This is a genomic window from Acinetobacter sp. AYS6 (assembly GCF_025630795.1).
Classification (GTDB): Bacteria; Pseudomonadota; Gammaproteobacteria; order Pseudomonadales; family Moraxellaceae; genus Acinetobacter.
This window is the reverse complement of the sequence record NZ_JAOTNV010000011.1, coordinates 1-57671: the sequence shown is the minus strand read 5'-3', so window position 1 is coordinate 57671 and position 57671 is coordinate 1. Positions and strand designations below refer to the sequence as shown.

Here is a 57671-nt window from a genome sequence, read left to right as displayed (position 1 = left end):
GACTGGTCCTCTCAACGCTATTTCAATCGATCGTGACAAGTTAAATGCTCATTTGGTACAGGCCAGTCAGGATCAGACCGCTGTACAAGTGGTGAGTTGTGGCAAGATCTCCGCACACATTGAATGCCGCATCGTTAATCCACATACCCGTAAAGAAGTAGAGGCTCATGAAGTCGGTGAAATTTGGCTAGCAGGAGAGAGTGTTACAGCAGGCTACTGGCAGAAGCCAGAGGTCAATCAGGAAACCTTTGAAGCGACCATCCTTAACGAGGCAGGCCAGCCAAATCAAGAGTATTACTTAAGAACGGGTGATATGGGCTTTATTAAAGATGGAGACCTATATGTAACTGGCCGTCTTAAAGATGTGATTATCATCCGTGGCAAGAACTATTATCCCCAAGATATCGAGTGCTCTGTTGAAACGGCTCATCCTGCTGTTCGTAAAGGCTGTGTTGCAGCAGTAAATTTTGCTGATTCTGACGGCGTTACGGTTGTACTTGAGATCAAAAAGAAATCACTAGATAAAACTCTTAATTTTGAAACCATTAGAACTCAGGTTAAAGAACAAGTGGCGGCTGATATTGGATTGCCTGTAGAAGGTGTCTATTTACTGCATCAAGGTCGAATAAATAAGACCACTAGCGGCAAAATTAGAAGAAGAAAAATTAAAGAGCAGATCGAACGCGGTCAACTGGTCTGTTTAACCCATCCAAACCGTAGAACGGTGATTGCTCGAAACTATGTCAAAAACGGCTTAGAAGTCATCCGTGATCGTGAGCAGCGGGGGCAATTGATTCGTTATAGCTCCAATCTACTCAACTCAATGATCAAGGAACGAGAAGTGCGCGCGCTCATTTTTAATCGACTCAAAAGTGCTTTGTTTTAATTCTTACCCTTTAATCCTTTGAGCAAAAATTCATGTCACTTACGTCCAATTTGCGGCAGTTTCAATCTGCTGCTCGTCTGGAGCAAATTTTAGGCTCCGTACATGATACTAATAATGATTTTTCTTGGTCCGCAGCTATCGAGCGCGATGAGAAAGAGCAATACCCTCAGCGAGCTGTTGATTTTCTGAATGCTGTGGGCATGAACCGTTTTTATGTACCTTCAGAGCTTGGAGGTCGCATGGAAATTGGTGAAGAGTTGTTGTATCTACACCGCGTGCTGGCACGACGTGATCTAACCATCAATTCGACCTATAGCACGAATGCTTGGTCTGTGATCGTATGGATCGGCGGTAACCCTAATCAATGCCAAAATATCGCCAGTCGGATTTTGAGTGGTGCTGCACCAGCGCTGGCTTATAGTGAGAAAGCGCATGGAGCTGATCTGTTATCCAGTGAAGTAACTGCACAAGCGAATGAAAGCAAGTACATCTTAAATGGCGAAAAATGGTCGATCAATCGCGCGACTCTTGGTGACTCTTTAAGTCTGATTGCTAAAACGTCGGATGACCGTGGACCACGTAGCCTGAGTGCATTCTGGCTTGATAAGCGTCAGATGGTTTCTAAAGGAACCTATAGCCTGAACCGTCTGCCAACAGTGGGTATGCGTGGGTTAGATATCAGTGGTATCGGCTTTAATAATGCTGAAATTCACAAAGATGCTCTGATCGGCGAAGAAGGTCAGGGCTTAGAGCTTGGACTCAAAACGCTACAGGTGACGCGTGCATATTGTAGTAGTTTCTCTTTGGGTGCGGGCGATACGATGCTGCGCATCGCGACTGAGTTTGCTATTGAGCGTGAGTTGTATAACAAAAAAGTAATAAGCATTCCGCTGGTGCGTGAGCAACTGGCTACAGCTTATGCCTATCTATTGGCTGCTGAGGTGTTGTCACTCGTTGGTGCGCGTGGGTTACACGTTTGTATCAATCAGTTCAGCACATGGTCACCGATCATTAAAGTACTGGTGCCTGAGTATGTAGAGTCACTCGCTAAGATCACTTCCTCAGTACTTGGATCGCGTTTTTTCTTAAGAAATGCATATGCTGATGGAATGTACCAGAAAGCATTCAGAGACCATCTGATTGTTAGTGTGTTTGACGGCAGTAGCACTGTCTGTCTAGACAGTCTGAGTTTTCAGCTCAAATCTGCCAATAAAGGGCGTAGCAAAAAAGTAAACCATCTCGACCAAGCCGAAGCTAAAGCACGCTATCGCCAACTGTATGACTTACAGGTGGAAACGGACGCTATTGATTTTCGCGAGCTTGAGATTTTCAACCGCGATGGTGACTTGGTGATGGAGTCACTGGGAACGATCATCGAGATGCTCAACGATGCGGACGTTACAGAGGGACTGACTGCTGAGATTCTGTCCCCGTTACGTGAACGTGCTGATCAACTTCTTATCGAGCAGCGCACGCTAGATCAAAAAATTCAGGATTATTTCTCAAATTCAGAAGCGGCTAAAGAGTTTGAAACATTACGTTTCAGCTTGGCCCGCGACTATGCCGAGTTATTTGCTCGCATTGCTGTGCTGGGTTTTTGGATCTTTAACCGTCATGGTTTAAGACCTGCTTTGCAGGATGGTGCATGGCTGATCATTTTCCTAAATGCTGCTGAAGGGCAGACATCCCCTCCAATGACATCACTACGTGAAAGCACTTCGGCAGATTTGCTAGACCGAATTTCAACCAACCATATGTTATCTGTCATCGATTTTGGACTGGCACCGCGTGATGCCAAACCGGTTAAAGAGGAAATTACCCAATGAATAAAGATAACGCCTACTGGAGCGCCATCATTCGTACGCTAGTAGCCAAAGAAATGCGCGTAGAGCCTGAGACTCTTGATCCACAGCAAAAATTTACCAGTTATGGTCTTGATTCGATTGTCGCTTTGTCGGTGTCTGGGGATTTAGAAGATCTGACACAACTGGAGCTTGAGCCAACACTACTATGGGATTACCCAACAATTAATGAGTTGGCTGAATATATTGTTTCTCAGTTGCAGCAGGGAGTTGCTTCGTGAATAACCTTGTACGACTGGAACCTGCAATTTTATCGCGCCATGCGATTTCTGCAGAACAGCTCGGCATCTGGTATATCCAGCGGCTTGAGTCAAATTGCAGTGCCTACAATATGGTGGTGGCCTTTGATGTGAAGGTCCACCAATCATTGGGCAATAAGCCGATGGAGATTCTAGAGGCGGTCATGCAGGATTATCCGCTGCTACGTGTAAGCATGCCTGCCAATGATCAGGGTATTGAGCAACTTATCTGGGATCGTGTGTATCCGAATATCGTCTTCTCTGATGTTCGCCATGTCGAGGCATCTGATTTGACCCAATTAGTCGAGCAGGATACTAAACAGCCGTTTGACCTGACTCAGCCTCCGCTGTGGCGTATTCATTGTTATGAACGTGGTGAAAATCACTATGTGATTGCGGTTGTAATTCATCATGCCCTTATGGATTTCTGGTCAATTGGTCTTTTGCTGCGTGATATCTGCAAACGTTTTGGACTAGTTACAGAGTCAGACGTAGTGAACGGAATTGAGTTCGCACATTATGCCGATAAGCAGCAGAGTACTGCGATCGATGATGCTGATGAGAGTCTACTTTTCTGGAAAAATGCGTTACAACATGCACCGCACGTGCATAGCCTTCCGCTTGATTATCCTCGTCCGGCTGTACAGCAACACAAAGGTAGCTCACTGGTGTTCCGTGTACCTGAATCAGTGTCGTCTGGACTTGTGAACTTAGCGAAAGATTATGAGATCACGCTGTTTGGACTTGTACTATCTGGTTTCTATATCCTGCTACACAAGTTATCGAATGAAAATGAACTCGTTATCGCCACACCGGTAGCTGGTCGACTTGAACGCTCTCTACGCAATGCACTGGGGCAGTTTGTCAATACGATTGCTATTCACATGGACATCGATGCTGATCAGACTTTACGTCAATTTACTCAGCAGGTGCAGGAACAATTAAGACAGAGTCTCAAGCATCAAAAAGTTGCCTTTTCTAGAGTGGTTGAGGCTGTTTCACCCAAGCGTGACGGCAGTATTAACCCATTGGCTCAGGTGGGAATGTTCTGGGAACGTCTAGGTGGTATGGATGAGTTTAAAGAACTACTCTTGCCAATCCAGACCCCAGCGACTTTGGTCGGCCAAGACCTGACCTTAGGCAGTTTTCCAGTTCGCCAGCAAGAAGGTCAATTAGATCTTACGCTGGAAATGGGCGGTGAATATCAAGGCGAATTGGTTGGCGTACTGAAATACAACTCCGAGTTATTTTCTGCACAGTCTGCCGAGAATATGGTGCAACTGCTGCAAGCTGTACTATCAGAGATGGTGGCTCATCCTGAACGTAAGATCGTTGAGTTAGATATCGCACCTGATTATGTGGATGGCATCCAGTTTGAGGCCCTACGTGGTCAGGCTACTGATTATCCTCAACATGATCTACTTGGAATGATTCTAAAGCAGATTGATGAGCGTGGTGATAATCATGCTTTAACCTCGAAGGATCATGCGGTTAGCTACGGTGAGTTAGGTCAACATATCGCTGGTATTGCTGAATATTTGCGTGCGCATGGCGTTACCGGTGGCGATCGTGTAGGTCTCATGTTAGATCGTACCGCGTTATTACCAGCAGCAATTCTCGGGATCTGGGCGGCAGGAGCAGCTTATGTACCGCTAGATCCTAATTTCCCAAGTGAACGTTTGCACAACATCATCGAAGATGCTGGACCTAAAGTCATCTTGACTCAAACCGAGTTGATGGATGCTCTTAACGTTTCTGTACCGCGTTTAGATATCAATCAAGCTGGCGTTGTGCCGCTAGAGCAAGTGCGCGAAACGCTGGCCTTTGGTGAAACCGCTTATGTGATGTACACCTCAGGCTCCACAGGTAAGCCTAAAGGCGTGCGTATTGGGCATCCTTCAATCATCAATTTCTTGCTATCTATGAATGATAGATTGCAAATAACGACTGAGACTCGGTTGTTAGCAATCACCACGTATGCATTTGATATCTCGATTCTTGAGTTGCTTATTCCGCTGATGTACGGCGGTGTAGTGCATGTTTGCCCACGTGAGGTATCACAAGACGGCAACCAATTGGTGGATTATCTAAATACTAAGTCTATCAATGTTTTGCAGGCAACACCGGCTTCTTGGAAAATGCTTTTAGATAGCGAGTGGAGCGGTAATACAGGGTTAACTGCACTCTGTGGAGGCGAAGCACTAGATACTATTCTTGCAGAAAAACTGCTGGGTAAAGTCGGCTGTCTTTGGAATGTCTATGGACCGACCGAAACTACGGTATGGTCAAGTGCGGCTCGTATCACTGATGCAAAATTTATTGATTTAGGCGAACCACTGGCGAATACCCAGCTTTATGTTCTTGATGAACAGCAACGCTTAGTCCCACCGGGCGTCATGGGAGAGCTTTGGATTGGGGGTGATGGTCTAGCAGTTGATTACTGGCATCGACCTGAACTGACAGATGCTCAATTTAGAACTTTGCCATCCCTTCCAAATGCTGGTCGACTCTATCGTACCGGAGATAAAGTCTGTCTGCGTACCGATGGAAGTTTGACTCATCATGGACGTCTAGATTTCCAAGTCAAGATTCGTGGATTCCGTATTGAACTAGGCGAAATCGAGAATGTTATCAAACAGATCGACGGTATCACCGATGCAGTTGTACTGGTTAAGAGTACAGCCAGCAACGATCAAAAACTGGTGGCTTATTTAACTGGACATGAGATTGATATTGCTAGTTTGAAAAAGACGATGCAAATCCATCTACCAGCTTACATGGTACCAAATACGTTTATGACGTTGGATGAATTTCCAATGACGGCCAACAATAAGTTGGATCGTAAAGCGTTTCCTGAGCCTGTGTTTGAACAAAGTAACGATTATGTTGCACCACGTGATCCGATTGAAATTGAACTCTGTACTACCTTTGAGCAGATCCTGTCGGTCAAACGGGTTGGGATATATGATGATTTTTTCGACTTGGGCGGGCATTCGTTGCTGGCTGTAAAGCTTATCAATCATCTCAAAAAGGTATTCAGTACCGACCTACCCGTTGCCTTGCTAGCACAGTACTCCACCGTGGAGCGTCTGGCTGAGATCATTCGTGACGATAAAGAGATTAAACCCTCTATTGTAATCGAGCTTCGCCGTGGAACTTACGAACAACCACTGTGGCTGTTCCATCCGATTGGTGGTAGTACCTTCTGTTATATGGAGCTTTCGCGTCATCTCAATCCGAACCGTACCTTACGTGCTATTCAGTCTCCAGGCCTGATTGAAGCAGATGCTGCTGAAGTGGCGATCGAAGACATGGCAACCCTCTATATTGCTGAAATGCAAAAGACGCAGTCTGAGGGACCTTATTTTCTGGGTGGTTGGTGCTTTGGCGGTGCAATTGCATACGAGATCAGTCATCAGTTACGTCAAATGGGACAGCAGGTCACAGGGATTGTCATGATCGATACCCGTGCTCCAATTCCAGAGAATGTGCCTGATGATGCCGACGATGCCATGCTTTTATCTTGGTTTGCCCGCGATTTAGCTGCGCCTTATGGCAAAAAGCTGACGATCCCAGCGCAATACTTGCGTGAATTGAGTCCAGATCACATGTTTGATCATGTGCTTAAAGAAGCCAAGGCCATCAATGTTCTACCTCTGGATGCGGATCCATCAGATTTCCGACTTTATTTTGATACTTATTTAGCTAATGGCATCGCACTCCAGACCTATTTCCCCGAACCCGAAGATTTTCCGATTCTCTTGGTTAAGGCCAAAGATGAGTTGGAAGATTTTGGCGAAAGTCTAGGTTGGGACCAACTGGTTAAAGACACGTTTACACAGGTGGATCTGCCTGGTGACCATTCCTCAATTATGTACGCTGAGAACGTCGTGGCTGTTGCCCAGACGATTGATCAGATGTATCCAATTCCTGCATAAAAAATACAAGAAGGTAGAACCACTATGGTGACCATAGAACATGCTTTCCTCATACCGGCTGAGATTGACAAGGTTTTCAAATATCTTGCAAACCCAGCCAATGATGCAGGTTGGCAATTGTCGTGTAAGCATTCTGAACTGCTAGACAATACTCCACGCGTGGGCAGCAAGTATGAAATCGGTTTTAGCTTTATTGGTCGTGAGATGTCCTTTAAAGGTGAAATCACACATCTAGTACCGAACGAATTGTATGCGTTCAAAGTCGTGGAAGGTCCTTTTCACTACACCGGTACTTACCGCTTCAAATCACATCCGGAAGGTACATGGATTGAGTGGGTGTTTGAGGCTGAGCCAGGTAGTTTTTTTGGTGTATTGCCTCCAGCACTACTGAAAAAGATGGTTCTTGCCCAGTTCAAGAAAGATGTTGCTAACCTTGAAGCGTTGGCTCAGAAGGGCGAAGCCTATGAGTCGGCTGGTAAAGATGGTAAGCAAACGCATGAGACCACTAAACCACTTCGTAAGACTCATCAGGTGATGGAACAATACTCGCGTTGGATTCTCAAACATCGCCGTATTGTACTGACTGTGGTGATGCTTTTAACGATTGCCTTGGCGTATCTTGCATCTGGCGTAAAAATTATTATTGATCCAGATGCGCTTGCCCCCAAAGGTCATCCTTATATCACCTCGACCAAGCTGATTGAAAAGAAATTCGGCTCCAAATACATGGTCGTGATTGGTATTACACCGAAGCAGGGTGATATTTATCAGCCGCAAGTGTTAGAAAAAGTTAAACGCATTACCGAAGAAGTTGATAATGCTCCGGGCGTGGTTCGATCTACTCTAATGAGTCTGGCTGCGCGTCAGGCTAAAGGGATCACCGCCAATTCGGATGGATTTGATGCCAAGAAATTACTGCCGAATAGTTCTGTGACCGAGAGTGATGTCGATCACCTGAAAAAACTGCTGGCACTGAATCCAATCTATATGAATTCGGTAGTATCTAAAGATCAGAAAACTGCTGCTATTTTGCTTGAGCTTGAGGAAAGTCCAGAGGGCTTCCAAAAGATGATGGGCCCGATTAACAAAATCGTAGCCGCTGAACAGTCTAAGGACATGACCATCAGTGTTGGTGGTAATCCAGTCTATTTAGATAAAGCTGAAGATTATTCTAAGCGTATCAATATCTTGTTCCCAATTGCCGTGTTGGTTATTGGATTATTGCACTTCGAAGCATTCCGCAGTAAACAAGGTTTGATCCTGCCATTAGTTACAGCATTGCTGTCTGTAGCATGGGGTATGGGCATGATGGGGCTGTTCAAACAGCCAATGGATATTTTTAACTCTCCTACACCCATTCTAATTCTGGCCATCGCGGCAGGGCACGCCGTGCAGTTGCTCAAGCGATACTATGAAGATTTTGATCGTCTGATCGCCCAAGGGATGGAGCCTAAAGCTGCGAATAGCGAAGCCGTGGTGCAGTCTATGGTTCGTGTTGGTCCGGTTATGATATTGGCTGGCGGAATTGCAGCGGCTGGATTCTTCTCTCTGTTGACCTTTAATATTCCGACTATCCGTTCATTCGGTATTTTTACAGGAATCGGGATCATCAGTACGCTGATCATTGAGATGACTTTTATTCCTGTACTTCGCTCAATGTTACCACCGCCTTCGGTTACCAAGGTTGCACGCAAAGGTTTGCCGATCTGGGACTGGATTCCAAAACGCATTGGTGATGTCATTTTGTCAGTTCGTCCGCGAATGATGCTAATGACTGTGATTGCAGTACTGGGTATTTTTCTTGCTCTCGGCACGAGTCGTATTGTGGTAGATAACGATAGCCGTAACTTCTTCTCGCGCGATCTACCCATGCAGCAAGACGACAGATTTTTGAATCAGTCTCTTGGTGGCACAAACAGTCTCTACATCATGGTCGATACAAAAGTTCGTGATGGTATTGAAAACCCAGAAATCCTAAAAGCGATTGATAATACAGAAAAGTTCGCGAATTCAATTCCAGAGGTCGGTAAAACCATCTCTATCGTGGACTATATCAAAAGAATGAATCAGGCAATGAATGCCGATCAGCCGCAGGCATTTCAGGTCCCAGCAACCAAAGATGTTGTTGCTCAGTATCTGCTGTTGTATTCAATGTCTGGAGAGCCGACTGATTTTGAATCTTATATTGATACGACTCAGCGCTATGCCAAGATCACGATACTGCTAAAAACAGGTAGTAATCACCGTATCAAAGAAATCCTTGAGTCGCTAAAAACATATATGGCGGGTCAATTGGGTGATAAAGCAGTCGTGAGTTTTGGTGGTGATGTGACTCAGACCATCGCTTTAACTGAAACCATGGTCCACGGCAAACTCATGAATATTCTACAGATTTCATTTGCCGTATTCTTTATCTCTGCGCTAGTTTTCCGTTCGTTCTCTGCTGGACTCATTGTCCTGACCCCACTTCTATTCTCGATTCTTGCGATCTTTGGTGTGATGGGCTGGCTCGATATTCCGCTCAATATTCCGAATTCCCTTATCTCCGCCATGGCGGTTGGTATTGGTGCAGATTATGCCATTTACTTCCTCTATCGCTTGCGAGAAATCTTGAGTGAAGAGGGTGGTGATATCAAAGATGCTATTCGTAAAACTTTAAGTACTGCTGGTAAGGCTTCGCTTTTTGTTGCGACTGCTGTTGCTGGTGGGTATGGCGTATTGTCCTTATCGCAAGGCTTCCATGTGCATCAATGGCTAGCGATGTTTATTGTGATTGCGATGCTTTTCAGTGTATTTGCAACCTTAATTATGGTACCTACAATGATTCTAATATTGAAACCTCGTTTTATCTTTCCCTTAAATAAGAAGAACATTACCGTTGCACAAACTGTTGTGACAAGTCTCTTGTTGGGTACGGCGCTCACAATGTCGATGCCTAAAACATCTCATGCAGATGAAGTTCAAGACATTGTTAACCGTAGTGATGATGCCTCTAAGTTCTTGTCTTCAAGTGCTAGTGCTAAATTTGTGCTGACGTCTAAAAGCGGTGAGCAACGCGTACGTTTGACTAAAAATATGACTAAGCTTGCTGGAAATACCCAGAACAATATGCGTTTGACTGAATTCATCTCACCAGCAGATGTACAGGGAACCACGACACTGTTGATTGAGAATGCAAAAGGCAGTGATAGCATGTTTGTCTATTTGCCTGCATTGAAAAAAGTACGTCGTCTTGCATCAGCGAATAAGGGCGATGCTTTTATTGGTACGGACTTTAGTTATGGTGATGTACTTGGCTATAAGCTCAGTGACTGGAAGTATACGAAGCTGGCAGATGGCAAATTTAATGGTAAAGATTGCTACATGATTGAAGCAACGCCAATTAACAATACTGTGAAGAGTGACTTTGGTTATAGCAAACGTCGTATGTGCATCCTCAAAGATAACTTTGTTACAGCAACCATCGACATTTGGGATACAGCAGGCAAGCCTTTAAAACACATTGAATTCACCGATATCCGTCCTTACGGCAAAGTGAAACCAAGATGGCAGGCCATGAAATCTATGGCGAAAAACCTGCAAACTCAGCATATGACACAAGTTATCGTTAACGATTTTGTCGCAGAAAAAACTTTATCCGATAAGCTTTTTTCACCGCAGAGTCTTGAAAAATGACGCAAGGTGCCTATTGGGTATTTGCATGCTGCAGTAGCTTTATGCTACTGCAGCATGCTCATGCAGATGACAGCGAAATTAGTTTTGTCAGCCAGAACTCAGCCAGACTCGATATATGGTCATCAGATCGTGATTTAAGTTCGTTAAAAAACATTGGACAAGCAAGTTTCTGGTCCAATGGTACGCTCAAGTTTAATCCAGAGTTTAAGATCCATTACGACATAAATATTGGAGACGAAACGGACCATACTGTAAACCCAGATCAGGTGAGTAAGGTAAATCGCAACTTACGTGAGTTATATGCCTCTTATAACTGGGATCAGACCGTCTATGTCGATGTTGGTCGACAGATTGTCATCTGGGGGAGAGCTGATGGGATTAATCCGACAGATAATCTATCGCCCCGTGACTATACGCGCCTAGTGCCTGATGAGACAGATCAACGTCTTGGAAATGATGCAATCAAATTGACATATATTCCTGAATCAGGAACCAATAAATGGACAGCATTGTGGTATCCGCGTAGTCGTTCAGATGTGATTCCATTGCGCCAGATTTCTGGTGTCCAGTATGAAATAGATAAGAAGAGCCGTCCTGCATTTGCAATACGCTGGGATTATTCTGTAGATGGTCTAGATGTGGGTGCATCGTATTTCTCAGGTTTGGACCACATGCCCGATCTGTCAGTACTTTCTGCATCTCCAACAGGGGAGGCAACATTGCAGCTGAAAAATAATCCTATGTCCGTCTATGGATTTGATTTCAGTTATAACCATAACGATATCGTGTGGCGCGGTGAAGCGGCATATACCCACACTGACTCGAATGGTAGTGAAGATCTTACGCACAAAAAAAATAATCTGACCGTGGTCATGGGTCCAGAATTAGCCTTGAAGAATTCCACGCTAAGTTTGGTTGGCGTATACAAACATACGGAGGACTTTAGATCTGCCGACAGCCTAACAAATCCATCATTGAGAGAAGTCTACCGTTATCAGCAAACAATCAGTAACCAATATGAGCAGGATCAGTATGGAGCTATGCTGCGCTATGCACTTAACCTACTGAATGATAATCTAAAATTAGAAGTAACAGGATTCTACTTTGCACCAGAGCCTAATGAATTATTGAGGGTTCGTATTAATTACAGCCTTGATGATCACTGGCAATTGAATGTAGGTGGAGATCGCTTCTGGGGTAGAAATGATACGGTGTTAGGACAATTTAGAGATAACAGTCTGGTGTATGCCCAGGTTCGATATAATTTTTAAGATAATTCGCTCCAAAACAATGCTGGGAGTGCCCAGTCCCTAATAAGGTGATTTATGGATAATTTAAATAACGCAAAAAAAGATAATTTTTCACGGAAGACCATATTAGTAACAGGTGCAGCAGGTTTTATTGGTAGCAGACTGATCGTTGATCTTCTGCGTGAAGGTCATCAGGTGATTGCTGCGCTGCGTAATGCCGCAACCAAGAAAGATAAGCTGTTAGGTTTCATTGCAACAGAAGGGCTGGTCGATCCGTCTATTTCGTTTATCGAATATGATTTAAGCCGCGATTTTAAGCTGGACTCTTTGCTAGCGGATGCTCAGGCAAAGATCCATGTGATTTATCATCTTGCCGCATCCTTTAATTGGGGCATTAGCAAAGCTGAAGCTGAGCGTACCAATATTAAGTCAGGACTTGCCTTGATTGAATGGGCTGCAACATTGAAGCAGCTTGAGCGATTTATCTGGATTGGTGGATATCGTGTGGCTACTCCGCCACAAGAGTCAGCTGATGAGTTGTATTGTAAACATGGTGGCTATGAAGCTTCAAAAATTTTAGGTTATCAAGCTTTCATTGAGGCCTGTAAGCGTTTAAATGTGCCATGGACTGCAATAAATCCAGCCACAGTTATTGATGGTTTTTATAACTATGGCGATATGCAATATATCGGTCTTGCTGGCATGATTGATAAGCTCTATCAGGGACGTCTACTGGCATTGCCAGGTGGCCGTGACACATTCCTACCACTATGCAATATGCAGTATATCGTGAGCTTTCTGATCCGAACGATGTCTTATCCTGAGACCATTGCTCAGGAGTATATGCTGCTTGATCCTGCGACGCCGAAATTTCATCGTCTCGTTCACCTAGCTGCCGAGCATTTGGGAGTCAGCTCACCACATTTACAAGTACCCAAAGGTCTATTAGAGAAATTACCTGAGGTCTTACTTGACGGCTCTAAAGAACAACTCTCTTTCATTTCTACCGAGCACTATCATGTTGCCGGGGCAGAGGCGATGGCAGCGAAAATGGGCATCGCAGACCTGATCAATATCACTCCTTATTTCTCTCGCTGGATTGATCGTTTGGTACTTACACGCTTTGGTCGTATGCAAGTACCAAAACTTAATTCTTTCAGCTATCAGAATCGATATTGGACAGAAATCTATACTAAACAGCCTGTTAGTTCTGACACCTCATCTGCATTATTTTTACATGGCATTCCATTTGATAGTGCATGCTGGTCTCCAATCATCAATAAAATCACATACGATCAGGTCGCTATGATGGATCTGCCGGGACTTGGACGTTCAGGCAGTTATGAGCTGATGGAAGACAACAATCATCAATTTATTGATGCTGCTGCAAAGCTTTTAACGCCAAATAGTGTTGTTATTGCGCATTCGTTAGGATGTCTTTTTGCGTTGAATCTTGCAAAGAAATATCCAGATAAAGTTGCACGCCTCATCCTCATATCGCCTTATTTTGTTCAGGCACAAGCCGCTAAAATGTTTCAGATAAAAACTATATCTAATCTGATTTTCCGTTTTGTGCCAAAAGATATGATTGCTAAAGACCTACATCCAGATGGACAACAAAATCCGTCTGTTAGTTATGCGATGGATTCATTACGTCGAGTGTCGGTAGCCAAGCATATTAGTGAGTATATGCACCGTATTAGTTTGCCGCAGCAGCGAGCAACTCAGACAGCTTTATTAAACGAGCTTAGCTCTAAAGTTGAAATCATTGTGGGAGATAAAGATCCAATTGTTACCACAATAAGCTCAGATATCCCTATACATATTATCGCTGGTGCAGGCCATAATCCGCACGTTACACATGTAGATGCGGTTTCTGACTACCTCGTACCTGTTCTGATGAAATACAACAGCACTACCGCTTCCTAATGTCTGATCTTGCACAAGTGCAGGTCTATGTCTGCCCAGTTACACGGGTACCACAAGACCATATGGTATTAAGTCATTATCTCGGCTTTCTCAGTTCGGTAGAGAAGCTGAGATATGATCAATATCATCCTAAGGCGGCTCGTCTTTTCTTGATCTCCCGCGTATTAGTGAAGACTGTCTTGGCGGATAAGCTAGGCATTTCACCCCATGAAGTTAATATTCAATTACATCCCAACGGCAAGCCTTTCGTACAAGGCAGCAAGGCTGTGTATTTTAATCTTACTCACTCAGCGGACGTTATTATCCTCGCTGTGACTGAAGAAGGGGAAATAGGTGTTGATATTGAACAAGTGGATCGTGAGTTCGAGTGGATGCGTGTCGATAGTGTGTTAGACCTAAGTGAAATTGAGTGGATTAAAGAGAAAGAACTCACTGATTCATCCAGTGTATACCAGCGGTTTTTTCAAATATGGACTTTAAAAGAAGCCTATATTAAATGTACTGGCGAAGGAATGAGCCGTCATTTAAAGAAGCTTAACTTTCATGTGTTGCCTGAGCATATACAGTTTCTCGATTCAACCAATGATGCTCAAAAGACAGAAGAGTATTATTTTGAAAGCTATATATATGATTCTCACTTCATCTTTTCTATATGTTTACAGCAAAGCCATAACCTAGAAAGATTTAATTTGGACTGTTTTCAATTATTACCTTTTATATCTACGCATCGAATAACTCCAACGCCTTGTAAATATAACTAGATTGAACCGTTATAACTGACGATTTAAAAATGTGAACCTAGTAATAAAATATTTGACTTTGAGCTGAACCATTCTCAATGAATTATGCTGTGAATGGATAGACCGCAAAAATTATGAATCAATGAAAGAAAAAAGCCCCAGTCTTTCGACTAGGGCTTTTTAAATTTGGAGCGGGAAACGAGACTCGAACTCGCGACCCCAACCTTGGCAAGGTTATGCTCTACCAACTGAGCTATTCCCGCATATATAAGCAGTTTTTACGAAAACTTTCTCAAAAAAAACCAATTTGGAGCGGGAAACGAGACTCGAACTCGCGACCCCAACCTTGGCAAGGTTATGCTCTACCAACTGAGCTATTCCCGCGTGCCGCTTATAATACATTAAGCGAAACATGGGTCAACAACTTTGTGCAAATAAATATGCTGATTGCATAAAATAAAATCAGAAATGAGTGTTTAGCTGTATTTTTATCGTTAAGTTGCCGAATAATTAGACATTTTGTTTGAAGCCAAAGCATACAAGAGCAACTTTTGTTTGTGTGTAGACAGGGTATACTAGGTTCAAATATACGAATAATCGTAAAGGAAAAGCTATGAGCCTTGAACAACAATTGATTGAACGGTTACAAACCCTTGCACCTAGCCATTTGGAAGTTATTAATGAATCGGCTGGACATGGTGGTTATTTCCCAGGTAAAGAGTCACATTTTAAAGTGATTGTAGTGAGTGAAGAATTTAACGGATTACGTTTAGTTCAACGTCATCAAAAAGTTTATGCCTTGGCTTCAGACTTAATGAATCCAGGTCAAATTCACGCTTTAGCAATTCATGCCTATTTACCAAGTGAGTGGCAAGGTCAGGCGCCTGCTAGCCCAGAATGTGCACATGCACCTAAAAGCTAAGGGCTAATTTCATGGATGCACATTTACTCACTAAAATTATTCATATGACTGCGGTGGCTGCTGCACTTATGGTTTTTGTCTTACGCGCTTCAACTCTGTTTGTCGGCGTGCAAGGGGAGCAACCAAATCCGGCGGGACGCAAAATATTAGTTGCCTTACAGCATTTGTCGTTTACCGTAGTTTTTATTACTGGCGCAATTTTATTGGTCATGAAAGACTTTCAGGTACAGCCGTGGTTTTACGCTAAAATTATTCTATTTTTAGTCTTGTTATCTTCTCTGATGAAAGCCTTTAAAAAAGATGACACTCTTTTATTGGCACAGCGTCGTGCGGGTTTAATCATTAGTGCGATCGCATTTATTGCTATTATTATTTTAGTGATTGTGAAGCCTGTTTTTGCTTAATTGTTCTACATTCTTTGCCTTTTTGCTTAAGCTCTAGGTTAAACTGCGTACAGTAAAAAAAATATGCAGAGGGAAACATGTTAACTCGTGTGGTGTTTAACCAAAAAGGCGGTGTAGGGAAATCAAGTATTACTGTAAATTTGGCCGCGATTAGTGCCAAACATGGCTTAAGGACATTGGTCATTGATCTTGATCCTCAAGCCAACTCTAGTCAGTACCTTTTAGGGGATGACGCAACCTATTCTGCTGAAAAATCAATTTTAGAACCAAATATCGAAAATTTCTTTGATGATGTGTTGGGAAACAATCAACAAAAGGGTTTAATCGGTAATGCATTAGGTTCGATTTTAAAAGCCCCACGAAATAAAGATATTGATAGCTTTGTACACTCAACTCCCTTTGCAAAATTAGATGTGCTTCCTGCCAGCCCAACACTTGGTGCTCTTGAGCATGCACTTGAAAGTAAACATAAAATTTATAAATTACGTGATTCAATTCAAAACTTAATTGGACGATATGATCGTATCTATATAGATACACCACCTGCATTCAACTTTTTTACTTTATCGGCACTCATAGCAGCAGATAAAGTCTTAATTCCCTTCGATTGTGATGTCTTTTCAAAGCGTGCGTTACAAACATTGATTGAAAATGTTCTCGAAACGCAAGATGATCATAATGATCGCTTGGAGATTGAAGGAATTGTCGTCAACCAATTTCAAGCTCAAGCAAAATTACCTCGGGAAGTGGTTCAGCAGTTGAAAGATGAAGGGTTGCCTGTACTTAATAGCATGTTACCGCCTTCAGTTTTAATGAAAGAATCGCATCAGAAAAATTTACCTTTGGCTCATTTGGCACCAGAACATAAATTGACTCAAGCTTATGAGACATTGTTTGGTGAAATTGAGCCAAAACGATAAGAGAAAAATGATGAAAGGCTTATATATTGCGCCTTTGGTGGCAGTCACTTTATTACTAGGTGCTTGTGCTACGACGGTAAAACCAACTTACGTGTCTCCGACACAATATCAATCTTTGGGCTGCCAACAGCTACAAAGTGAATATAACCGTATTCAACAATATATCGACAATGGTGTACAAACTCCGAAAAGTACCGGTATGGGCGTCGGACTTGGACTCGGTGGTGGTTGGGGACGAGGAGGTTGGGGATTCGGTCCATCCATCTCTGTCAACATGGGACAATCTTCTTCAACGAAAAACACCGAACTTTCACGTGTTTTAGGTCAGCAAGAAGCAATTGTTCAGGCTGCTCAGTTTAAAAATTGCCCAATTATTGTTCGAAAAAAGACGAATTAATAGACAGTTTCGCATCACAATATGCTAATTACGGCATATTGTGATGAATAAAGTTTAGCAAAATGTTTCATAATAAAATTAATATAAATCAATATTTTTTGAATTTTAAAGCTTAATAAATTCTGTATTTTCTATAATCTAAAGCTCTCACAAACTTGCTATATTTTGCCTATTTCGTTTAAGGTGGCCCCATCTTGGATGTTGTGGAAATTTTATGATTGAGAGTTGGTTTTTTGTATTGGCAATGTTGGCTGTTTTGCTCATTCCGGGGCCGACAAATGCTTTACTTGCAACCGCTGCTCATTCTCAAGGTTTATCTAAAGCATTCTGGCTTATTCCAATGGAATGGTTAGGCTATGCCTACGGTATTAGCTTTTGGGCTGTATTTATTCATTTAGCTGCTCCAATTTGGCCAGCACTACTGCTCATTTTGCATATTACGAGTGTGTTCTATGTATTCTGGCTTGCTTTTCATCTATGGAAGAACACGCATTTACAACAGTTCAGCCAAAGTCACCGCAATATTCGCCCTCGTCAATTATTTTTATCTACCTTAAAAAACCCTAAAGCTTTGTTGTTTGCAGCGGGTATCTTTCCTGCTGAAGCATGGAATTCGCCTGAAAATTTTCTTATCGTATTTGGTGTTTTTACTTTAATCCTGATTCCGGCTGCAAGTTTCTGGATGATTTTTGGACGGGCACTGTTAGCGGGTCCAATCAAAAAAATAAAAGCCGATCATTTATATAAAGGATCGGCCATGTTGCTCATTTTATGTATGCTTCCGGTGGTGTTCCGTTTCTTTTAATTAGTCTGGAACATTGGCTTTTCGGTTTTTGAGTTTTTCACGTATAAATCCAATGATGCCTGGTAAAACACTAATGATAATGATGCCAAAAATAAGATGGGTAAAGTTATCTTTAACGATTGGCATATTTCCAAATAAATAGCCTAAAGTGACAAAAGAAGCGACCCAACATAATGCTCCAATCAGGTTATAAGTTAAGAAAAACTTATAGTTCATGCTACCAGCCCCAGCAACAAAAGGGGCAAAGGTACGGGCAAATGGAACAAAACGAGCAAAGATAATGGTTTTGCCACCATGGCGAGCAAAGAATTCTTGAGTTTTAACTAAGTGCTGTTTATTAATGAATCGAGAATTCATTTCAAACACACGGGGACCAATAAAGCGTCCAATATGGTAGTTGACCGTGTCACCTAAAACGGCAGCAATGAAGAGTAGAGTACCCAGTACCCATGGATCCATCGCGCCTGTAGAAGCTGCTAAAGCACCAGCTGCAAATAGTAAACTATCTCCCGGCAAGAACGGCATAACCACTAAACCGGTTTCAACAAAAATAATTAAAAATAGAATGCCATAAATCCACGTCCCGTAATTTATAATAAATTCGGCGAGATGTTGATCAACGTGTAGAATAAAATCAATAAGTTCCATGATAAGAGCAAGTGGTAAACCGTGCTCAAATCCTAGCAGTGAGCCTATAGAAAGTCAGTATAAAGCATCAAAAAAATACAAATTGATCATCTCGTTTATGCAACGATATATATGGATTTTGAGTATTTAATTATCAATGTCCCAAACCTAGAATGAGCTCATCAATAAATAAGCATTTAAATAAAGGTGGCAATATGTTTAATCCAAATGTAGTGGTCAAAAATATCGTAACGCAATCAGGCGCAGACAGTTTCATTAGCCTTATTGCACGTCTTCTTATCGCCTATATCTTCCTTGTTGCTGGTTGGGGGAAAATTACTGGTTATGCAGCAACTGCTGGATATATGGAAGCAATGGGGGTTCCAGCTGGAATTCTTCCGTTAGTCATCTTGGTTGAGTTCGGCGGTGGTTTAGCCTTGTTATTTGGTTTCCAAGCACGCTTTGCAGCTTTCGGACTTGGAATCTTTAGTATTCTTACTGCATTTTTATTCCACCAAGGTGGTGCTGATGCAGCGGCGCAATATAACAACGGCATCCATTTCATGAAAAACCTTGCAATGGCAGGCGGTTTATTCTTTCTGATGCTTCATGGGGCTGGCCGTATTAGTTTAGATCATGCAATTGAGAAATAATATTCAAGATAAAATAAAACCGGATGAGCAATTCATCCGGTTTTTTTATTTCTATGATTGCAAGATTAGAGCATAAACTGGATTTGTAATTCCCCAACAACAAAACCAAGTACGGCACCGACTGCAATGAGTGCCCACTCATCTTCTTTGAATGCAGGGCGTAACATACCTTCAAATTCAGAAGGCGTTAATTTTTGCATGCGTTCAATTAAAGTACTACGAATATTCATGGCATCTTCTGCATAAGACTCAACGTATTTCATCGTCTCTGGAAGACGTTGCAGAATACGTTCAGCAACTTGCGATTTCATATCCTGATATTTTTCTCCGCCAATTGCATATACGACTAACGGGCGAATAACACCCGCTTGCATATCAATTTCTTGTTTTACATGACGGTTAACTAAATCAATAACACGCGCAGAATGTGTGCCAGAAAATAATTCTTCCATCATATGGCGTGAGGTCAAAAGTTGCTTAGAAATTAAAGCAGCATAGTCGGCGGCAACTTCATTTTGACGTTTAATAAATAAACCTTGCCACGTATAACCCAATATTTTTTTAGGATAAAGTGGTCTAAACATCATTTGTAATGCAATCCAGTCACTGAAAAAACCAACAAAGCCGCCAAACATTGGCAGCATCCACGGGTATTTTCCTTGTGTGACAATCCAGCACAGCATCTGGATCACACCAATACCGAAACCGAAGAAAAATCCGACATTACTAAAAAATTTAAATTCTTGTTTGCCCACTCGTTTAAAAATATTGTTGAGTAGGCGTTTGTCTTTAAGCAAGTTACTAATAACAAGATGTTTAATATCAAAATATCGGTTCACATCACGTTGTACTTCACTCATGATGTGCTCAACAATCTCGGGCGCTTTTGATTGCACACGACGAATGAGTCTTTGACGCGCAAACTCTGGCATGCCTTCCCATAATCCAGGCTGATATTCTTGCGCAACATCACGGGTAATATCTTCAGCTGCGGCAAGCAGTGGTTTTTCTATTTCTTTGGCAATACGTTTAGGATCTAGGCGTGCAAAAATTTCTTCAGGTTTAATAAGTTTGGCTGTCATGAGCTCAACAGCAATTGTTGCCATTTTCTCGGCTTTACGTGGAACGATTCCTTGCCAACCTAGAAATGGTTTAATGCCTTTAAATTCAAGTGGCGAAAACATCATTTGAATGGCAATCACCTTGGTGATGTAGCCAATTAAACCACTCATAAAAGGAATAGAGATATACAACCAAAAATGTTGCTGGAAATCTGCAATCATAGTTTGAAGCATTGTTGTTCCTTAGATTTCTATTGATTTTGATAGGGGGCAACAAGCCATAAAAATGGATAATTGTTTAAGCACAGACAAATATCGCTTATGGTATTTACCTTTCCATGGTAATGCCTGTTTTATCGGGTCATCTTAACATCAAATTCATGGGGATGCTGCATAGAATGTGATGAATTTATCAATACATGTGAAGTTTTTGAAATTAATACATATGATTGATAAATATGGTTAAATTTTTATTTATATTAAAGAATATAGCTATAGAAATGATTCAGAAATGAAAAAAATAAGATATATGATGATTTGCGGTGCGCCGAAGCGTGAAAAATGTTAAAATGGCGCGCTTAATTCTTTTGCCATTTAGTGGTTTGTCATGACTACCAATACTCAAATTACTGAAGATCGTATCCTGATTCTGGATTTCGGCTCTCAATATAGCCAGCTCATTGCACGTCGTGTACGTGAAGCCGGTGTTTACTCTGAAATGTATGCTTTTGATATGTCTGAAGAAGACATTCGCGCTTTTAAGCCAAATGGCATTATTTTGTCAGGTGGACCTGAGAGTGTGCATGAAGAAGGCAGCCCACGTGCACCGCAAGTGGTGTTTGAGTTGGGTGTTCCAGTATTGGGTATTTGCTATGGTTTACAAACCATGTCTGAACAGTTAGGCGGTAAAGTTGAGCCGGGTACTGTACATGAGTTTGGTTATGCTGAAGTTGATATCGTTAAACGTGACCAACTGATTGGCAACTTACAAGATCGTGAAGATCAACTTCATGTCTGGATGAGCCATGGCGACAAAGTGAGCCAAATTCCAGAAGGCTTTAGCATTACTGCAAGCACGCCAAGCTGTCCTGTTGCTGCTGTAAGTGATGAAACACGCCGTTTCTATGGTGTGCAATTCCACCCAGAAGTAACGCACACGGCAAAAGGTGAAGAATTACTTGCAAATTTTGTTCATAAAATTTGTGGATGTGGTGGCCTTTGGACACCTGAACACATCATTGATTTACGTGTAGAACAGTTACGTAAGCAAATTGGTGATGAAAAAGTTCTTTTAGGTCTTTCTGGTGGTGTTGACTCATCTGTAGTTGCTGCGCTTTTACACAAAGCAATTGGCGACCAGTTAACATGCGTATTTGTTGACAACGGTTTACTTCGTTTAAACGAAGGTGACCAAGTAATGCAAATGTTTGCTGAAAACATGGGTATCCGTGTTATTCGTGCAGATGCTGAACAACGTTTCTTAACTGCATTGGCTGGTGAAGTTGATCCAGAGAAAAAACGTAAAATCATTGGCCGCGAGTTTATTGAAGTTTTTGCTGAAGAAGCACGTAAACTTGATGGCGTAAAATTCTTGGCGCAAGGTACGATTTACCCAGACGTAATCGAATCGGCTGCAAGCAAACAAGGTAAAGCGCACGTTATTAAGTCTCACCACAACGTGGGTGGCTTACCAGACGATTTAGAATTTGAGTTAGTTGAACCTTTACGTGACTTGTTTAAAGATGAAGTTCGTAAACTAGGTACGACACTTGGCTTGCCACACAGCATGATTTACCGTCATCCATTCCCGGGCCCAGGTTTAGGTGTTCGTATTTTGGGTGAAGTGAAAAAAGAATATGCGGATATTCTTCGTCTTGCTGATGATATCTTTATGCAAGAGCTTCGTGACAGTGGCTGGTATGACAAAACAGCTCAAGCATTTGCTGTGTTCCAACCTGTTAAGTCGGTTGGTGTAGTCGGTGATGGGCGTCGTTATGCATGGGTGATTGCTCTTCGTGCAGTTGAAACAGTTGACTTTATGACAGCTCGTTTCGCGCATTTACCATACGAATTGGTTGATAAAATCTCAACACGTATTATGAATGAAATTAAAGATGTATCACGTGTTGTATATGACGTGTCATCTAAACCACCAGCAACAATTGAGTGGGAATAATTTTCCTCTGCTTGTTGGCCAAGAAAAGGACGCGTTAGCGTCCTTTTTTATTGCTTAACGGTTTTAATAAGAGTGAATTTATTAGCTCAAGGAACTGTATATAGAGGGTTGAATATAATATTTTATAATTTGATATGCTGGATTGGTTTTACCTAATTTTAAGGTCCAAAGGTTATGCCACTATTAAATGAAATAAGAGCCAAAATTGAAAGAGATTTCCATAGACAACTACCAGATATATATTTTGAATTATTAAAATTTTCAAATGGTTTTTTATTTGAAAGTGGCGTAGTTATTTATTCTTCTGATGAGGTTTTTGAAAGAAATCAAACTTTTGAAGTGCAAAAGTATGCTGGAGATTATTTAGCCATAGGTGATGATAGTGGTGGAATATCAATTCTTATACCATTTCTAGGGACAGGTGTTTTTACCGTAGATCAAGGCAGTATGGATCCTAATGACATGAGAAAAATTAGTGATTCCTTAATGAACTGGTTTAAAGCTGGATGCCAAATTTAGCTTTTGGCAAATGAATTTTAAATGAGATAAATAAACCAAGGTTGGTTTGACGAGAATAATTTTTAAGAGTGCTTGAGCACTCTTTTTTATTACTTAATTTTTAAAGACTAAAATTAATTTTAATAATTATCAAAATGATAAATCTATTCTTATTACTTATACTTGATAAAAGATATATTAAGATATATCTTAATAATTGTAAATTGATCGTTTTTTGGATTTTAAAAGATGAAACAACAATTAGAACATCCTCCTACTGGACACAATGAGCACCACCCTGGCCATCAACGTTCAGGACGTCGTGGGAGACTTTTTGAAGCAGGACGTATGAAACTTTTAGTACTTCATCTCATTCAGCAAAGCCCAAAGCATGGCTATGAAATTATTAAAGAAATAAGTGATTTGGTAGGCGATGGCTATACGCCGAGTGCAGGAACAATTTATCCGACATTAACTAGTCTCGAAGAAATGAATTTGATTAATTTGTTAGATATAGAGCGTAAACAATATCAAATCACAGAATTTGGGAAAGCTTACTTAACTGAACAACAAGATAAGTTGAATGAGCTATTAGAAAAATTACGCCTTAGACGTGAAATTCACAGTAATGATGAATTAATCGAAATTCATCGTGCAATGGAAAACTTAAAAACAGCCTTACGTTTGAAGTTAAATTCAGCAGGTTTACAGCAAGATCAGATTTATCAAATTGCCGAAAAAATTGATCAAGCTGCGGTTGCAATTGGACGACTATAGGTTGGAAAACGAAATGTTATCACTACTTCAAATCGACCTTAAACAGGTTGAAATCATCAAAAAGTTATTAAGCTTTTAATAGAGAATTTATATATGAAACAACATCAATATCATGTCACTGTTCAACACTTAAAAAATGCGAAAGGAGAAGCCTCTACCTATACTGAACGTCTCGAGTTTTATGCGGGTAATCATGATGATATTTTTGAAATTGTCGAGCGCTTAAAGAAAGCAGATTTTTTTGATGATGAAACTACAAAATCTTTTGGTGTTGGGCTAAAACTTTTTAGTGAGGTTATGTTGGAAAATCGGGATCATCCTTTATTTCAAGAGTTTTTCCCGCAATTTGGCCAATTCATGAAAAACCTAAAACAGCTCGTTAAAGAGCAATCATCTTAAGCTTTTTTTATGTAGCCTTGATTTTTCTATAATTAAAAATTGATTGTCTCATTGATAGCACCCTGTGTATTACTAAAAGACTATATTGAATAATGAGTGTATTGTTAAGATTATTAGAACAACTCATTGCAAAAGCATAGGTAAAAGAGAGTAATATCATGAGCAATAATAATGATTACGATATTTCTGATTCAAAGGATTGTGAGAAATTTGCCAATCAGTTTATTCAGGAATTTCCAATTCGCTCTGCTGAAATTGGACAGGGGACAGTCATTAAGCGGGCTTTACCTAGCCGACAAAAACGAATGATTGGTGCGTGGTGTTTCTTAGATCATGCAGGCCCAGTATCTTTTCCAGCGGGTAATGGTCTAGATGTTGGTCCTCATCCTCATATTGGTTTGCAAACCTTCACTTGGATGATTGAAGGCACCATGATGCATACTGATAGTTTGGGTTCAAAACAGCTGATTCGTCCTAAACAAGTTAACTTGATGACAGCTGGTCATGGTATTTCGCATACAGAAGTTGCACCAGATACAGAAACTCAAATGCATGCTGCGCAGCTTTGGATTGCCTTGCCTGATCATAAACGCAATATGGATCCGAAATTTGAACATTACCCTGAGCTACCTGTTGTTGAAAAAGACGGCCTAGAATTTACTGTTCTTGTGGGTGAATATTTAGCAACTACTTCTCCAGTAGCGGTACATACACCATTAGTTGGTGTCGACTTAATTGCTACTGAAGATACTAAAACTCGTATTCCATTAAATCCTCATTATGAATATGGTTTTATGGCATTAGAAGGTGTTGCTCATGTAAATGGTCATGAGTTAACTGCTGATAACATGGTGGTTTTAGATACTGGACTGAGTGAAATTGAGATTGAAGTAAAAAAAGGTAATCGGATTCTCTTGATTGGTGGTGAACCGTTTGAAACGCCAATTTTGCTCTGGTGGAATTTTGTTGCTCGTACAATGGATGATTTAAAAGAAGCTCGTGAGCAATGGATTAACCATGATGCGCGTTTTGGTGAAATTCCCGATTATGTGGGTGCACGTTTAGAAGCCCCTGTTCTTCCAGATCAAATGAGAGCATCAAAATGACAGCAGTAATTGCAAGCAGTAAAGCAAAGCCCCTTGCTGAACAGTGGAAGGGCGAAATTACCAGTGGTCGCCATCAATATTTTTGTGATGAGCCGGAAAAGTTAGAAGGGCATGATCAAGGCCCAGCACCCTATGATTTGCTCACCGGAAGTTTAGCCGCTTGTACGCTCATTACTTTAAGAATGTATGCGAAGCATAAAGGTTATGATTTTGGTGAATTCTCGGTTGAAATTGATTTTCATACCAATAGAGAGCATGAAGAACATATAGAGCGTCGTATTGTTTTTAAAGACTTACCAGATGACGAACTCCAACAAAAAATCTTAGTGGTGTGTAGTAAAACTCCAGTCACTAAAACTTTGTTACGTAGTTTAGACATTCACACTGTGCTTGTTACAGTCTAAAAATGCTATTTTGTGAAGGTGGATGATTTTATATCCATCCCACAAATGGAATAAAACAGCATGTTCACATGCTGTTTTTTATGTAAAAAGAAAAATAAAAGCAGGCAATAACATGATTAGTGTACACCACCTGGAATGTTCGCGATCGTTTCGAATTTTATGGGCTTTAGAAGAATTAGGCTTAGATTATGATATTCATTATTATCAACGCTTACCCAACTATTCCGCTCCAGAAACATTGAAATGTATTCATCCTTTAGGAAAGGCCCCAATTTTGACAGATGATGAGCAAGTCATCGCAGAGTCGGCTGTAATTTTGGAATATTTGCAACAACGTTATGATCAGAAACATCAATTTAAGCCTACACAGCCCCATGATTTACAGCAGTATATTTATTGGATGCACTATGCAGAAGGCTCATTAATGCCACTCTTAGTCATGACTCTGGTCATGAATAGTGTAAATAAGCATGTGCCATGGTTAATTCAACCCGTGGCTAAAAAAATCACGGAAGGAGTGAAGGCAAATTTTGTTCGCCCGCGTATGAAAGATCATATTAGTTTTTTAGAAAACTATCTGGCAGAGCATGAATATTTTGCAGGCGACTTTTCATTTGCTGATATTCAAATGAGCTTCCCTTTAGAAGCTTTGCAATCACGCTTGCAAGGGAAATATCCTAATATTCAGGCCTTTTTACAGCGTATTCAGCAAAGACCTGCGTTTCAGAAAGCGAAGCAAAAGGGAATGGGTACTAATGAAAGGAATTGTGCTGATATTTAAAAGAAAAGGAACAATGATTTGTTCCTTTTTTATTTGCAGTTTATTTGCGTTTGATTACGATAGAATCAATGCCGCTATGTTGTAAGGTCTGTTGAGCAGCTAATGCGGCATCTTGGGTATCATAAGGTCCTGAAATAACGCGGTACCATACTTGCCCATTTTCAGTACTCTTAACTACATCTGCAGATAAGCCATTTAAAATGATTTCGGCACGGCGAGCATCAGCCTGATCGGGGTCATTATAGCTGCGAACCTGTAAAATATAAGTAGGTTGCTGAGGAGCTGTGGCTGGTTGATTCGTATCAATTCCTGCACTTTCTGAAGCTGCTGGTTGAGCTGTGCTTGGTGCCTCAACAATCATGGCTGTACCTTGATTTTTGCTTTCAGGAATCGCTTGTTCTGGAATAGGTGTTACTTGTTGCTGAGGTAATAGATCGTAGAAACGATAGTCTTTATTGGTGTCTTCTTCTTGATAGTGTTCAGAGGTAATCTGATTTTTAGCAGGTACAGGTTGCCAAGGTTTCCAAAGCATAAGCATCACAGCGATACATAAGACCGCCAAAATAGCGACAAGTGTCCCTAACCATTTGGGAATTAGAGACTTTTTAGGCTTGTTAGGTCTTTCAGATACACCGCGTTGCGTTTTGCCAAACACGTGGATTATTCCTCTGTATTTTGATTGTTTTAATTCGAGTTTGATTCTCGTATTACGATGCTAAAACAGTGGTTCGTATAAGCTATATTAACTCTACAAACCACTGCTTACTATATGTTGCATGACCTTTATTTTACTGCCATGCAAAATAATTCTTACATAGATTCTGGTGCAGATACACCAAGCAATTCTAAACCATTGCGCAACACTTGTTGTACATTGATTGAAAGTAATAAACGTGCTTGTGTAAGCTCAGCATCATCGCTTAATACCTTATGTTCATTGTACCAACCGTGGAACAAGGCAGCTAACTCTTTCAAATAGTTACCCACCTGATGTGGTTCATATGCATTCGCAGCTCGCAATACTGCGTCTGGATAAGCTGCCAGCTTAGCAAGAATCTCGGTTTCGGCATCAAGAGATAAGCGAGTAGCATGTGTGCGTGCAGCATTTACATCGAATTGTAAGCCTGTGCTAAGCGCTTTTTCTAACATACGGCAAATACGTGCATGTGCATATTGAATGTAGTACACAGCATTGTCTTTACTTTGTGATACCGCAAGGTCAAGGTCAAAGTCAATGTGTTGTTCACTCTTACGCATCACGTAGTAGAAACGAGCCGCGTCATTACCTACTTCTTTACGTAAATCACGTAAAGTCACGAATTGACCTGAACGAGATGACATTTGAACCATCTCGCCGCCACGCCATAAACTTACGAACTGAACCAAAAGTACAGTCAATTTTTTAGAGTCGTAACCCATCGCATCAATTGCCGCTTTTACGCGAGAAATATAGCCGTGGTGGTCAGAACCCCAAATATCAATCAGGTCGGTATAACCACGTTGTAATTTATTTAAGTGGTATGCAATATCTGATGCGAAATATGTAGTTTGACCATTACGACGTTTAACAACACGGTCTTTTTCATCGCCAAATTCAGTCGATTTAAACCAGATGTTGCCATCTTTTTCATAAAGGAAGCCGCGTTGATCAAGTGTTTCTAAAGCTTCATCAATTTTTGCGCTAAGAGATGCTTCACTAAACCATTGATTAAAGGTAACGCCAAAGTCAGCAAGGTCGTCTTTAATATCATCTAAAATGGCATGAAGAGCAGCTTGATGGAATACGCGGTAGCCTTCACCTAGTAACTGTTGTGAATTGGCAATCAGACCATCAATATGTTTTTCTTTGTCGCCAGATAAAACGACTTTATTGCCATCGCTATCTAGTTCTTCTGCATATTGTACGTCTTCTGGCACATCTTTATAGACATCAGCCACTACGCGAAGATATGCATCACCATCTTTATCAATAATAGTCTGTGCGATTTCTTTAACGTAATCGCCTTGATAAGCATTTTTAGGAAATACAAGATTTTGACCTAATAATTCTAAATAACGTAAATAAGTAGAAGTCGCCAAAATATCCATTTGACGGCCAGCATCATTTACATAATATTCGCGGTCAACTTTAGCACCCGTTGCTTCAAGTAATTTTGCAACAGTCATACCATATGCAGCGCCACGGCCATGGCCTACATGTAGACTAGAAGTTGGGTTTGCAGAAACAAATTCGACTTGGATCTTTTTCGCTGCATTTGCCTGACTGCGACCAAAAATTTCTTTTTGTGCTTGAATCTGGTCAAGAATAGCAAAGCGCTGATCTGCATTTAAAAAGAAGTTAATAAAACCAGGACCTGCAATTTCAGCTTTGCTGATATCTGCAACTTCTGGTAATGCAGCTAGAACTTTCTCAGCTAAATCACGTGGTTTCATACCAGCAGCTTTCGAGCCGATCATGGCAATATTAGAAGCAAAGTCGCCATGGCTTCGGTCTTTGGTGCGTGTTAAGTTGCTTGTGTTATTCCAGTCGGAAGGAAGCACCCCTTCGTGTTGAAGAGTTTGCACTGCATGGTCGAGAGCTGCTTGTATTGCCGTATTCATATCAATCGAAAATAGATGTCGCAGAAAAACGTCAAATATAGCAAATTTCCTATGCGTTAGGGGAGTGGATTTAATATTCCAGTAATTCTTTTTGTGCAAATTACTGAGGATTATTTTTTTAATGAATATTGGAGGGTGAATTTCTTCACTATTCTAAAAACAAACAAATACAAGCCTTCTAGGATATTTTAGAAGACAAATTGGCTTTTAATCACCCCATTATTTCTTTTAAAAATGCCTGGGTAAGTAAAAACATATATTAAAAGCTTTTTAAACAAGTTAAATAAAAGAGTTTTTAAAATTGTTAAATTATTAAGTTTTTGATATTTATTGTTAATTTTTAATCATGTTCTAACTAAATAGTCTTTAATTTTAACATCACAGTTTAAAATATCTATTTTGAACGAATTAGGCTTAAGCTTATACGCACAAAGAGTTTTAGAGACCATACAAAACGTATTTTTCTCTACTCTAAGCTGGAAAATGAGATAGGCAATGATATCAGGACACCCAAGTAAACATCCCCTTTATATCCCATATGCAGGTTTTACACTTTTAGAGTTACCACTCTTAAATAAAGGTTCGGCTTTCACTGAAGAAGAAAGAAGTAACTTTAACTTACACGGTTTACTCCCCCATATTATTGAAACTATTGAAGAGCAAAGCCAGCGCTCTTATCAGCAATATTGCGCTTTTACTGATGATATCAATCGACATATCTATTTGCGTAATATCCAAGATACCAATGAAACTTTGTTCTATCATTTAATCGAAAATCATCTTGAAGAAATGATGCCGATTATTTACACCCCAACCGTGGGTGAAGCATGTCAGCGTTTCTCTGATATCTATCGTCGTCATCGTGGGGTTTTTATTTCATATCCAGATCGTGATGTGATTGATGATATTTTGCAGAACGTAAATAAAAACAATGTAAAAGTTATCGTGATTACAGATGGTGAACGTATCTTGGGCCTTGGTGACCAAGGTATTGGCGGAATGGGGATTCCTATTGGAAAACTTTCGCTTTACACCGCTTGTGGTGGGATTAGTCCAGCTTATACATTACCAATCACAATTGATGTAGGGACGAATAATCCACAACTGTTAAATGATCCAATCTATATGGGCTGGCGTCAGCCGCGTATTAGTGGTGATGAATATTACGCATTTGTAGATATGGTGATTGATGCTGTAAAGCGCCGTTGGCCAAAAGCATTAATTCAGTTTGAAGATTTCGCACAAAAAAATGCGATGCCACTTTTAGAAAAATATCGCGATAAGATTTGCTGTTTTAATGATGATATTCAAGGAACAGCAGCGGTATCTGTGGGTAGCTTGATTGCTGCAAGCCGTGCAGCGGGCAAGCAATTAAAAGATCAAAAAATCGCATTCTTAGGTGCAGGTTCAGCAGGTTGTGGTATTGCAGAACAAATTGTTGCGCAAATGGTTGCTGAAGGTTTAACTGATGCAGAAGCACGTGCACGCGTTTATATGGTAGACCGTTTTGGATTGATCACTGAGAATCAACCAAACTTGCTCGACTTCCAACGTAAATTGGCACAAAAAGCTGAGGTGGTTGATCAGTGGGGTAATATTGAAGAAGTTATTTCATTACTTGATGTTGTTAAAAATGCTAAGCCTACAGTGTTAATTGGTGTCTCTGGTCAACCTGGTTTGTTCACAGAAGAGATCATTAAGACTTTAGCAGCAAATTGTGAACGACCAATTGTAATGCCATTGTCTAATCCAACTTCACGTGTTGAAGCTGTACCTGCTGATATTGTGGAATGGACTGAAGGTAAAGCATTAATTGCAACAGGTAGTCCGTTTGCTCCTGTGAATCATCACGGCAAACTTTATAATATTTCTCAGTGTAATAACTCGTACATTTTCCCCGGCATTGGCTTAGGTGTGATTGCATCGGGCGCTAAGCGTGTTACAGAAAATATGTTAATGGCATCAAGTAGTGCCTTAGCAAATTGCTCGCCACTGCTTAAAGATCCGCAAGCTGATTTATTGCCGCCGTTGGGTGAAATTCAACAAGTTTCTAGAGTTATTGCATTCGAAGTTGCTAAAGCTGCTATGGCTGATGGTGTAGCGGTAACGATTAGTGATGATTTGTTGAAACAGAAAATTGATCAATCATTCTGGAAACCTGAATACCGCAAATATAAGCGTATTCCTTTCTAATAATGAGAAGTTAAAAAGAGGAGCTTATGCTCCTCTTTTTTTTAGTCTTCTAGAATTTCTTCGAGCAACTCTTCACTTGGTGCAAAATAATAAGCGCCATCAAGTGGGGTCACGAAGTGTAATAGACGGTCGTGAATACCATCTCCGCTTGTGCCGAACATGCGCTTTAACATAGCGTCAATAATGGTGAGGTCTTTAGTATAGGCAATGAAAAATAAGCCCTGATCACCTCGGCCATCTCCATAAGGCAGACTATGGCGCAAGATTTCCATTTCTTCGCCCTCATCATCTTCGACAACAGTACGGGCAACATGGGCATTTTCTGGCTTAACATCATCATCTAATTCAATAGATTCGAGTTTAGTACGGCCCATAACATTTTCTTGCGCATCAACTTTCAATTTTTTCCATTTTTCTAAGTCGTGTGCATAGCGCTGCGCGAAAATGAAACTACCATCGGCAAATACTCCAGCCTCTTCTGGTAGAAGAGCTGTTTCCGCACGGTCATCTGGAAATTGAGGATTTTCTGTACCGTCTATAAAGCCTGTAATATCTCGGCCATCGAAATAACGGAAGCAAACACGCTCATCAAGAACTTCGACTTTATCTTTAATACCTTCAAAAAATGCTTGGCTTAATGCAAAACAAATATCTGAGCGCATGCTAGCAATATGGATGAGTACATCTGCTGGCACAGCTGGCATGTTGAAGGCACCTTGTTCTGGCTCAAGCTGTTTAAATCCTGCAGGAATTTGCGAATAGAGCTGTTTCCATAGTTCAGGACCAAAAGCGACTGCTGTTTTAATTTGAGCATCAGAATGCTGAGTAATTAGACGGTCTCTTGCTTCAAATAAAGCCCCAATTTGTTTTTTTAATTCATCAATTGATAAGTCTTTTAAACGAAGAACAATGAAGCGAGCATGATCTGATGGCAATGGCAAAATGACAGATTGAGCAGTCATTGGAAGGTATCTCCTCAATTATAATTTAGTATGAGCTTTAATTATTGTGCCTGATGCGAAGAGCTGTTAGTAGTCTATTTCTTGATTTTATTGTTTGAATTCTCAGCAAGATAGTTTTATAAAACGGTATAATTCCACTTTTATAGTTTATTTTTCGCTATGTCTCTGCAAGTTTGGTTCGCCTATATGTTGGCCTGTTGGGTCATTAGTATCTCACCGGGTGCAGGAGCAATTGCTTCAATGTCGAGTGGTCTAAACTATGGCTTCAGGCATGGCTACTGGAATGCAATCGGTTTACAAATTGCTTTAATACTTCAAATTATGGTGGTGGCAGCAGGTGTGGGGGTTCTATTTGCAACGACACCTTTGGCTTTTCAGGTTGTTAAATGGTTCGGTGTAGCTTATTTATTGTATTTGGCTTATTTACAGTGGACAGCACCCGTAAAAGATATAGAGATTCAACAAGAAAAAAGAGATAAGTCTGCTTTAGCTTTGTTATTAAATGGTTTTGTGGTCAATATTAGTAATCCTAAAGCGATCGTATTTTTATTGGCAGTTTTGCCGCAGTTTTTAGATTTGAGTAAACCCCAGTGGATACAATACCTGATTATGGCTATAACAATGATTAGTATTGATTTGGTCGTTATGGCTGGATATACAGGGCTAGCATCAAAGGTTTTAAGATTACTTCGCTCCCCTAAACAGCAAAAATATTTGAATCGGGGTTTTGCTGTAATGTTTAGCTGCGCAGCTTTGTTATTAAGTACCGTACATCAGGCGTCCTAATTTAGGCCGCCTGTGTTTGATTTTTTAGCTTTTGAGTTATAAAAATAACGGCGAAAGTTAACGCCATGCATAAAACAATACTCAAGCCTGTCGAGATATTGAGTGCTGCGCTCGACCATAAGCCGACACTAACGCCAAGCTGAGCCAGCACAAATGCCCAAACGACCATTTGCTTTGGTGAGTTTGCTAGTAGGCGAGCGCTTAAAGCTGGTATTACGAGTAATGCACCCATAAGCAAAGAACCTACAGCGCGCAAAGCTAATACCGTAAATAAAGCCAAGAGCAGCATGAAAATAAGACGTTGCCAGTTCGCATTTACCCCTTCACTAATTGCAATATCTGGATCAATTGCAAACTGTATTTGCGGTTGCCAAAAGCGATAAAGAATGACAAGTGATAGGGCAATAATTAAAGTAAAAACAGGTAAGTCGGACCAGTCAATGCTGAGCAAATCACCAAATAAATAACTTAAAAGCTCGGGTCTTAAACTTGGAACATGTTGAATAAACAATAGGCCACTACAGAGCAATGTCGCTGAGCATAAGGCTAGTAGAGCATCATTGGGTAAACGGTTGTCATGTAGGGCCCATAAAATTGCGACAAGTAAAACAGCAGTACCTGCAACACCAAGCCAAAGAGGAAGACTTAAAGCTCCTGCAATAGCAACCCCAAGTAAAGTACCGTGTGCCATGGTGTCAGCAAAAAAAGACATTCGTCTCCAAAGCATTAGACAACCAAGAGGTGCGGTCAAAAACACCAGCAAGGTTCCCATAATCCATGCGGGCAACAATAATTGTAACCATTCCATCATGGCTTAAGCTTCCGGTTCTGGGTGGATGTGAGGGCGGTCATTATGAGGGCAGGGGTGTGCAGCATCACCGTGAGCACAATGATCATGATGATGTTGATAGAAGACCCGTTGTGTTCCAAATATCGCTTGATATTCAGGGTGTTGTTGAATGTTCTCGGGTAGCCCACTACAGCAAATATGTTTATTTAAACATACTACACGGTGTGTTCCTTCCATTACCCATTGCAAGTCATGAGAAACAATTAAGATTGCACAGCCATATCGTTCCGGCAAGCTGCGGACATATTCATAAAGTTCAGCCTCTGATTGAATATCTAAGCCTTGCATTGGTTCATCAAGAACTAAAATATCTGGCTGGCGAAGTAGTGCACGCGCTAGGAGAACCCGTTGGCGCTCACCACCGGAAAGTTGTTGTACTTTTAATTGTTGTAACTTGGAAATACCGGTGTCTTGAATAATTTCCTGACGCAGGGTAGGGCTGCATTTTTCTAAATCAAGTAGATCCTGAACACGTAAAGGTAGACTATGTGAAGGATTGAACTTTTGTGGCACATAAGCCATTTTAAGTTTTTTATGGTTAATAATACGTCCACTACTCGGCTGGAGAATACCAAGTAGAACTTTAATAAGTGTTGATTTACCAGCACCATTCGGGCCAATCAAAGACACGATTTCATTTTGATGTAGAGCAAAATCAACTTTTTTTAAAATCTCCCGATCATCGCGTTGAACAGAAACCTGCTCAAGTTGAATTAATACAGGATTTAACGAGTTGTGCGGCACTGTTGGCATTTCCCCGAAATTTCAATAATGCTGTGTTGAGCCACGAACTCATCTGAAGCTGCAAGTTGGTCAAGCTGGTGAGTTAAACCTTGAGAAGAGGCTTCTTTAACCATATGGCATTCGGTACAAATCAAGAATGCTGCTTGATGGCCTTCGCGAGGGTGGCAACAAGGAATATAGGCATTAATAGAAGTTAGGCGATGGATCAAACCTTTTTCTAATAAAAAATCTAAAGTTCTATATACAGTTGGAGGAGCAGCTGGACGATCAGTTTGACTTTTTATGCGTGCGAGTAAGTCATATGCCCCCATTGGACCCGAAGCATTTAAAATGAGTTCCAAAACTTCTTTGCGCAAAGGCGTAAGTCGTGCACCAGTCGCAGAACATAAATTTTCTGCTTCAGCTAAACGGTTTGCGACATTATGGTGATCATGCACACCATGCAAAGAATCATGATGTTCATGCGAGCAGGAACTCATAGAAATAACCTCGAATTTTTAACGGAATATTAGCATGAAGCGATGCTTCATTCGATTAATCTTAGGTATTTTTGTAACTTTGTTATATTATAACATGCTTCGAGCTAATTTAAATTGATGGTCTAGCATGTTCCGTTTTTTTGTTTTCAGTATGTTCTCTCTTTTGAGTACGTTAGGGTGGAGTCAGGGGTTGGTGGTTTCTACACACCCGATTTATCTGATTGCAAAAGAAATCACTCAGGGTGTGGAAGAACCTCAGCTTTTGCTTAAAGGTCAGACCGGTCATGACGTACAGTTGACTCCAGCTCACCGTAAAGCAATTAATGATGCATCTTTAGTAATCTGGTTGGGTAAGGCTCACGAAGCTCCTCTAAATAAATTGTTAGGTAATAATAAGAAAGCGATTGCCTTGTTAGATAGTGGCATCGTTTCTGTTTTACCGTTGCGTAGTACACGCGGTGTAGCTTTACCTAATACAGTAGATACTCATGTATGGCTAGAGCCAAATAACGCAGTTCGAATTGGTTTCTTTATTGCTGCTTTACGCTCTCAGCAGCATCCTGAAAATAAAGCTAAATATTGGAATAATGCCAATATCTTTGCCCGTAAGATGTTGCAAGCAGCGCAAGCTTATGACAGTTCAAGTAATGGTAAGCCATATTGGTCATATCATGATGCTTATCAATATTTAGAGCGCTCGTTAAACTTAAAGTTCGCCGGCGCTTTAACAGATGATCCCCATGTTGCACCAACAGCAGCCCAAATTAAGTATCTTAATGATAATCGACCAAAAGCTCAGATGTGTTTACTCGCAGAAAGTTTTACTACTAAGAGTCAGTATCAAAAATTAGGTAACATTACTTTTCAATCGGTAGACGAGAGCATGAATAACGAGGATGATTTCGTCACTGCATGGAAGAAACTGGCTATAAAAACGGATAAATGTGTATTAAGTACGCAAAAGTAAGATAAAAAATAAACAAAGGCTGACTGTAGCGTCAGCACCACCTGTCATGAAAAACCCCGACTAAAGTCGGGAAAAGATTGCATGTTCAGGGGTGTAACTCTATAATGCCTGCGATTAAAAGCGATCATCAGCTAAACTTGTCAAGCATTTATGCTGTGAGTGGATAAATAATGAGCCAAACTAGTCGCTTGATTGACCGACGATTAGCAAAAGCTTTGGTCTTCTTACAAGCATGTATGATCCCTGTTTCCGCCCTCGTGGCGTGGAGCATAAAAGACATGACAGCAGCATTGAGTGCGGCACTTGGTGCGTTGGTCTGCTGGCTTGCTATGAGTTATTTTTCATGGCAATCCTTCAGGACAGCAGGTGCGAGAGCATCAAAACAAGTGCTGGCTAACATGTATAGGGGCATGTTAGGCAAATTTGCAATCATGATCGTTGGATTTATTTTGATTTTGAGCAATGTTAAACCTTTATCACCGTTAGCATTGCTATTTGGTTTTATTCTCGTTCAGGCAATGTCGTGGGTCGCTCCGTTTTGGGTGTCACGTCAACAAAAACGGGTGTAGAAACAAGAAGAATTGAAGATTTTTTGGAGGGTGGCGAGATATCGACAGTACGCCGATGTTCGTAGCCCTTCTTTTTAGTAATTGACATTGACCAGGTGTGATTTATGGCTGCTGAAGAACATGCCCTCACTTCGACAGAGTATATCAAGCATCACTTGACCAATATGACCTATGGCAAAATGCCAGACGGTACATGGAAATTGGCTGAGACTGCTGAAGAAGCTCATTCGATGGGGTTCACTGCAATTCACTTGGATTCAATGGGTTGGTCAATTGGCCTTGGTGTTATTTTCTGTTTGTTATTCTGGATGGTTGCGAAAGCTGCAAATGCAGGTGTTCCAACTAAATTCCAGTCTGCAATTGAAATGATCATTGAGTTTGTTGACTCAAGTGTCCGTGACACCTTTCATGGCAAATCACGTTTAATTGCTCCACTTGCTCTTACTATTTTCGTGTGGATTTTCCTCATGAACTTAATGGACTTGATTCCAGTTGACTGGATTCCTCAAGTTGCAGCATTTGTAGGTGCAAACGTATTTGGTATGAACCCTCACCACGTTTACTTCAAGATTGTTCCATCTACAGATCCAAACATTACCTTAGGTATGTCTTTATCTGTATTTGTACTTATCTTGTTCTACAGCATCCGCGAAAAGGGTGTTGGTGGTTTCGTTGGCGAGTTGGCACTTAACCCATTTAACCCAAGTAATCCAGTTGCAAAAGCGTTGCTTATTCCAGTGAACTTGATTTTGGAATTGGTAACATTCCTTGCTCGTCCGATTTCATTAGCTCTCCGACTATTCGGTAACATGTATGCTGGTGAGCTGATCTTTATCCTAATTGCTTTATTGCCGTTCTGGATTCAATGGGCGTTATCTGTGCCTTGGGCGATCTTCCACATTCTTGTAATCACGTTGCAGGCATTCATCTTTATGATGCTTACCATCGTTTACTTGAGCATGGCAAGCGAAAAACATTAATGGTATTGCCTAACTATCAAACGATGGTTGGGCTGAATTTTTTTAATTTAATTTGGTAATAACCTAACCTCTGAGGAATTTTTCATGGAACTCACTTTAGGTCTAGTTGCAATTGCATCTGCTATCTTGATCGCTTTCGGTGCTTTAGGTACTGCGATTGGTTTTGGTCTTTTGGGTGGTCGCTTTCTAGAAGCTGTTGCTCGTCAACCAGAATTGGCTCCACAACTTCAAACTCGTATGTTCTTAATCGCGGGTCTTCTTGATGCTGTGCCTATGATCGGTGTTGGTATTGGCTTGTTCTTCATCTTCGCTAATCCATTTGTAGGTTAATCATCTTAATTCCTAAATCCACTATTTGAGGAATTGCAATGAATATCAACCTCACATTGATTGGTCAAGCGATTGCGTTTGCATGCTTTGTTGCATTCTGCATGAAGTTTGTTTGGCCACCACTAATCAATGCGATTAGTGAGCGTCAGCGTAAAATTGCTGATGGCTTAAATGCAGCAGAAAAAGCGAAAGCTGACCTTGCCGATGCACAATCGCAAGTAAAGCAAGAGCTTGATGCAGCTAAAGCACAAGCGGCTCAATTGATCGAACAAGCGAACCGTCGTGCAGCACAATTGATTGAAGAAGCTCGTACTCAAGCTGCGGCTGAAGGTGAGCGTATTCGTCAACAGGCTAAAGAAGCTGTTGATCAAGAAATCAATTCTGCTCGCGAAGAATTACGTCAACAAGTAGCTGCTTTGGCAGTAACTGGCGCAGAAAAAATCCTGAACCAGCAAGTTGACGCAGATGCTCATAACGCCATGCTGTCACAGCTGGCTGCTAAACTTTAAGAGAGGCGAATCATGGCTGAACTCTTGACGTTGGCACGTCCGTATGCCAAAGCAGCATTTGCTTATGCTTCTGAGCAAGGTGCAACAGACAATTGGTCGAATGCGTTACAAGTGCTCAGTGCTGCGGTGCAAGACGAAGCATTTTCCGCTTATTTAAATCGCCCTGAACTTACTCCTGTGGAGCAAGTGAAGCTTTTTGCTAAAGTTTTAGGTGAAGATCAGTCTCAAGCAGTGTCTAACTTTTTGACACTCCTTGCAGATAATGATCGTTTAATGTTGTTACCTGAAATTGAAGCAGAATATGAACAGCTTAAATCACAGAATAACAACAATGTGGATGTCGTGATTGAATCGGCTTTCCCATTAACTGCTGAACAAGAACAATTGTTGAAATCTGCTTTAGAAAAGCGTTTCAACAGTACTGTAACTGTTTCAGTTGAAGTTAAACCTGAGCTTATTGCAGGTGTTGTAATTCGTGCAGGCGATCAAGTGATAGATGATTCTGCGCTTAACAAGCTTGAAAAAATGCGTACTCGTCTTCTTGCATAATGCAAATGATGAAGACTGAACTAATAAAAGATTGAGGAATAGCGCAATGCAACAACTGAATCCATCCGAGATCAGTGCGCTCATTAAACAGCGTATCAGCGATCTGGACACCAGCGCGACCGCTAAAAACGAAGGTACCATTGTTATGGTATCCGACGGTATCGTGCGCATTCACGGTCTTGCTGATGCAATGTACGGTGAAATGATCGAATTTGACGGCGGCTTATTTGGTATGGCACTGAACCTAGAACAGGATTCAGTGGGTGCCGTTGTCTTAGGTAACTACTTAAGCCTTCAAGAAGGTCAAAAAGCTCGTTGTACAGGTCGTGTACTTGAAGTTCCAGTTGGTCCGGAACTTCTTGGCCGTGTTGTCGACGCTTTGGGTAACCCAATTGATGGTAAAGGCCCAATTGATGCAAAATTAACTGATGCTGTTGAAAAAGTAGCACCAGGTGTAATTTGGCGTCAATCTGTAGACGAACCTGTTCAAACTGGTTATAAATCAGTTGATACCATGATTCCTGTGGGTCGTGGTCAGCGTGAGTTGATTATTGGTGACCGTCAAACTGGTAAAACAGCGATGGCGATCGATGCGATTATCGCTCAGAAAAATTCTGGCATTAAATGCGTATACGTTGCGATTGGTCAAAAACAATCAACAATTGCAAACGTTGTACGTAAGCTAGAAGAAACTGGCGCTATGGCGTATACAACTGTTGTCGCTGCTGCGGCTGCTGATCCTGCTGCAATGCAGTATTTAGCTCCGTATTCTGGCTGTACAATGGGTGAATACTTCCGTGACCGCGGTGAAGACGCTCTTATTATTTATGATGATTTGTCTAAGCAAGCAGTTGCTTACCGTCAAATTTCATTACTTTTACGTCGTCCACCAGGTCGTGAAGCGTATCCGGGTGACGTATTCTATCTTCACTCACGTCTTCTTGAACGTGCTTCTCGTGTATCTGCTGATTACGTTGAGAAATTCACTAATGGCGCAGTAACTGGTAAAACTGGTTCTTTAACTGCATTGCCAATTATTGAAACTCAAGCAGGTGACGTATCTGCATTCGTACCAACGAACGTAATTTCGATTACTGACGGTCAGATCTTCTTAGAAACATCATTATTCAACGCAGGTATTCGTCCTGCTGTGAACGCGGGTATCTCTGTATCTCGTGTTGGTGGTTCTGCACAAACTAAGATCATCAAAAAATTGTCTGGTGGTATCCGTACTGCATTAGCGCAATACCGTGAATTGGCTGCGTTTGCTCAGTTCGCTTCTGACCTTGATGAAGCAACTCGTAAACAACTTGAACATGGTCAACGTGTAACTGAGTTAATGAAGCAAAAGCAATATGCTCCTTACTCAATTGCTGACCAAGCTGTTTCTGTTTATGCATCTAACGAAGGCTACATGGCTGACGTAGAAGTTAAGAAAATCGTAGACTTTGATGCTGCGTTAATTTCTTACTTCCGCTCAGAATATGCTCCGTTGATGAAACAAATCGATGAAACTGGTGATTACAACAAAGACATCGAAGCAGCAATCAAAGCAGGTATTGAAAGCTTTAAAGCGACTCAAACTTACTAAGTTCAGTTTTAGTTAAGTTTGGTTCACGGATCAACCTTCGGAAGCTCGAAAGAGCTTTCGAATACTAGGTTAAGCGTATGGCAAATTTAAAAGAAATTCGCGCCAAAGTAGCTAGTATCAAGAGCACGCAAAAGATTACTCGCGCGATGCAAATGGTAGCTGCTTCTAAAATGCGTCGTGCGCAAGAGCGCATGGCTCAGGGCCGTCCGTATGCCGATAATATGCGCCGTGTAATTGCTCACTTGGTCCAAGCAAACCCTGAATATAAACACCGTTATATGGTTGACCGTCCAGTTAAGCGTGTTGGCTATATCGTAGTGTCTTCAGATCGTGGTTTGGCAGGTGGCTTGAACATTAACTTGTTCAAGAAAGTTGTGCAGCATGTCAAAGCACAACAACAGCAGTCAATTGAAGTTGAATTTGCTTTAATTGGTCAAAAAGCGGTTTCGTTTTTTAAGAATTACGGCGGTAAAGTGCTTGGTGCAACTACCCAACTTGGCGATGCGCCGAGTTTGGAACAGTTAACTGGCTCAGTTCAAGTTATGCTTGATGCATTTGATAAGGGCGAATTAGATCGTATCTACCTCGTATCAAATGGCTTCGTTAATGCAATGACTCAGCAGCCTAAAGTAGAACAACTTGTTCCTTTAGCACCAGCAGAAGAAGGCGATGATCTCAACCGTACTTATGGTTGGGACTATATCTACGAACCAGAAGCAGAAGAATTGTTAAATGGTTTGTTGGTTCGCTATATCGAGTCTATGGTTTATCAAGGTGTGATTGAAAACGTTGCATGTGAGCAGTCAGCTCGTATGGTCGCGATGAAAGCAGCGACAGACAACGCAGGACAACTGATTAAAGACCTACAACTCATTTACAACAAGCTGCGTCAAGCCGCGATTACTCAGGAAATTTCCGAGATCGTTGGCGGTGCCGCTGCCGTTTAACATTATTAAGTTTGAATTGAGGAGACAGCAATGAGTAGCGGTCGTATCATTCAGATCATCGGCGCGGTTATCGACGTCGAGTTTGAGCGCAATAGCGTTCCTAAGATCTATGACGCTCTCCAAGTTGACGGTACTGAAACTACATTAGAAGTTCAGCAACAGCTTGGCGATGGTGTTGTTCGTACCATCGCAATGGGTTCTACAGAAGGTCTTAAACGTGGCCTTAACGTAACCAGCACAAATGCACCGATTTCTGTTCCAGTAGGTCCAGCTACGCTTGGTCGTATCATGGACGTTTTGGGTCGCCCGATTGATGAAGCAGGTCCTGTTGCGACTGAAGAGCGTTTGCCGATTCACCGCGAAGCACCTTCTTATGCTGAACAAGCAGCTTCTACTGATCTTTTAGAAACTGGTATTAAAGTAATTGACTTACTTTGCCCGTTTGCGAAAGGTGGTAAAGTTGGTTTATTCGGTGGTGCGGGTGTTGGTAAAACCGTTAACATGATGGAGTTGATCAACAACATCGCGAAAGCTCACTCAGGTTTATCTGTGTTTGCTGGTGTTGGTGAGCGTACTCGTGAAGGTAACGACTTCTATCACGAAATGAAAGATTCTAACGTTCTTGACAAAGTAGCAATGGTCTACGGTCAGATGAACGAGCCACCAGGTAACCGTTTACGCGTAGCGTTAACTGGTTTGACTATGGCTGAATACTTCCGTGATCAAAAAGACGAAAATGGTAAAGGTCGTGACGTATTATTATTCGTCGACAACATCTACCGTTATACACTTGCAGGTACTGAAGTATCAGCATTGTTAGGTCGTATGCCATCTGCGGTAGGTTACCAACCTACACTTGCAGAAGAAATGGGTGTTCTTCAAGAGCGTATTACGTCTACTAAATCTGGTTCGATCACATCGATCCAAGCAGTATACGTACCTGCCGATGACTTAACAGATCCATCTCCTGCAACTACATTTGCTCACTTAGATGCAACAGTAGTATTGAGCCGTGACATCGCATCTTCTGGTATCTATCCAGCGATCGATCCACTTGACTCAACTTCACGTCAGTTAGACCCATTAGTTGTTGGTCAAGAGCACTATGAAATTGCGCGTGCAGTACAAAACGTATTGCAACGTTATAAAGAGCTTAAAGACATCATCGCAATCTTGGGTATGGATGAATTAGCTGAAGAAGATAAATTGGTTGTTTACCGCGCGCGTAAAATCCAACGTTTCTTCTCTCAACCATTCCACGTAGCTGAAGTGTTTACTGGTGCTCCTGGTAAATTAGTACCGCTTAAAGAAACGATTCGTGGCTTTAAAGGTCTATTGGCTGGTGAATACGATCACATCCCAGAACAAGCGTTCTATATGGTTGGTGGTATTGACGAAGTGATTGCTAAAGCTGAGAAACTCTAATTTAAGGAGATCATCTCATGGCCACTATGCAATGTGATGTCGTAAGTGTTAAAGAGTCTATTTACTCTGGCGCAGTGACGATGTTAATCGCGAAAGGTGCTGGTGGTGAGCTTGGTATTTTACCAGGACACGCTCCACTCGTAACCTTGCTTCAACCGGGCCCGATTCGTGTTCAGTTGGAAAATGGTACAGAAGAAATCGTCTATGTATCTGGCGGTGTTTTAGAAGTTCAACCTCATGTTGTAACGGTTCTTGCAGATACTGCAATCCGTGCCGACAATTTGGATGAAGCTGCAATTTTAGAAGCACGTAAAAATGCTGAACAATTGCTTGCAAACCAAAAGAGTGATTTGGACTCAGCTGCTGCGTTGGCTGCCTTGGCAGAAACAGCTGCACAGCTTGAAACTATCCGTAAAATCAAAAACCGCGCACTCTAAGTGTCGGTTTGAGATAAAAAAAGCCACCGTAAGGTGGCTTTTTTTTATGGTATGGATTTTAGATTAAGGGTCAGTTTTTGAATCTGGCTTCTCATCTCCAGCCATAATCATAGCGGCAAGTTTAACCATATCCATTTGAATGGTATTTAGCTGTTTTTCAATTTGGTCAAAATTGATTTGATCTAATTTTCCATTTAGCAAGGGCATGCTTAGAGCTTGTTGATTAGCATGTAATAAGCTTTGGCGAATATTTTCAATTTCCTGACTCTTGATATCTAAAGTGAGTAGAGCTTGATTTAAACCTTGTAACTGCTGTTTTAAAGTTGTGACTGTTGTTTTTAATTCATTTTTATTTTTATCTTGAATCGCTTGTTCAACGTCAAGTTGAGTGTCTTTAAGCTGTTCAACATAATCTCCAGCTTTAAGCTGTAAATTAGCAGCATCTCGGACCATATAAAAAATATTGCCGCTTTTGAGTTCAGTTTTGCTAGGGGCAATATCTGATTCTTGTCGTTCAATCGCTTGATCAGATGCCTGTTCACTTATTTCAGTATTTTCTTGTTCAGTAGCATGGTCTTGTGCTTGATCACACCCGAGTAAAAGCATGCCTGAGGCAAAAATTACAAAAGGAAGAAATGCACCCTGTAAAACTTTTTTCATAACTACAAACAACATCAAATAAAGCAAATAGGTACTATAGGCATAAAATATGGAGAAAGATTGTATTTTTGCAAACAAACAACACTTTGGCTAGATAATAAAAAAGAGCGTAAGAAACGCTCTTTTTCACGTTTTTTAAAACGTTATTTTGCTAATTCTTCTTCAACTGCTTTAACGATTTGTTCATCATCCGCAGTCAGGTTTGGAGCAAAACGAGCCACTACCTCACCATTTTTACTAATTAAGAATTTTTCGAAGTTCCATAAAACTTCTGGAGCTGGATTAGTTGGAATACCTAAACCTTCCAAACGCTCACGGAAAGGCCCTTCACCAGTACGTTCTGGTTGAGCTGCTGTCAAAGTTTCATAGAGTGGGTGCTTATCTTCACCTGCAACAGATACTTTAGAAAATAAAGGGAAGTGAACATCGTAATTTAATGAACAGAACTGCTGAATCTCTTCGTCAGAACCTGGTTCTTGCTCTTTAAAATTATTTGCAGGGAAACCTAAAATTTCAAGACCTTGATCTTTTTTTGCTTGATAAAGTTTTTCTAAGCCTTCGTATTGTGGAGTTAGACCACATTTAGAAGCAGTATTTACGATAAGTAGAACTTTGCCTTTATATTGTTCAAGATCAACCGTTTCGCCTGAAATAGCTTTTACTGGAATATGATATACAGATTGTGTCATGAGTCTTTCCTAAAGATTGTAATTGATATCAAGTAACTCATTTGTTTTAACTGCTATTAGGGGGGAGTGCAATAATATTCGTGTTCAAAAAAGAAAAAGATTTTAAAAGATAAGCTGGATTCTAGTTATTTCTAATTTGAATAGGCGTTTGGCCAGTGTAGCGTTTAAAAAACTCGATAAAACTTGAGCTATGTTGATAACCTAAATCGTATGCCAAACGCTTGATAGGCGTCCCTTGGCGAATCTGATGGATAGCATAAACAATTTTGGCTCGATTTCTCCATTCAGATAGAGAAAGTTGAAGCTCTTGTTGACTCAAACGTAATAAGTGGCGATCACTGACCGAGAATTCTTGTAGTAACTGCTGTAACGAATGATCAAAAAGTAATGGGTCTGAGAGTTTTTCTAAAATAGGCAATAAAACAGGATGTCGCGTTTGCGGTAAATAATGTGAATATGCAGGAGCTTGTTTGAGTTGATCGAATAGAACTTGTAAAAGATGTTCTAAATATTCAGGTTTTTCAGATTGTTTTTGCTGTTCTAAAATTTGTAAAACTAAGGTTCGAAAGAAAGGCTGAATACTAAAGCATTTACAGACGTCACCTAAAATAGAACAGAGGCTAGGGTGCAATCGAATACAGATATAGTGTATTTCATGATCGATATGAGTAGATTGATGAACAGTTTGAGGTGGAATCCAAAGTCCATAACTCGGTGGTGACAAATATATTTGTTCTTCTATCTGCATTTCTAAAATGCCATTTAAACTGAAATTAAAATCACCCCATAAAGAGGCATGAGGACGAACGATATCTTCTTTTTGATATAGAAATTCATGAACTTCTATACTGTTTAATAAAGAAAATTTTTGGTCCTCATTTTTCATCTATATGCTCTGACTAATATTTTAATTTTCACAGGTTGCTTTAGGATTGTTTAAGCCCTTTGCTAAGGTAAAAGTACTTACGAGTGCTAAAGCAACAAAGCTTAATACGCCATAAATTAAAGTATTTTCATTGAAATGATCAACCACATATCCACCTAATAATGAACCTGTCGCAATCATGACCTGAAACATACCTACAAAAAGAGGCATACCTTTTTCAACTGCATTTGGCGCATGTACAAACATCCAGATATTTGCTGAGGTAGGGAAAGCACCAAATGCGAATCCCCATAAAGCTGTTAAGACAATAGCACCAAACTCATGAATGGCAAAAAGTGGGAATCCAAAAAATACAATTGCAAAACAAGCACTAACAAAGGCAAGTGTATATCGGACATTTAAATTACCACTATAGCCAGCAAATGCATTTCCGAAAATACCTGCAATTCCATAGAGCAATAGTAAGGAACTAATCGTTGTACCATTGAAGCCTGCAATATTTTTGAAGAAAGGTGCTAAATAGCTATATGCACAAAAATGAGCGAGACCGATCAGTAAAACAATTAACATGCCACTACGTGCTTTAGGCGTACGTAATAATGCTGGTAAGTCCCTCATATGAATTGGCGAGTCTGGAACAAGTTTAGGTAGAAAGATTAATTGTAAGATCAAAACAATTAAGCCAATTCCTGCTGTAATTCCAAAAGCACTACGCCAGCCATAAAATTCACTTAACCATGTTCCAATCGGAACCCCTAAAACTGTCGCAAAAGTTACACCTGCCATCACTACAGCTGTTGCTTTTGCAATAGGAAGATGAGATGGAGCTAATTTCCCACTTAAAGCAATTGCTGTCGCCCAGAATCCCCCAATCGAAATTCCTAAAATTAAGCGACTGAGCAATAAAATATGAAAGTTTTCTGCAAAGGCGGTAAGGGTATTGGCGATAACCATAATTGCTGTGAGTAAAATGAGGACATAACGTCGATCAAGTTGTTTCACGGAAACAGGTAGTAGAGGGGCGGCAATTGCAGCCATAATGCCGGGTACAGTAATAATAAGACCTGCTGTACCTACAGAAATATTTAAATCTGTTGCAACACTATTTAAAACACCAACAGGTAAAAATTCACTTGTTACTAATGCAAATGCTGCAATGGCAACGGCCAAAATGGCAAACCAGCTTCCTTGAGTGGAGGTCGTGGGTCGCGCTTTAGAGATAGAAGATTGGTCCATAGGAAATCCTTACTTGGCTAAATTTGGAGTGAAGAAAGGCAATTTATTAATTAACTAACGATCATTATGAAAATAAAATAGTTGATAAAAAATCGAACGTCAATTAATTTAATAACGATTGTTATAAAAATAGATGTGATCTTTATGACAAATAGGCATGAAACGAATTTAGCTGTTACAGAAGACGCGCTGAAAAAAAAGCGTGGACGTCCTAAATGCTTCGATGAACAACAGGTTTTGCAAAAAGCAATGTTGCTCTTTTGGGAGCATGGTTATGAAGCAACGTCTATTAGTGATTTAACGCAAGCTTTGGAAATTACGGCGCCAAGCTTATACAGTGCTTTTGGTGACAAGGCAGGATTGTTTTATAAAAGTATTGATTACTATTTAGCTCATGAAGCATGTCCTATTGAAACTATCTTTTTAGAGGCGAAAACAGCAAAAATTGCTTTTGAACTTTATTTGTACGATAACGTTAAACGTCTTGTCCAACCAAATAAACCGGCTGGTTGTATGTTGGTCGTTGCTGCCATGAATTGCTCTGATGCGACTCAAGATGTACAGCAAAATTTATTAGATAAGCGCATAAAGACGAAAGAAAAATTATTAAAGCGTCTTGAGCAAGGGGTAGAGCAGGGTGATTTATCTGCTAATGCTCCTCTGCAAGAAATGACAGATTTTTATGCGACTGTGATTCAAGGGTTAACAATTCAGGCAAGAGACGGTGCCAGTACAGAGCAATTGCATAAAGTTGTGGAGCATGCTGTGAAGACTTGGACATTATTCTAGAAAAAGAAGATGTCCTAAGTTCAATATTAATGTCGTAAATACGATATTTCAATTTATTAAGACATTCTTCAAAATAAAATCTCTTTTGTAGATGGTGCATTGCTATGAGTCAGGTCATGAAATATCACAAATGGGCATTTATTTTTCCCATTTTGGCAGTACTGATTTGGTCTTTGAATATTGTAGTCACCCGCTATGTCTCGGATTATATCTCTCCGGTAAGTATTAGTTTTTACCGATGGTTAATCGCTTTTATTATTTTGACTCCATTTATGTTTTTGCCTGTTTGGAGACAAAGACAACTAATAAAACCATATCTGCCTAAGCTGGCTGTATTAAGTGCATTTGGGATGGTGCTTTATCAAGGACTTGCTTATACGGCTGCCCATTATACCAGTGCGACCAATATGGGAATTGTGAATGCATTTATTCCTATCTTTACGATCTTCGTTTCGCTTGCCATTTTGAAAGATGTGCCTAATCGATTTGCAGTTTTTGGCAGTATTTTGTCTTTTGCAGGTTTGCTTTATGTCATGTCCCAAGGAGATATTGGCCACCTATTAAGTTCTGGTGGACATCTTGGTGATGCATTAATGATTATTGCCGTATTCTTCTATGCATTTTATGGGGTTTTTCTTAAGAAGTGGCAGCTGCCTCTGCCAATCATGACGAGCTTATATGTTCAGATTGGTTTTTCTGTTGTGTTTCATCTTCCCTTAATTTTCTGGTTCGGACTTGACGCTCTAAATACAGAAAATGCGCCAAGTGCTATTTACGCGGGTGTGTTTGCTTCACTCATTGCACCTCTAGTTTGGATGTTGGCTGTTCAACAACTCGGTCCTAATAGAACCAGTATTTTTATGAACTTAGTTCCTGTTTTTACTGCAATCATTGCCAGTGTCTGGTTGTCTGAGCAGTGGACCATTTATCACACTTTAGGTGGGGTAATAATTTTAACTGGTATCGTTATGGCTCAAAAGAAGACTGGTTCTAAAAAGAGTGAACTCATACAAGAGCAAAACTAAAGTGAGTAAAAAAACTATGGCATATTTTGAAAAAAATTGATGAAAATATGCCATTTTTTTCTTAGTTAAAGTTTTTCTATATGATTTATAAATAGTTTATAAAAATAGGTTGTAATATAAATATTAAAAAATCCGAGTAAAAATATTAATATAATTTTAATTTTTAAGCGAAAAATCGTAAATTCCCTACACTTTTCATGCTTTTTTTAGAGAAATAATATATTTCTCTCATAGGGTTCCTTGCCACATAATAGCGACCACCACGAAAGATGCTGTTTTCTACAAATTTTCTTTCGTTGCCGAGATATCCAAACCCTCTGGATGCGGTATATACCCATCCTTTTTTATGCTCAGTTATCCCTATATAACTGAGCTTTTTTTTGTCTGAAATTAAGCGCGAATAATCTCACCAGTGAGAGCGTTAATGATTCGACTAGGTTGTTGGCTCTGGCCTAAGTCACCATTCAGATAGTTTAATTGTGAACCAAAGTATTGGCAGGCATCTTGTAGTGAATGAGCAGGTTCTTGCCCACTTGGGTTAGCACTTGTCGAGACAATAAAACCATGAAAAGCATTGCATAATGCCACACATAAAGGATGTGTAGTGACTCGAACAGCGACAAGTGGATGCTCACCTTTAATCCATGAAGGAATGTGATCGCCAGCAGGCAAGAGCCAAGTTGTGGCTCTTTCGGAAGGTTGATGATTCGTCCAACAATCAATAATTTCTTGTTGAGTCGCTTGAGGTAAAGAAGTCAGCAGGTGTTCAACTTGGCTAGTATGGCCTGCTAATAGAATGACCCCCTTTTCAATAGGTCTTTGTTTCAGCTCTAGAATTTTTTGGAAAGCTTGCTCATTAAAAGGGTCGCAACCTAGCCCCCAAACTGCCTCAGTTGGATACGCCAAGACTTGACCTTGTTGTAAACTTTCGGCTGCTTCGGTAACTGAGGTGGTAATCATGTTAATACTCTTCCTTTCAATCAAACAGAATTGCTATTGCGCTCCAGCACTAAGAGCGACAACGTAAATACAGCCCTGATTGTTGCATACATAAACCAAGTAGTTCTAGTTCCATGAGTGAAGAGGTGAGTTCTGCCACAGGTTGTGAGTGGTGTATGACAAGCTGGTCAATATTTTGTCCGACCCAGTCTAAAGACTGATAAAGGTTAATTAAATGTTCAGGAATTTCTGGGGCACAAGAAACCACGACCTCTTCAGTTGAGTTCTGTTGCTGACTTTGCCATTGAGTAGGTAAAGCAAGATCTTCAATAATTTGTTCAGGATGATCGACTAAAATGGCTCCTTCACGAATGAGCTGATGGCAGCCCTGATGAAACTCACTGTAAATGTGGCCAGGAATAGCAAATACAGTTTTACCTTGCTCGGCAGCTTTGTTCGCAGTAATGAGAGAACCACTTTTTAAAGTCGCTTCTACGACAAGTACTCCTAAACTCAGGCCACTGACAATTCGGTTCCTACGAGGAAAATGCTGTTGTAATGGTGGCGTACCGGGTAAAAACTCAGTAATGATGGCACCGTTTTGAGCCAAGATCTGTTCCGCAAGTTTTTTATTTTGAGCAGGGTAAGTAGTGTCTAAACCTGTTCCTGTCACTGCAATTGTACGTTGATGTGCTGAAGCACCTTGGTGAGCAGCTTCATCAATCCCATATGCCAAACCACTACTTACATAAAATCCTTTTTCACTTAAGTAATAGGCAAAATCATAAGCAACCTGACGACCATGTGGGCTTGGTTTTCGACTACCGACAATCGCAATTTGTGGTTGCAATAAAGCTTGCGCTTGGCCTTTTCCAAATATGATGGGTGGATGGTCTGTATAAGGTAGTAATTGCGTAGGGTAGCCAGAGTCATCTGAAGTTAAAATAAAATCAGTATATTTCTGGATCTGCTCAATCAGTTTTTCAAACTGAGCTTGACCTTGAGTAGTTTGAAATTCATCTACGCGTTTTAAATGATTAGCATGTAACCCGAGATTGCGCCATTGAGATAACCCAGCAGGTTGGATCGCTTTTTCACAGCTACCAAAATAATCGACAATTTTTTTAAAGCTAACTAAAGAGTGCTGCACCAAATACCACACTTTAAGTGTGTGGTAATGGTGTGAAGAAAGTTGAGTAAGCATTGTAAAGTGTATATCCAGCGTTAATCATCAAAACGAGGTGGCTGAATAGTCGAACCTACTTTAATAGGTAAGTCACTTTCTAATACGTAGGCATAGCTAAGCTGATCAAAGGTTCTAAAAACCATCAGACTACCAATTTGTTGTCCAGGCAACTGTATTGGTTCTTTGGTTTTAGGGTCTCGAATGGTCTCGCCTTTTTGAGTAATATCAAAAACTTGCCCTACTTGAATCCCTTGTGTTGTACCTCGGTCCAAAGTCACCACACTATTTTTTGCAGCGCTGCCAATTGAACCCATTACACGAATGATCTTGCCAGCATCTGTAACTTGAGTGGCATCTACCGGATAAAATAAAGTAGGTAATGTTGCTTCTTCTTCAGGCATAACCCGATCACCACGGCGTACTTCGGAATTGTAGCTATCAGTTAACTCAAGTGTTGTTATGTCTTTTTCAGAAGAGATCGCAATCCCTGAGGCAACTTGTTGCAATTCAATACCTAGACTATGCTTTTTACCTTTACTGTCTGTGAAATAATAAGGTTCGCCTTCACGGTAGACTGCATAACGTTGGCCACTAACTAAACCTTGTCCACGCGCATAAATGGTTTGGCCTCTTGCCGCAAGCACGCGTTGATCAGCAGTTCCTACAACATAAGGGGTATGTTCAATTGCGTCGGCTGGCAAAATTGTACTGTGTTCTAACCACTGTTTGATATGTTCAAGCGGAATAACAGGTACATTATCGTTAAGCGATTCCACACGAACTTGAGGTTGCAAGTTTGTCATTTGGCCTGTGTAGCGACGAATAATGCCAACGCAACCATCTCCCTCATCTTTACCGATCAATGGTCGACCCGCTAAACTGCATAACAACAATCGGTCACCAGGATAAATCCAGTGTGGATTTTTGACATGCTGATTATTTGCCCAGATTTCTGGCCAACGCCAAGGTTTACTCAGAAAATGGCCGGAAATATCCCATAGAGTATCTCCCCGTTTTACAACGTAGACATGTGGCGCATTACTTTTAAGAGAGGGTGGATTATGGTTCGGACTAGCAGCATGAACCTCTGCTACTGTACCCATTGCAACCCCTGTAAAAAGTACGAAAGCAAGTAAATGCTTTTTTATCCCCAAAGCATGAAATTCAACCATGCCGTTAAAAACCTTTTTCATTATGATAATTCCTAAAAATTATGCGTGCAGATGCGTTATAATAGGCGGCTAACACACAATTTTTTCGATGAAGTATTTCCTTCATTTGGTTTTTCAATCAATGGCATAAGTGAGGACGTCAGTATGGCCTTATTACCTATTTTAAGTTTTCCTGATCCCCGTCTTCGTACCATTGCTAAGCCTGTTGAAGAAGTTACTGATGAAATTCGTCAACTTGCAGCAGATATGCTTGAAACCATGTATGCCGCACCCGGTATTGGTTTAGCAGCTTCACAGGTAGATCGTCATATTCAGTTAATCGTTATAGATTTGTCTGAAGCTAAAGATGAACCCTTGGTTTTTATTAACCCCAAAATCACTCCACTGACAGAAGATAAGCAGCAGTACGAAGAAGGCTGCTTATCAGTGCCACAAATATACGACAAAGTTGAGCGCCCGTCACGTGTGAAAATTGAGGCAATTAACCTTGAAGGTCAAGCATTTGAGATAGAAGCTGATGGACTTCTCGCTGTTTGTATCCAACATGAAATGGATCACTTAAATGGCAAATTATTTGTGGATTATTTGTCGCCACTTAAACGTCAACGTGCTCGAGAAAAAGTCGAAAAAGTTGTTCGTCAACGTGAGCGTGAAAAAGTTGCAGTAAAACGTTAAAAATTTCTATTCTTGAAACATTAATATAGTGTGGATGTGATTTTTGGTTTTTCGTAGTGGGTTACTGCTTGCATGTGCAGCAGTATTTTTACAGGTCGCGGTATTTTTACAGCCGCTTTTACCGAAGCAATATCAAATTGCTCCGGTCTGTGAAACTATTACCCGTGCTTTACTTAAACCCAAAGCACAGACGGAAGTCATGTCACATACCATGCACATGCATCATGATCATCATATTGAACAGGCTCAAGCTTCTGGGCAACATGACCATCATGATGCAAATCACCAGTGCCAATATTGTACTGTCTATGCCAATCTAGTTTTACCACCTGAATTCGGCATAAAAGAAGTCTTAGTCCGTATACAAGTCCGCTTAGTCGCTTATCAACAAGCATTTCGACATGTTTACTTTGCGCTACAGCGACTTTTCCTACTCCCGCAAGGGCGTGCACCGCCTCTATTTGCATAAATAAAAGCAATTTTTTGTTGGGGTCTTAACTGACTTCAATATCACTTTATTTATGTTTTAGAGCGTATAAAAATGCCACATTCTAAATTTTTATTACAACCTCTATGGGTTGCGATGCTTGCTGTCTCTCATTCAGGTCTGGTTTTTGCTGATTCAGAGAAAAATGATGTTGATACCAAAACATTTCACTCATTAGCACCTATTGTTGTTACAGCACAACAAGGCAATGATGCAAATGGGTTGATTGTACATGCAGATCCAAAGCAACCGATTCAGCCAGTGCCTGCTACAGATGGCGCAGACTATCTACAAAGTATTATGGGTTTCAACTCAATACAAAGTGGTGGAACAAATGGTGATGTGACCTTCCGAGGCATGTTTGGTTCACGTATCAAAATTTTGACAGATGGAACGGAAAACCTAGGTGCATGTCCAAACCGTATGGATGCTCCAACTTCGTATATTTCACCAGAAAGTTATGATCGTATTTCTGTCATTAAAGGTCCGCAAACTGTTCAATATGCCAATACAGGTTCGGCAGCAACAGTCCTTTTTGAGCGTCAGCCTGAAAAGCTCACAACAGAGAAACCTTATCGTGGGCAAGCGAGTGTTTTATTGGGTTCATATGGACGTATTGACCATAATGTTGAAGCGGCCATTGGCGATGAAAAGAAATATATTCGTTTAAATGCCAACCGTTCAGAGTCTAATAGTTATCAAGATGGTGATGGCAATACCGTGCCTTCAGCATGGAAAAAGTGGAATGCTGATGTAGCACTTGGCTTCACTCCAGATGAAAACACGTGGATCGAACTCACGGGTGGGAAATCTGATGGTGAATCGCTTTATGCTGGACGTTCAATGGACGGATCTCAGTTTGCGCGTGAAAGCTTAGGTCTGCGGTTCGAAAAGAAAAATATCACTGATGTCATTAAGAAAATTGAAGGGCAAGTGAACTACAGCTATAACGACCATATTATGGATAACTTTAGCTTACGTACTCCGCCATTAGTTGAAATGAATCATGGTGGTATGACCATGCTGATGCCGAACGCGATGGCAATGCAGGTAACGCGCCGTACACTAAACTCGCGCTTAGCCATGACTTCTGAATGGAATAAGTGGAGTTTGATTACAGGTGTAGATTCTCAATTCAATAAACATGGCGGTAGCATGTCATCGCCAAATATGCCTTCAATGAATATTCCATATCGTCAAGATATGCGTTTTCAATCATACGGAGCTTTTGGCGAACTAGGTTATCAATGGAACGATCTCAACAAACTGGTCACAGGTGTGCGTTTAGATCGAGTCACAGTTGAAGATGAACGTGCCGATTCTCAAGCACAAGGCTTTAACACCAAACTTGAAAAGACTTTACCAAGTGCATTTGTACGCTGGGAAAATCAACATCCTGAGCATGACCTAAAAAGCTATATCGGTTTAGGTTATGTAGAGCGTATGCCTGATTATTGGGAGCTTTTCTCGCCTAAACACGGTAATGCTGGCTCAACCAATACTTTTAACGGTGTGAATCCTGAGAAAACATTACAGTTGGATCTGGGCTTCCAGCAGCAACATGGTGCTTTAAATACATGGGCTTCTGCTTATGCAGGCTTAATAGATGACTACATTTTAATGAGTTACCACCATCATCCAAGTATGGGAATGGATGGGCATGACATGAGCCATGATATTACTGCGGGTGCCAAAAATGTTGATGCAACCATCGCAGGCGCGGAAGCGGGTATTGGATATCAATTTACTGATCATATTCAGGCAGATTTGAGTGCGATGTATGCTTGGGGTAAAAACACCACAGATGATAAACCACTACCTCAAATTTCACCTTTAGAAGGTCGCTTAAATATTCGCTATGTGGCCGACAAATATAATTTTGGTCTGTTGTGGCGAGCTGTGGCTGAGCAAAACCGTGTGAGTCTACATCAAGGTAATATCGTGGGGTATGACCTCAAACCAAGTAAAGGTTTTTCAACTCTTTCTCTAAACGGAAGCTACAACCTTCGTAAAGATATTGATGTCTCTGTTGGTGTCGATAACGTATTAGATAAAACCTATACCGAACACTTAAACAAAGCGGGTAGTGCAGGCTTTGGATTTGCGAGCGAAGAGCAATTCAACAATATCGGAAGAAATTACTGGGTTCGTATGAGCATGAAGTTTTAATAAGCCGTAACGAATGAACTGAAAATATTAATTGAATGAGAGAAATGAAATGACAAATAAATTATCGCCTGAACAATCTTGGTGGGGATGGAAGTTACTTATTGTGGCTTCTATCTTGAGTTTATTGTTTATGATTATTTTTTACTTGGCGATCAATAATGAGCCTGACTACATGCCAAGTCAAAAAAATAAACAAATGATGGAGTCGCCTGAGCAAATGAACCACGCTGAAATGCATAGTTCATCATCTCAATAAGTTTTTAATATTTAAAAATGGAAGTCTGATATTTAGACTTCCATTTTTTTATTTTTAAGCTTAGTAAATTATTGATGCATACTCGCTAAGGTTTTTGCCTTACCTTGATTCTGATAAAGCGTTAAGCCAAGTTTTTGTATATTACGGCCTGATTTAGATAAAAACTTTTCAACTTTTGGTGAAAGTTTCGCACCACTATAAAGTAGTGAATTACGTAAAATTAGATAATAAGCAAACCATGAAGCAGACTGCTGAGGCAATCCAAGTAGTTTCATTCTTTTCTTACCAATAAAAAATTGGGTTAGTTCTAAATGTTGTCGATATGCAAGCTTCTGCTGCAAAGAACACAAATGCAGATATTTTCTCTCAAAAGGCTCTTTAGATAAACTTGATCCTAATTCAATACTGCTGTGATCAGAGCGAGGGTGAGCAAACTGCATCCAGTACAGTAATCGCCAGCCTTCAGATTCAGATTGAATAAGCCATTTTTCATCAATACCCATTAACCAGCCAACATAACGCCAAAAATGTAAAAAACTCTTAGCTTCTTGTTTCGTCGGCCATACACCTAAAGCTCTAATACCGAGTAAAACTACACTGCTAAAAGCCAAATTAGTCATTGCCAAATCAAATTGATTAAGAGGAATTCCCCAAATTTCACTATCCCAACGATCAGACTTTTTCAATTGTCGGCGAACAAGAGCATGAATAAACCGAACATAAATGGTTGATGTAAAACCTGAACTTAAACGAGAAAGCCCCTGAGGTTCAGTAATATCAACCCACCATTTTGTAGTTTCTGCTAAACGAGTACCCGCTTGTTTATTTAATGCACCTGTTAAAATTAGAGGCTGATTAAATCCCGGATATAAATATCCCGCCATCAAAGATAAATCTCTAAGGATAAAACCATTATTTATTCCTAAACGATGAGTAAATTTAATAGCCTCATCAATTTGGCGCTGGTCTAACCATTCAGGCTTTTGTTCAATGTAATTAAAGAAATTTTCTAACTCAGTAGGTATTGGCTCAGATAGATCATCGCGGCCTTGAAATAATACTTTCTCGAAAATCATTCGGTGACCTTTGGGGTTTTGCATAACCCAATCAATCACCTTATCCATTTCAACGTCCCCTTCACAAAGAGCACGTTGTAAAGATGCATATTCTGTATAGTTTGGTTGAGCTGGTTTTTCGCAACAGATATTTAAAAACTGAGTAAAGAAATTACTGTCTTGCATGTCATTAAAAGAAGCAAGTCGAGTTGGGCTAATCGTTTGCATATCGTTACTTACTTATTGAACTGAATAATAAATAGGCTAATATGAATAATTATTCGCATTCAATTCGCATTTAACGAATAAACAACCGATGAGAAAAGCTCCGCAGCAACAGCGTTCAAAAATTATTGTTGACCATATTTTAGAGGCGACACAACACTGTATTGCCCAATATGGATTACTACATACCACAACTCCTAAAATTGCAGAGAAATCTGGAGTAAGTGTAGGTTCGATTTACCAATACTTTGAGAATAAAGATCAAATCATAGAAGAACTATTACGCCGTAAAAGCGAACTATTAGGTCATCAACTCAAAGAATTAGTTATGCAGCAAGAAAATATTCCTTTAGACCTGCTCATCCCCTTGGCTATAGAGCTAGGATTTAATGCATTAAAAGCCGATCAGGGATTTTTTATAGAAGTTCTAAAACATTGGCATAACTATAGCCATTCGCAAGCTGCTCAGATTTTAGAAAAGCATTTTTTTGAAGTAGGGCTATATACATTTAGTAAAAATCCTCATCAGTGGGACTTCGAACAAGTGAAGCATAAATCCTTTGTAATTATTAATAGTACGCTTTTTACGATGATGCGCTATGTGAGTCAGAACAATTTTCTTATATCAGAACAACAACTTAAGCGAGAATTGTCGAGCATGATATTGGCTTATTTAGGTCAAAAATAAATAATTAAAATAATTATTAATATAAAACAATAGGTTAAATAGGTTGTTGATTTAAAAGTGAACGCTCAAGTCATAAGTTTCTAATTTTCGCTTGCAAAGGGATCTTAATCCTCTATAATGCACATCCATCGGCGGTGATGCAGATAGAAACTTGTTGAAAAACAGT

The 57671-nt window shown here is 40.5% G+C and carries 55 protein-coding genes, 2 tRNA genes and 1 pseudogene (1 of these 58 running past the window's edge); 40 read left to right on the top strand and 18 right to left on the bottom strand.

Going from position 1 to position 57671, the window contains the following annotated elements:
• The 8 genes in view from OD757_RS16995 to OD757_RS16960 are tightly spaced (at most 54 nt apart) and all read left to right on the top strand, a layout consistent with a single transcriptional unit that may run on beyond the window.
• Window positions 1-886 carry the 3' portion of a fatty acyl-AMP ligase gene (locus tag OD757_RS16995; RefSeq protein ID WP_263032589.1) on the top strand. 1004 nt of this gene lie to the left of the window's left edge, so 886 of the gene's 1890 nt are visible here — the last part of the coding sequence; the start codon falls outside the window, past its left edge; it ends in the stop codon at window positions 884-886.
• A gap of 50 nt (window positions 887-936) precedes the next feature.
• Complete coding sequence (locus OD757_RS16990) at window positions 937-2712, top strand: acyl-CoA dehydrogenase (protein ID WP_263032663.1); 1776 nt, start codon at window positions 937-939, stop codon at window positions 2710-2712.
• Complete coding sequence (locus OD757_RS16985) at window positions 2709-2969, top strand: acyl carrier protein (protein WP_262144518.1); 261 nt, start codon at window positions 2709-2711, stop codon at window positions 2967-2969. The genes OD757_RS16990 and OD757_RS16985 overlap by 4 nt, the downstream gene beginning before the upstream one ends.
• Entirely contained in the window at window positions 2966-6925 is a 3960-nt protein-coding gene (locus OD757_RS16980) for a non-ribosomal peptide synthetase (RefSeq protein WP_263032588.1), read from the top strand. Before OD757_RS16985 ends, OD757_RS16980 begins: the two co-directional genes overlap by 4 nt.
• Window positions 6926-6949: 24 nt before the next feature.
• A complete protein-coding gene (locus tag OD757_RS16975; protein WP_263032587.1) occupies window positions 6950-10600 on the top strand; it encodes an outer membrane lipoprotein-sorting protein in 3651 nt (1216 codons plus the stop codon).
• The gene (locus OD757_RS16970) at window positions 10597-11871 is read left to right on the top strand and encodes a porin (protein ID WP_263032586.1); all 1275 of its coding nucleotides are present in this window, start codon (window positions 10597-10599) and stop codon (window positions 11869-11871) included. The genes OD757_RS16975 and OD757_RS16970 overlap by 4 nt, the downstream gene beginning before the upstream one ends.
• Before the next feature lie 54 nt (window positions 11872-11925).
• Window positions 11926-13779, top strand: coding sequence for an alpha/beta fold hydrolase (locus OD757_RS16965; RefSeq protein WP_263032585.1), 1854 nt, complete (start codon window positions 11926-11928; stop codon window positions 13777-13779).
• Window positions 13779-14540: a 4'-phosphopantetheinyl transferase family protein gene (locus OD757_RS16960; protein WP_263032584.1), complete on the top strand. Its 762-nt coding sequence runs from the start codon at window positions 13779-13781 to the stop codon at window positions 14538-14540. The genes OD757_RS16965 and OD757_RS16960 overlap by 1 nt, the downstream gene beginning before the upstream one ends.
• A gap of 166 nt (window positions 14541-14706) precedes the next feature.
• Here the strand turns inward: OD757_RS16960 and OD757_RS16955 are convergent.
• Window positions 14707-14782, bottom strand: a tRNA-Gly gene (locus tag OD757_RS16955).
• A 45-nt stretch (window positions 14783-14827) separates the two neighbouring features.
• Window positions 14828-14903 (bottom strand) — tRNA-Gly (locus OD757_RS16950).
• Window positions 14904-15132: 229 nt separating this feature from the next.
• On the opposite strand from OD757_RS16950, the gene OD757_RS16945 reads away from it, so the two are divergent.
• The 5 genes from OD757_RS16945 (at window position 15133) to OD757_RS16925 (ending at window position 17967) form a co-directional block, all read left to right on the top strand.
• Window positions 15133-15441: a BolA family protein gene (locus tag OD757_RS16945; protein ID WP_000051228.1), complete on the top strand. Its 309-nt coding sequence runs from the start codon at window positions 15133-15135 to the stop codon at window positions 15439-15441.
• An 11-nt stretch (window positions 15442-15452) separates the two neighbouring features.
• Window positions 15453-15845, top strand: coding sequence for a SirB2 family protein (locus tag OD757_RS16940; protein WP_004795332.1), 393 nt, complete (start codon window positions 15453-15455; stop codon window positions 15843-15845).
• A gap of 77 nt (window positions 15846-15922) precedes the next feature.
• The gene (locus OD757_RS16935; protein WP_005037493.1) at window positions 15923-16765 is read left to right on the top strand and encodes a ParA family protein; all 843 of its coding nucleotides are present in this window, start codon (window positions 15923-15925) and stop codon (window positions 16763-16765) included.
• A gap of 10 nt (window positions 16766-16775) precedes the next feature.
• Entirely contained in the window at window positions 16776-17162 is a 387-nt protein-coding gene (locus tag OD757_RS16930) for a hypothetical protein (RefSeq protein ID WP_204388964.1), read from the top strand.
• 214 nt (window positions 17163-17376) lie between these two features.
• Window positions 17377-17967: a LysE family translocator gene (locus tag OD757_RS16925; RefSeq protein WP_204388966.1), complete on the top strand. Its 591-nt coding sequence runs from the start codon at window positions 17377-17379 to the stop codon at window positions 17965-17967.
• Here OD757_RS16925 and OD757_RS16920 read toward each other — a convergent pair whose 3' ends face one another.
• A complete protein-coding gene (locus OD757_RS16920) occupies window positions 17968-18615 on the bottom strand; it encodes a DedA family protein (RefSeq protein WP_204388969.1) in 648 nt (215 codons plus the stop codon). It abuts the gene before it with no gap.
• Window positions 18616-18809: 194 nt separating this feature from the next.
• On the opposite strand from OD757_RS16920, the gene OD757_RS16915 reads away from it, so the two are divergent.
• A complete protein-coding gene (locus OD757_RS16915; RefSeq protein WP_004795325.1) occupies window positions 18810-19247 on the top strand; it encodes a DoxX family protein in 438 nt (145 codons plus the stop codon).
• A 65-nt stretch (window positions 19248-19312) separates the two neighbouring features.
• Here OD757_RS16915 and OD757_RS16910 read toward each other — a convergent pair whose 3' ends face one another.
• Complete coding sequence (locus OD757_RS16910) at window positions 19313-20530, bottom strand: DUF445 domain-containing protein (RefSeq protein ID WP_204389012.1); 1218 nt, start codon at window positions 20528-20530, stop codon at window positions 19313-19315.
• 385 nt (window positions 20531-20915) lie between these two features.
• Between OD757_RS16910 and guaA the strand changes: the two genes are divergently transcribed.
• From guaA to OD757_RS16875, 7 genes are all read left to right on the top strand, one after another.
• Window positions 20916-22484 (top strand): glutamine-hydrolyzing GMP synthase, encoded by a 1569-nt coding sequence (gene guaA, locus OD757_RS16905; protein ID WP_174740798.1) that lies wholly within the window; start codon window positions 20916-20918, stop codon window positions 22482-22484.
• 174 nt (window positions 22485-22658) lie between these two features.
• Window positions 22659-23003: an SMI1/KNR4 family protein gene (locus tag OD757_RS16900; RefSeq protein WP_263032583.1), complete on the top strand. Its 345-nt coding sequence runs from the start codon at window positions 22659-22661 to the stop codon at window positions 23001-23003.
• Window positions 23004-23231: 228 nt separating this feature from the next.
• Window positions 23232-23759, top strand: a complete 528-nt coding sequence (locus OD757_RS16895) for a PadR family transcriptional regulator (RefSeq protein WP_263032582.1) — start codon at window positions 23232-23234, stop codon at window positions 23757-23759.
• Window positions 23760-23852: 93 nt separating this feature from the next.
• Entirely contained in the window at window positions 23853-24158 is a 306-nt protein-coding gene (locus OD757_RS16890) for a DUF3861 domain-containing protein (RefSeq protein WP_263032581.1), read from the top strand.
• A 158-nt stretch (window positions 24159-24316) separates the two neighbouring features.
• Window positions 24317-25264 (top strand): pirin family protein, encoded by a 948-nt coding sequence (locus tag OD757_RS16885; RefSeq protein WP_263032580.1) that lies wholly within the window; start codon window positions 24317-24319, stop codon window positions 25262-25264.
• Window positions 25261-25668 (top strand): OsmC family protein, encoded by a 408-nt coding sequence (locus OD757_RS16880; RefSeq protein ID WP_263032579.1) that lies wholly within the window; start codon window positions 25261-25263, stop codon window positions 25666-25668. Before OD757_RS16885 ends, OD757_RS16880 begins: the two co-directional genes overlap by 4 nt.
• 112 nt (window positions 25669-25780) lie before the next feature.
• A complete protein-coding gene (locus OD757_RS16875; RefSeq protein ID WP_263032578.1) occupies window positions 25781-26449 on the top strand; it encodes a glutathione S-transferase family protein in 669 nt (222 codons plus the stop codon).
• Between the two features lie 40 nt (window positions 26450-26489).
• Here OD757_RS16875 and OD757_RS16870 read toward each other — a convergent pair whose 3' ends face one another.
• Together OD757_RS16870 and argS are read right to left on the bottom strand one after the other, a co-directional pair.
• Entirely contained in the window at window positions 26490-27104 is a 615-nt protein-coding gene (locus OD757_RS16870) for an SPOR domain-containing protein (protein ID WP_204388984.1), read from the bottom strand.
• 155 nt (window positions 27105-27259) lie between these two features.
• Window positions 27260-29050 carry an arginine--tRNA ligase gene (gene argS / locus OD757_RS16865; protein WP_263032577.1) on the bottom strand — a complete coding sequence of 597 codons (1791 nt, stop codon included), beginning with the start codon at window positions 29048-29050 and terminating at the stop codon, window positions 27260-27262.
• Window positions 29051-29545: 495 nt separating this feature from the next.
• Here argS and OD757_RS16860 point away from each other — a divergent pair, with 495 nt between their 5' ends.
• Complete coding sequence (locus tag OD757_RS16860) at window positions 29546-31243, top strand: NAD-dependent malic enzyme (RefSeq protein WP_191900737.1); 1698 nt, start codon at window positions 29546-29548, stop codon at window positions 31241-31243.
• A 41-nt stretch (window positions 31244-31284) separates the two neighbouring features.
• Here OD757_RS16860 and OD757_RS16855 read toward each other — a convergent pair whose 3' ends face one another.
• Window positions 31285-32205, bottom strand: a complete 921-nt coding sequence (locus OD757_RS16855) for a Dyp-type peroxidase (protein ID WP_263032576.1) — start codon at window positions 32203-32205, stop codon at window positions 31285-31287.
• A gap of 159 nt (window positions 32206-32364) precedes the next feature.
• Between OD757_RS16855 and OD757_RS16850 the strand changes: the two genes are divergently transcribed.
• Window positions 32365-32991: a LysE family transporter gene (locus tag OD757_RS16850; protein ID WP_263032575.1), complete on the top strand. Its 627-nt coding sequence runs from the start codon at window positions 32365-32367 to the stop codon at window positions 32989-32991.
• Window position 32992: 1 nt separating this feature from the next.
• On the opposite strand, the gene znuB is transcribed toward OD757_RS16850, so the two are convergent.
• From znuB to OD757_RS16835, 3 genes are read right to left on the bottom strand one after another with little or no spacing between them, the layout of a single operon-like run.
• Window positions 32993-33802 (bottom strand): zinc ABC transporter permease subunit ZnuB, encoded by an 810-nt coding sequence (znuB, locus tag OD757_RS16845; protein WP_263032574.1) that lies wholly within the window; start codon window positions 33800-33802, stop codon window positions 32993-32995.
• A 3-nt stretch (window positions 33803-33805) separates the two neighbouring features.
• Entirely contained in the window at window positions 33806-34594 is a 789-nt protein-coding gene (gene znuC / locus OD757_RS16840) for a zinc ABC transporter ATP-binding protein ZnuC (RefSeq protein WP_204389007.1), read from the bottom strand.
• Window positions 34567-35064 (bottom strand): transcriptional repressor, encoded by a 498-nt coding sequence (locus tag OD757_RS16835; protein WP_005309148.1) that lies wholly within the window; start codon window positions 35062-35064, stop codon window positions 34567-34569. The genes znuC and OD757_RS16835 overlap by 28 nt, the downstream gene beginning before the upstream one ends.
• Before the next feature lie 127 nt (window positions 35065-35191).
• Between OD757_RS16835 and OD757_RS16830 the strand changes: the two genes are divergently transcribed.
• The 10 genes from OD757_RS16830 to OD757_RS16785 all read left to right on the top strand — a co-directional run bounded on the left by OD757_RS16830 (window position 35192) and on the right by OD757_RS16785 (window position 43368).
• Entirely contained in the window at window positions 35192-36031 is an 840-nt protein-coding gene (locus OD757_RS16830; protein WP_263032573.1) for a metal ABC transporter substrate-binding protein, read from the top strand.
• A gap of 170 nt (window positions 36032-36201) precedes the next feature.
• The gene (locus OD757_RS16825) at window positions 36202-36600 is read left to right on the top strand and encodes an ATP synthase subunit I (protein WP_009387660.1); all 399 of its coding nucleotides are present in this window, start codon (window positions 36202-36204) and stop codon (window positions 36598-36600) included.
• Window positions 36601-36704: 104 nt separating this feature from the next.
• Window positions 36705-37580 (top strand): F0F1 ATP synthase subunit A, encoded by an 876-nt coding sequence (gene atpB, locus OD757_RS16820; protein WP_009387400.1) that lies wholly within the window; start codon window positions 36705-36707, stop codon window positions 37578-37580.
• A gap of 84 nt (window positions 37581-37664) precedes the next feature.
• Window positions 37665-37910 carry a F0F1 ATP synthase subunit C gene (gene atpE / locus OD757_RS16815; protein ID WP_000424060.1) on the top strand — a complete coding sequence of 82 codons (246 nt, stop codon included), beginning with the start codon at window positions 37665-37667 and terminating at the stop codon, window positions 37908-37910.
• Between the two features lie 38 nt (window positions 37911-37948).
• Window positions 37949-38419 carry a F0F1 ATP synthase subunit B gene (locus tag OD757_RS16810; protein ID WP_009387442.1) on the top strand — a complete coding sequence of 157 codons (471 nt, stop codon included), beginning with the start codon at window positions 37949-37951 and terminating at the stop codon, window positions 38417-38419.
• 12 nt (window positions 38420-38431) lie between these two features.
• Window positions 38432-38968, top strand: coding sequence for a F0F1 ATP synthase subunit delta (locus tag OD757_RS16805; RefSeq protein ID WP_003655534.1), 537 nt, complete (start codon window positions 38432-38434; stop codon window positions 38966-38968).
• Between the two features lie 46 nt (window positions 38969-39014).
• On the top strand, window positions 39015-40559 hold the full coding sequence (atpA, locus tag OD757_RS16800) for a F0F1 ATP synthase subunit alpha (protein ID WP_005037448.1): 1545 nt from the start codon (window positions 39015-39017) through the stop codon (window positions 40557-40559).
• A gap of 77 nt (window positions 40560-40636) precedes the next feature.
• The gene (atpG, locus tag OD757_RS16795) at window positions 40637-41506 is read left to right on the top strand and encodes a F0F1 ATP synthase subunit gamma (protein ID WP_002114131.1); all 870 of its coding nucleotides are present in this window, start codon (window positions 40637-40639) and stop codon (window positions 41504-41506) included.
• 30 nt (window positions 41507-41536) lie between these two features.
• Window positions 41537-42931, top strand: coding sequence for a F0F1 ATP synthase subunit beta (gene atpD / locus OD757_RS16790; protein ID WP_263032572.1), 1395 nt, complete (start codon window positions 41537-41539; stop codon window positions 42929-42931).
• A gap of 17 nt (window positions 42932-42948) precedes the next feature.
• Complete coding sequence (locus OD757_RS16785; RefSeq protein ID WP_002114076.1) at window positions 42949-43368, top strand: F0F1 ATP synthase subunit epsilon; 420 nt, start codon at window positions 42949-42951, stop codon at window positions 43366-43368.
• A 63-nt stretch (window positions 43369-43431) separates the two neighbouring features.
• On the opposite strand, the gene OD757_RS16780 is transcribed toward OD757_RS16785, so the two are convergent.
• From OD757_RS16780 to OD757_RS16765, 4 genes are all read right to left on the bottom strand, one after another.
• Window positions 43432-44028 carry a hypothetical protein gene (locus OD757_RS16780; protein ID WP_263032571.1) on the bottom strand — a complete coding sequence of 199 codons (597 nt, stop codon included), beginning with the start codon at window positions 44026-44028 and terminating at the stop codon, window positions 43432-43434.
• Window positions 44029-44171: 143 nt separating this feature from the next.
• Window positions 44172-44717 carry a glutathione peroxidase gene (locus OD757_RS16775; protein ID WP_263032570.1) on the bottom strand — a complete coding sequence of 182 codons (546 nt, stop codon included), beginning with the start codon at window positions 44715-44717 and terminating at the stop codon, window positions 44172-44174.
• A gap of 121 nt (window positions 44718-44838) precedes the next feature.
• Window positions 44839-45603 (bottom strand): AraC family transcriptional regulator, encoded by a 765-nt coding sequence (locus OD757_RS16770; RefSeq protein ID WP_263032569.1) that lies wholly within the window; start codon window positions 45601-45603, stop codon window positions 44839-44841.
• A 21-nt stretch (window positions 45604-45624) separates the two neighbouring features.
• The gene (locus OD757_RS16765; RefSeq protein WP_263032568.1) at window positions 45625-46839 is read right to left on the bottom strand and encodes an MFS transporter; all 1215 of its coding nucleotides are present in this window, start codon (window positions 46837-46839) and stop codon (window positions 45625-45627) included.
• A gap of 135 nt (window positions 46840-46974) precedes the next feature.
• Here OD757_RS16765 and OD757_RS16760 point away from each other — a divergent pair, with 135 nt between their 5' ends.
• Entirely contained in the window at window positions 46975-47628 is a 654-nt protein-coding gene (locus OD757_RS16760; protein ID WP_081399989.1) for a TetR/AcrR family transcriptional regulator, read from the top strand.
• A gap of 104 nt (window positions 47629-47732) precedes the next feature.
• Complete coding sequence (locus OD757_RS16755; protein WP_263032567.1) at window positions 47733-48653, top strand: DMT family transporter; 921 nt, start codon at window positions 47733-47735, stop codon at window positions 48651-48653.
• Between the two features lie 390 nt (window positions 48654-49043).
• Here OD757_RS16755 and OD757_RS16750 read toward each other — a convergent pair whose 3' ends face one another.
• The 3 genes from OD757_RS16750 to OD757_RS16740 are packed head-to-tail and all read right to left on the bottom strand — an operon-like array spanning window position 49044 to window position 51971.
• Window positions 49044-49613: an L-threonylcarbamoyladenylate synthase gene (locus tag OD757_RS16750; protein WP_263032566.1), complete on the bottom strand. Its 570-nt coding sequence runs from the start codon at window positions 49611-49613 to the stop codon at window positions 49044-49046.
• 49 nt (window positions 49614-49662) lie between these two features.
• Complete coding sequence (gene dprA / locus OD757_RS16745) at window positions 49663-50796, bottom strand: DNA-processing protein DprA (RefSeq protein WP_263032565.1); 1134 nt, start codon at window positions 50794-50796, stop codon at window positions 49663-49665.
• 20 nt (window positions 50797-50816) lie between these two features.
• Window positions 50817-51971, bottom strand: a complete 1155-nt coding sequence (locus tag OD757_RS16740) for a LysM peptidoglycan-binding domain-containing protein (protein WP_263032564.1) — start codon at window positions 51969-51971, stop codon at window positions 50817-50819.
• Between the two features lie 123 nt (window positions 51972-52094).
• Between OD757_RS16740 and def the strand changes: the two genes are divergently transcribed.
• The 4 genes from def to OD757_RS16720 all read left to right on the top strand — a co-directional run bounded on the left by def (window position 52095) and on the right by OD757_RS16720 (window position 55537).
• Complete coding sequence (gene def, locus OD757_RS16735) at window positions 52095-52625, top strand: peptide deformylase (RefSeq protein ID WP_004795267.1); 531 nt, start codon at window positions 52095-52097, stop codon at window positions 52623-52625.
• Between the two features lie 43 nt (window positions 52626-52668).
• Window positions 52669-53094: a DUF2946 family protein gene (locus tag OD757_RS16730; RefSeq protein ID WP_263032563.1), complete on the top strand. Its 426-nt coding sequence runs from the start codon at window positions 52669-52671 to the stop codon at window positions 53092-53094.
• Between the two features lie 72 nt (window positions 53095-53166).
• Window positions 53167-55281, top strand: a complete 2115-nt coding sequence (locus tag OD757_RS16725) for a TonB-dependent copper receptor (RefSeq protein ID WP_263032562.1) — start codon at window positions 53167-53169, stop codon at window positions 55279-55281.
• A 49-nt stretch (window positions 55282-55330) separates the two neighbouring features.
• Entirely contained in the window at window positions 55331-55537 is a 207-nt protein-coding gene (locus tag OD757_RS16720; RefSeq protein ID WP_198077935.1) for a DUF4199 domain-containing protein, read from the top strand.
• A 68-nt stretch (window positions 55538-55605) separates the two neighbouring features.
• Here OD757_RS16720 and OD757_RS16715 read toward each other — a convergent pair whose 3' ends face one another.
• Complete coding sequence (locus OD757_RS16715) at window positions 55606-56820, bottom strand: oxygenase MpaB family protein (protein WP_263032561.1); 1215 nt, start codon at window positions 56818-56820, stop codon at window positions 55606-55608.
• Window positions 56821-56908: 88 nt separating this feature from the next.
• Here OD757_RS16715 and OD757_RS16710 point away from each other — a divergent pair.
• A pseudogene (locus OD757_RS16710) lies at window positions 56909-57479 on the top strand (TetR/AcrR family transcriptional regulator).
• Window positions 57480-57671: the final 192 nt, after the last annotated feature.

Excerpts from the sequence above, each read along its gene's own strand:
- OD757_RS16985 (WP_262144518.1), top strand. The coding sequence starts at position 2,709 with ATGAATAAAGATAACGCCTACTGGAGCGCCATCATTCGTACGCTAGTA.
- OD757_RS16975 (WP_263032587.1), top strand. The coding sequence starts at position 6,950 with ATGGTGACCATAGAACATGCTTTCCTCATACCGGCTGAGATTGACAAG.
- OD757_RS16970 (WP_263032586.1), top strand. The coding sequence starts at position 10,597 with ATGACGCAAGGTGCCTATTGGGTATTTGCATGCTGCAGTAGCTTTATG.
- OD757_RS16965 (WP_263032585.1), top strand. The coding sequence starts at position 11,926 with ATGGATAATTTAAATAACGCAAAAAAAGATAATTTTTCACGGAAGACC.
- OD757_RS16960 (WP_263032584.1), top strand. The coding sequence starts at position 13,779 with ATGTCTGATCTTGCACAAGTGCAGGTCTATGTCTGCCCAGTTACACGG.
- OD757_RS16945 (WP_000051228.1), top strand. The coding sequence starts at position 15,133 with ATGAGCCTTGAACAACAATTGATTGAACGGTTACAAACCCTTGCACCT.
- OD757_RS16940 (WP_004795332.1), top strand. The coding sequence starts at position 15,453 with ATGGATGCACATTTACTCACTAAAATTATTCATATGACTGCGGTGGCT.
- OD757_RS16935 (WP_005037493.1), top strand. The coding sequence starts at position 15,923 with ATGTTAACTCGTGTGGTGTTTAACCAAAAAGGCGGTGTAGGGAAATCA.
- OD757_RS16930 (WP_204388964.1), top strand. The coding sequence starts at position 16,776 with ATGAAAGGCTTATATATTGCGCCTTTGGTGGCAGTCACTTTATTACTA.
- OD757_RS16925 (WP_204388966.1), top strand. The coding sequence starts at position 17,377 with ATGATTGAGAGTTGGTTTTTTGTATTGGCAATGTTGGCTGTTTTGCTC.
- OD757_RS16920 (WP_204388969.1), bottom strand. The coding sequence starts at position 18,615 with ATGGAACTTATTGATTTTATTCTACACGTTGATCAACATCTCGCCGAA.
- OD757_RS16915 (WP_004795325.1), top strand. The coding sequence starts at position 18,810 with ATGTTTAATCCAAATGTAGTGGTCAAAAATATCGTAACGCAATCAGGC.
- OD757_RS16910 (WP_204389012.1), bottom strand. The coding sequence starts at position 20,530 with ATGATTGCAGATTTCCAGCAACATTTTTGGTTGTATATCTCTATTCCT.
- guaA (WP_174740798.1), top strand. The coding sequence starts at position 20,916 with ATGACTACCAATACTCAAATTACTGAAGATCGTATCCTGATTCTGGAT.
- OD757_RS16900 (WP_263032583.1), top strand. The coding sequence starts at position 22,659 with ATGCCACTATTAAATGAAATAAGAGCCAAAATTGAAAGAGATTTCCAT.
- OD757_RS16895 (WP_263032582.1), top strand. The coding sequence starts at position 23,232 with ATGAAACAACAATTAGAACATCCTCCTACTGGACACAATGAGCACCAC.
- OD757_RS16890 (WP_263032581.1), top strand. The coding sequence starts at position 23,853 with ATGAAACAACATCAATATCATGTCACTGTTCAACACTTAAAAAATGCG.
- OD757_RS16885 (WP_263032580.1), top strand. The coding sequence starts at position 24,317 with ATGAGCAATAATAATGATTACGATATTTCTGATTCAAAGGATTGTGAG.
- OD757_RS16880 (WP_263032579.1), top strand. The coding sequence starts at position 25,261 with ATGACAGCAGTAATTGCAAGCAGTAAAGCAAAGCCCCTTGCTGAACAG.
- OD757_RS16875 (WP_263032578.1), top strand. The coding sequence starts at position 25,781 with ATGATTAGTGTACACCACCTGGAATGTTCGCGATCGTTTCGAATTTTA.
- argS (WP_263032577.1), bottom strand. The coding sequence starts at position 29,050 with ATGAATACGGCAATACAAGCAGCTCTCGACCATGCAGTGCAAACTCTT.
- OD757_RS16860 (WP_191900737.1), top strand. The coding sequence starts at position 29,546 with ATGATATCAGGACACCCAAGTAAACATCCCCTTTATATCCCATATGCA.
- OD757_RS16855 (WP_263032576.1), bottom strand. The coding sequence starts at position 32,205 with ATGACTGCTCAATCTGTCATTTTGCCATTGCCATCAGATCATGCTCGC.
- OD757_RS16850 (WP_263032575.1), top strand. The coding sequence starts at position 32,365 with ATGTCTCTGCAAGTTTGGTTCGCCTATATGTTGGCCTGTTGGGTCATT.
- znuB (WP_263032574.1), bottom strand. The coding sequence starts at position 33,802 with ATGATGGAATGGTTACAATTATTGTTGCCCGCATGGATTATGGGAACC.
- znuC (WP_204389007.1), bottom strand. The coding sequence starts at position 34,594 with ATGCCAACAGTGCCGCACAACTCGTTAAATCCTGTATTAATTCAACTT.
- OD757_RS16835 (WP_005309148.1), bottom strand. The coding sequence starts at position 35,064 with ATGAGTTCCTGCTCGCATGAACATCATGATTCTTTGCATGGTGTGCAT.
- OD757_RS16830 (WP_263032573.1), top strand. The coding sequence starts at position 35,192 with ATGTTCCGTTTTTTTGTTTTCAGTATGTTCTCTCTTTTGAGTACGTTA.
- OD757_RS16825 (WP_009387660.1), top strand. The coding sequence starts at position 36,202 with ATGAGCCAAACTAGTCGCTTGATTGACCGACGATTAGCAAAAGCTTTG.
- atpB (WP_009387400.1), top strand. The coding sequence starts at position 36,705 with ATGGCTGCTGAAGAACATGCCCTCACTTCGACAGAGTATATCAAGCAT.
- atpE (WP_000424060.1), top strand. The coding sequence starts at position 37,665 with ATGGAACTCACTTTAGGTCTAGTTGCAATTGCATCTGCTATCTTGATC.
- OD757_RS16810 (WP_009387442.1), top strand. The coding sequence starts at position 37,949 with ATGAATATCAACCTCACATTGATTGGTCAAGCGATTGCGTTTGCATGC.
- OD757_RS16805 (WP_003655534.1), top strand. The coding sequence starts at position 38,432 with ATGGCTGAACTCTTGACGTTGGCACGTCCGTATGCCAAAGCAGCATTT.
- atpA (WP_005037448.1), top strand. The coding sequence starts at position 39,015 with ATGCAACAACTGAATCCATCCGAGATCAGTGCGCTCATTAAACAGCGT.
- atpG (WP_002114131.1), top strand. The coding sequence starts at position 40,637 with ATGGCAAATTTAAAAGAAATTCGCGCCAAAGTAGCTAGTATCAAGAGC.
- atpD (WP_263032572.1), top strand. The coding sequence starts at position 41,537 with ATGAGTAGCGGTCGTATCATTCAGATCATCGGCGCGGTTATCGACGTC.
- OD757_RS16785 (WP_002114076.1), top strand. The coding sequence starts at position 42,949 with ATGGCCACTATGCAATGTGATGTCGTAAGTGTTAAAGAGTCTATTTAC.
- OD757_RS16780 (WP_263032571.1), bottom strand. The coding sequence starts at position 44,028 with ATGAAAAAAGTTTTACAGGGTGCATTTCTTCCTTTTGTAATTTTTGCC.
- OD757_RS16775 (WP_263032570.1), bottom strand. The coding sequence starts at position 44,717 with ATGACACAATCTGTATATCATATTCCAGTAAAAGCTATTTCAGGCGAA.
- OD757_RS16770 (WP_263032569.1), bottom strand. The coding sequence starts at position 45,603 with ATGAAAAATGAGGACCAAAAATTTTCTTTATTAAACAGTATAGAAGTT.
- OD757_RS16765 (WP_263032568.1), bottom strand. The coding sequence starts at position 46,839 with ATGGACCAATCTTCTATCTCTAAAGCGCGACCCACGACCTCCACTCAA.
- OD757_RS16755 (WP_263032567.1), top strand. The coding sequence starts at position 47,733 with ATGAGTCAGGTCATGAAATATCACAAATGGGCATTTATTTTTCCCATT.
- OD757_RS16750 (WP_263032566.1), bottom strand. The coding sequence starts at position 49,613 with ATGATTACCACCTCAGTTACCGAAGCAGCCGAAAGTTTACAACAAGGT.
- dprA (WP_263032565.1), bottom strand. The coding sequence starts at position 50,796 with ATGCTTACTCAACTTTCTTCACACCATTACCACACACTTAAAGTGTGG.
- OD757_RS16740 (WP_263032564.1), bottom strand. The coding sequence starts at position 51,971 with ATGAAAAAGGTTTTTAACGGCATGGTTGAATTTCATGCTTTGGGGATA.
- def (WP_004795267.1), top strand. The coding sequence starts at position 52,095 with ATGGCCTTATTACCTATTTTAAGTTTTCCTGATCCCCGTCTTCGTACC.
- OD757_RS16725 (WP_263032562.1), top strand. The coding sequence starts at position 53,167 with ATGCCACATTCTAAATTTTTATTACAACCTCTATGGGTTGCGATGCTT.
- OD757_RS16720 (WP_198077935.1), top strand. The coding sequence starts at position 55,331 with ATGACAAATAAATTATCGCCTGAACAATCTTGGTGGGGATGGAAGTTA.
- OD757_RS16715 (WP_263032561.1), bottom strand. The coding sequence starts at position 56,820 with ATGCAAACGATTAGCCCAACTCGACTTGCTTCTTTTAATGACATGCAA.